This is a genomic window from Brucella sp. NBRC 113783, assembly GCF_040372265.1.
In the GTDB taxonomy this organism is placed as follows: Bacteria; Pseudomonadota; Alphaproteobacteria; order Rhizobiales; family Rhizobiaceae; genus Brucella; species Brucella teleogrylli.
In genome coordinates this window covers 1-57,671 of sequence record NZ_BAABRX010000006.1, presented here as the reverse complement: position 1 = coordinate 57,671, position 57,671 = coordinate 1, and the positions used below count along the sequence as shown (strand labels likewise).

Below are 57,671 nucleotides of genomic sequence, written 5' to 3'. Positions count from 1 at the left end.
AATTAACGCGTCAAGTCACCGACAAGACCGGACCGGGCCACTTGAGGCTCTTCGCTTTCTCTTGGAAGCATTTATTGTTTTGAAAATAAGACGTTAGCTTTCAGCTTCCGTTCGCAGCAATTTTACCCGGCTCCCAAGATTGTCCCGGTGACAATTGTCCACAGGCACCGGCGAACTCGAAAGTGAGAGCGAATTCTGGCTTCTCCGCAGGAAACGTTTAAGCGGCGCTGTTTCCCGTGATGGCATTCACCGCAGTTTTGACCTTGCTCAGATGCGCTTCCATGGCAGCGCGGGCGTCGGCTTCCGAACCGGCTGCGATGGCGTCGACGATCCGGCGGTGTTCGATATTGGAGGCTTCGCGGCGACCTGCCATGAGATTGATGAGCTCGGATTGCTGGATGAGCGCATTGCGCGCATCGGCGACGATCTTGGCGAAAAGCGTATTGCCGGAGGCAACGGCTATGGCGCTGTGAAACTCGGAATCGAGCAGCTCCCACTTATGTGGATCGGTCTGCCGGTCCAGCCTGTCGCAAAGACCCAGCAGATGGGCGAGCTGCTCTTCGCTACGACGAAGAGCAGCCCAGCCTGCCGCCGGAATTTCGATAAACGGGCGCGCTTCAATCAGGTCGCGCGCGGAATAGCCATCATAGCTCAGTTCCGCTGCGGGCGTTGCGTTCAATACATAGGTGCCGCTGCCAGTGCGGGTTTGTGTGAGGCCGAGCGTTTGCAGCGAGCGGAGAGCCTCGCGCACGATGGGACGGCTGACACCGAACCGGTCCGCCAGTCGCGCTTCCGAGGGGAGGCGCGTGCCGACCTGAAGGCGACCGGATATGATCGCCGACCGTATGTCGTCGAACACGACTTCGGCGGCGTTCTTCCGGTTGACCGGATGTGTTTCCGATAGCCAGTCGGCCAATTCGCTCATGCCCCAGCCTCCATTCATTGTCATGCAACTGTCAAGTCGCTGTCAGTTGCATGGCAATTCACCTGCTAGGCAATTTGCGAGGCATTTTCAATCCCGACGGGCGAAACGCGCGGCTGCGAGCGATGCGGCAAAGGCGATGGCCAGCATGGCGAAGGTGAATTCTGTCACCGCGCTCCAGCCACCGGCGATCCAGAAGATACCGCCTGCGGAACCTGCAATGCTGGAGCCGAGATAATAGGCCAAGAGGTAAAGCGATGATGCGTGACCCTTGGTATGAAGCGCCAGCCTTCCGACCAGAGCGCTGGCGACCGAGTGGCTGACGAAGAAGCCGACGGTCAGGAACACGATGCCGGTGATGATGGCAGGCAAAGGTGCAAACAGGGTCAGCAACACGCCAGTCGCTTCAAGACCGAGGCCGATGGGGAGAACGATGAAGTGCCCAAGCCTGTCGCCCATGCGACCCGCGATCCAGGATGCGGCAATGCCGAAAAGATAGACCGAGAAAATGGCGCCGAGTGCCGTCTGGCTCAGACTGTAAGGTGCGGCGACTAGACGGAAACCGATATAGTTATAGATCGTCACGAATGATCCCATGACGAGGAAGCCGATGGCGAACAGCAGCGGCAGGGCCGGATTGCGAATATGGCCAACCCAGGCGCTAAGGTGAAACCGCGCATTCAGTCCCGGACGCGGGGTGAAATTCTGCGAAGCGGGCAGAAGCATCAGAAAGCCGATGGCTGCGGTAAGGCCGAGCAGCCCCATGCCCGCAAGGCCAACGCGCCAGGAGAAGAATTCAGCCAGCGTTCCCGTGATGACACGGCCCGCCATGCCGCCAAAGGCGTTGCCGGCGATATAGAGGCCCATGGATGCACCAAGGCCGCGCGGGTCGATTTCTTCGGCAAGATAGGTCATGGCGACCGCCGGGACGCCGCCCAGCAGCAGGCCCTGCAAGGCGCGCAGTGCCAAAAGCATGTGCCAGTCCGGAACCAGTGCAGCGGCGATGGTGCAAAGCGCGGAGCCGAGCAGGGAGGCGAACATCAGCGAGCGGCGGCCAAAACGTTCGGAAACGATGGCCGCAAAGAAAATCGCAAAGGCGAGAAAACCGGTTGAAACGGAAAGCGACAGCGAGCTTGCCGCAGGCGTGATGTTGAAATCATGCGCGAAGAGCGGCATCAAAGGCTGCACGCAATAGAGAAGCGAGAAGGTTGCAAAGCCTGACAGGAAGAGCGCGACACTGGCATTGCGAAACGCGGGCGTACCCTTGACCAGATAATGCTTTTCTTCCGGTGCCGCTCCGGATGGTGTCGGCGCGGTGACCAGCTTGAGTGTGCTGTCTGCTGTTCTGACGCTATCGAGACTGCGTTCTTGGACGCGGGACATGACTTTGCCTTTTCAAAACCTCCCGAGCCTTGATCTAGTCAAAAGCGCATCATTTGTCTAATATATGGAACAGACGATTGTGATATGTTTTGGATATACCGATGGAACTGCGTCACCTCAGATATTTTCTGGCCGTCGCCGACGAGGGCAATTTTACACGGGCAGCGGCCAATCTCGGTATCGGTCAGCCGCCTTTGAGCCAGCAGATCCGCGATCTGGAAAACGAAATCGGTGTGGCGCTTTTTCACCGCGTTCCCCACGGGGCTGAGCTGACGGCGGCGGGCACGGCCTTTCTTGAGGAAGCGAAGGCTGCTGTCGCTGCCGCCGAAAAAGCCAAGCTTGCCGCGCAAAGTGCGGCGCGCGGCGAGACCGGGCGTCTGGCTTTGGGCTTCACCGCGTCGTCCGCCTTTAATCCGGTGGTCAGCGGCACGATCCGGCAGTTTCGCGCCCGCTGGCCGGAGGTGCGGCTGACGCTCACCGAGATGAATACCAGCCTCCTGATGGAAAGGCTTGTGCGCGGCGAGGTCGATGCGGCATTCATTCGGCCCGGTCTGGAAAACCCGAAGGATGTGCGGATGAAGCGCCTGGCCGATGAGCCGATGCTGATCGCCTTGCCGAGCCATCATCCGCTGGCGACCCATGAGATATTGCCGGTTTCGGCGCTGGCGAACGAAGCTTTTGTGATGTTTCCGCGCATTGTCGGCCTTAGTCTTTATGACGATGTGGTTGCGGCCTGCCGCGACGCTGGTTTTGAAATGATCGTCGCGCAGGAGGCACCGCAAATGCCATCGGTCGTCAATCTGGTGGCCGCCGATCTGGGCGTTTCCATCGTGCCGACCGCTATAGCGCAGATCAGGCTTGCGGGCGTGACCTACCGACCGATTGAAGGCGAACCACTTTCCGCGCGTCTGGCGCTCGCCTCGATGAAGAGCAATCACTCGCCATTGATCGACAATCTGATGAGCCTTTTGCCCAATCTGTGACGACCTTGGGCTATTAAGTTGACAAGAACGATCACAAATCGGTTGATCGCGCCGGATAAAGAGAAAATAAACGCCGCACTATTCAAAAACTTGCTAACAGGCGTTAGGGAGGGCGCGTGTCCAAGCCTCTTTGAACGCAGCCCCAAAAGTGTAAGCCGAGAATTTCGATGAACAGTTTGCTGAAGCGCTTTGCTGCTTATTATGAACCGCACAAGGGTTTGTTTGCGCTTGATTTCTCAAGCGCCGTTCTTGCAGGACTGCTTGAGCTGGCCTTTCCGGTTGCGGTGACGCTGTTCATCGATCGCCTGCTACCGACCAATCAGCTGGGGCTAATCGCGCTCGCCGTTGCCGGGCTGTTGCTGATCTATATTCTCAATGCCGGTTTGCAGGTCGTCGTGACCTATTGGGGTCATATGCTCGGCATCAAGATCGAAACCGAGATGCGGCGCAAGGCCTTCGATCATCTGCAAAAGCTGTCGTTTCGTTTCTTCGACAATCAGAAGACCGGGCATCTGGTTGCCAAGCTGACCAAGGATCTGGAAGAGATCGGCGAAGTGGCCCATCACGGCCCCGAAGACCTGTTCATCGCCATCATGACGCTGATCGGCGCCTTTGTTCTGATGCTCTGGATTCATGTGCCGCTGGCGCTGATTACGGCGCTGGTTGTGCCGCTAACGGCGTTTGTGAATATCCGCTATGGCAGCCGGATGACCTCGAACTGGCACGCGCTTTATGGCCGCGTTGGCGAGTTCAATGCGCGGATTGAGGAAAATGTCGGCGGCATTCGCGTCGTGCAGGCCTTCACCAATGAGGACCACGAACGTAAGCTGTTTGCCGAGAGCAACCGCAACTATCTGACGACCAAATTGCGGGCCTACAAGATCATGGCGGCCTCGATGTCGCTGTCCTATCTTTCGATGCGCTTTGTGCAGATCATCGTCATGCTCGCGGGCGCATGGTTTGTCGTGCGCGGCCAGTTGACGGAAGGCGGTTTCGTCGGCTTCCTGCTGCTCATCGGTGTGTTCTTCCGACCCATTGAAAAGATCAATTCGATCATCGAAAGCTATCCGAAGGGCATTGCCGGGTTCCAGCGCTATTCGGCTTTTCTCGATACGGAGCCGGATATTGCCGACAGGCCGGACGCCATGTCCGTGCAGCGTTTGCATGGCGACATTGAGTATAAAGACGTCAGCTTCGGTTACCGGTCGGAAAAGCCGCTGCTGGCACATCTGACCCTGTCGATCCGGGCGGGCGAAACGGTGGCCTTCGTCGGTTCATCCGGCGCAGGCAAGACGACGATCTGCTCGCTTCTGCCGCGCTTTTATGAAGTGACCGACGGCGCGATCAGCATCGATGGCACCGATATTCGCGACATGACGCTGAAATCGCTGCGGTCCAATATCGGCATTGTCAGCCAGGATGTGTTCCTGTTTGCCGGAACGATCCGCGACAATATCGCTTATGGCAGGCTGGAGGCTTCGGAGGAAGAAATCCTCGAAGCGGCGCGGCGCGCCCGTCTCGACGGCGTGATTGCCGCCTTGCCCGCCGGGCTGGACACGGTTGTGGGCGAACGCGGCGTCAAGCTTTCGGGCGGCCAGAAACAGCGTCTGGCGATTGCGCGCATCTTCCTGAAAAACCCGCCGATCCTGATCCTCGATGAAGCGACTTCGGCACTGGATACCGAAACCGAACGGGCGATCCAGCAGTCGCTTGCCGATCTTTCGGAAGGTCGCACCACGCTGGTCATCGCGCACCGGCTTGCAACCATCGTCAATGCGGATCGCATTGTCGTGGTGGAGGAAGGCCGCATCATCGAGCAGGGCGTTCATGATGAGCTGGTGACCCGCTCGGGCGGGCGCTATCAGCAGCTTCATGCGGCGCAGGTCAACTGATCATTAGGTGGCGAATTAATTCGCTGCCTGTTTAACGCAACTGCGATTTTATCAAATATCCTGTTCCAGCAGGCTCGTTTCAGCGGCATAATCGTCCATCGTATCGGCAGGGAGACCGACATGGATGTAACGATTATAACGGGCGCGTCTGACGGTATCGGCGCTGAAACCGCGCGCCAGATAGCGCAACGTGATCGCGCCGGGGCCGCCCTCGTGCTGGCGGCGCGCAATGTCGACAAGCTCGAAAAACTTGCAGCCGAATTGCGGCAGCAGGGCAGCACCGTGCTTGTGGTGCCGACCGATGTTACCGACCGCGATGCCTGCATTGCGCTGATCGAAAAGACGGCATCGGCTTTTGGCCGGATCGACACGCTGATCGTCAATGCCGGTATGTCGGCCCATGCCAATTTCGCGGAGATCAAGCCGGAAGATCTGCAATGGATGCATGATCTGATGGAGTTGAACTATTTTGGCAGCGTCTGGCCGATCCATGCGGCGCTGCCTCATCTGGCAAAGACCAGAGGGCGCATTGCGGTGGTCTCTTCCGTCGCGGGATTGATCGGTGTGCCGGGACGCTCGGCCTATAGCGGCACGAAATTCGCGCTGTCCGGCTTTTGCGAGGCGCTCCGCTCGGAACTGGAGCCGAGTGGCATTTCCGTGACGATTGTTTATCCAGGCGTTGTGAAAACCGATATTCGCAAGGTCGGCTATGGCGCCAGCGGCGAGCCGCTCGGAACTAGTGGCGTGCGCGAAGACGACATGATGTCGGTGGAAGAAGCGGTGCGTCTGATGCTGTATGGTTTGCGGAGGCGCAAACGCGAGGTGTTGATGACCCGCAAGATGCGTCTGGGGCGCTGGCTGAAGCTGATCGCGCCGCGCGTGGTGGACCGCATGGCGCTCAAAGCGCTGAAGCCCGAATTTCGGCCGAAGCCGATCAAACCCGCGCAATAAAAGCTGGCTATTCCGGTTGCGGATTGACCATTTCATCTGTCTGTACTGAATATACCGGTTTCGAATCTGGCCGGAAGGAAGCAACTTGCGATGTTTTCCTGCGGCAGCAGATGCATGCTGACAGGTGAACTATGCCAACCGACGACCGTAAGAAAAGCCGGGTTACGCTTCTTGACGTGGCGCGCCATGCGAATGTTTCGCGGGCCACGGCATCGCTTGTCATCCGCAAGAGCCCGCTTGTCGGCGCGGCAACGCGGGAGAAGGTCGAGAAGGCGCTGCAAGAACTCGGCTACGTCTATAATATGGGCGCGGCGAGCTTGCGCGCCGACCGGTCCAACACAGTCGGCGTGATCGTTCCGACACTGGGCAATCCGTTTTATGGCGAGCTTCTGGCGGGCATCGACCGCGTGGTGGGCGAGGCCGGTATGGTCGTTCTTTTGGCCAACAGTCATGAAAATTTCGCCAATCAGAACACGCTGATGCAGCGCATGCGCGAGCATGGCGTCGATGGCGTGATCGTGTCGCTGACGGCTGGAACCGAACCCGGCTTCATCGAGCAGATTGTCGATTGGGGCCTGCCAGCCGTTCAGGTGCTGCGCCACGTAACCGACCGGATTGACTATGCCGGGGTCGATTATGCAGGCGGCATGCGGCAGGCGGTCAATCACCTGTCCGGGTTGGGGCACAAGACCATCGCCTTTGCGGTGCACGGGCCGGTGCATTCCGCCTATCGCGAACGCGTCGAGGGTTTTCGCGAGGCCATGCTGGAAAAGGGGCTGGACCCGGAACTGATCGTGCATCTGCCCAGCACGATGCCGGAAATTGCCCGGGCCGCGCCGCTGCTGTTTCAGCAGGAACCGGAACCAACGGCGGCGATCTGCTTTAACGATGTGATAGCGCTCGGTCTCTCCGCCGGGCTTTATGATTGCGGGCGGAAAATCGGCGAGGATTTTTCGTTGATCGGCTTTGACGATGTCAGCAATGCCGAGGCGACACGCCCGCGCCTGAGTTCAGTCGCGACGCGTCCGGTTACGGTTGGCGAAAACGCGGCCAGAATGCTGCTTTCACGGCTTGCCGAACCGGAAAAACCGGCAGAGCGGATCGTCAGCGAGACCTATTTGCAGGTTCGCCAGTCCTGTGGACGCCCCGTGGGCTGACGGTAAATTTGATCGTCTCATCCGAATTAATGATTGACGAGACGGGTTAAACGAATTTAGATCGATCTAAATTTGGTTGGTCTGGAGGAAGACCAGTCAATTCGCCGACCGGGAGGTTCCAGCATTGTACAATTTCAATTTCGCGCCCGTGTTCGCGTCGATGGACAAGCTGCTTCTCGGCGCCTGGCAAACGATTGAGCTTTCCGTCGCCGCGATGGTGCTCGGGCTGGTCGTTTCCATTGTGTGCGCCTGGGGCAAGACATCCGGCTCGAAGCCGGTGCGCTTCGTCATCGACGCCTATATCGAGATCATTCGCAACACGCCGTTTCTGGTGCAGATTTTCTTCATCTTCTTCGGTCTGCCTTCGGCGGGCTTGCGCCTGTCGCCCAACAGTGCGGCGCTTTTGGCGCTGGTGGTGAATTTCGGCGCCTATGGCACGGAAATCATCCGCGCAGGCATCGAGTCCATCCATAAGGGGCAGGTGGAGGCGGGCACCGCGCTCGGCCTCTCGCGCCTGCAAGTCTTCCGTTACATCATCATGAAACCGGCGCTGCGTACGGTCTATCCATCGCTGACCAGCCAGTTCATCTATCTGATGCTGACGTCGAGCGTCGTGTCGGTGATTTCGGCCAATGAACTCGCCGCCGCCGGTAACGATCTCCAGTCTGCGACCTTCGCCAGCTTCGAGGTCTATATCGTCATCACGCTCATGTATCTCGTCATGTCCATCGGTTTTTCGGCGGTGTTTTCGCTGATCGAGAAACTGGCGTTCAAATATCCCCTGAGCCGATAGGAGCAAGGCCATGATCAGACCTTTCGGCTGGAACGAATTTCTCATTATCGTCTATGCGGCACAGTGGACCATCGCGCTCTCGGCCATCGCCTTTGTGGGCGGCGGCATTGGCGGCATGATCGTGGCGCTGATGCGTGTTTCGGATAATCGTGTGCTGCGCTATATCGCGCTTGGCTTCATCCGGCTGTTTCAGGGCACGCCGCTTCTGATGCAGCTTTTTCTGGTGTTCTTCGGCCTCAATATTTTCGGCCTTGGCATCAATCCATGGATTGCAGCGGCCATCGCCTTGACCCTGCATGCCAGCGCTTTCCTCGGCGAAATCTGGCGCGGTTGTATCGACGCGGTGCCGCCCGGCCAGCGGGAAGCGGCAACGGCGCTCGGCCTGCGCTACTACAACCGCATGCGCTATATCATTCTGCCGCAAGCTGCACGCATTTCGGTTGCGCCAACGGTGGGCTTCCTTGTGCAGCTGATCAAGGGCACCTCGCTTGCCGCCATTATCGGCTTTACCGAACTGACGCGTCAGGGCCAGATCATCAACAATGCAACCTTCAGCCCTTTCATGGTCTTTGGCACGGTGGCGGTTGTCTATTTCATTCTGTGCTGGCCGCTTTCGATACTAGCCCGCAACATGGAAACCAAATTTTCTCGCGCAACCGCTCGGTAATCGGGGGCTTTTGTCGAGATAAGAGCACATCCCGAAAAGTGTGAAACGGTTTTCGGATAAGATGTGCGTCAAAAAGGGATTAGAGCGCGCTCTAATCTGCCGGCGAGGAGTCCGGTCTAACAATAGGGAAGGGAAAAACATGAATATCACCAGACGTATAGCGATGACACTGATCGGCGCGGGCGCGCTTGCCACTGCCTTTGCGCCAGCCGCATTCGCGCAGACCGTCGAAGGCATCAAGTCGGCGGGCACGATCAAGATCGGCATGCTGGTCGATTTTCCGCCATTCGGCATCATGAACACCAGCAACGAGCCGGACGGCTACGATGCCGATGTGGCCAAGTTGCTCGCTGCCGAGCTGGGTGTAAAGGCGCAGATCGTGCCGGTCACCGGCCCGAACCGCATTCCATATTTGCAGAGCGGACAGGTTGACGTGCTGGTGGCTTCGCTGGGCATCACCGAAGAACGCGCCAAGAGCGTCGATTTCTCCCAGCCTTATGCCGGTATTTCCATCGGCGTTTTCGGGCCGAAGGATGCCGCAGTCGCCAAGCCGGAGGACCTGTCAGGCAAGACCATCGGCGTGGCGCGTGCCTCGACGCAGGATACCGCAGTAACCAAGGTTGCGCCGAAAGATGCCAATATCCGCCGCTTCGATGACGATGCCAGCGCCGTGCAGGCTCTCCTGTCGGGTCAGGTCGATTTGATCGGTCTTTCCAATGTCGTTGCCGCCGAAATCGAAAAGGCAGCACCGGGCCGTTACGAGCAGAAAATCCAGCTCAGCCAGCAGGTGCAGGGCATCGCGGTGCGCAAGGGTTCGACTGAAATGCTCGAATTCGTCAACAAGTTCATCGAGAAGGTGAAGGGCGACGGCGAGTTGAACAAGATCCATGAAAAATGGCTCGGTTCTCCGTTGCCGGATTTCGTTTCCAAGGCGAAGTAATTTTTGACCGGCGCCATGCCCTGCATTGGCCGGGCATGGCCGCAAACGCCGCATCAGGCGATCACGTTCAGCAAAGCGAGTTCTCGACATGACTAAGACGGCTCAGAACACGGCTCACGGGGCATCGCAGGACTCCGGTACTGCGGTGCTGATGGAAGGCGTCAACAAATGGTATGGCACCTATCACGCGCTGCGAAATATCAATCTGACTGTGGCGCGCGGCGAACGCATCGTCATTTGCGGCCCGTCCGGCTCGGGCAAGTCGACGCTGATCCGCTGCATCAACCAGCTTGAAACCATTCAGGAAGGGCGCATTGTTGTCGACGGCTTCGACCTCACGGCGGGCGGCAAGAATGTCGATATCATCCGGCAGGAAACCGGCATGGTGTTCCAGCAGTTCAATCTTTTCCCGCATATGACCGTTCTGGAAAACTGCACGCTGGCACCGATGAAGGTGCGCGGCGTCGCCAAAGCGGAAGCCGAAAAGACGGCGCGCAAGTTTCTGGAGCGCGTGCGCATTCCCGAACAGGCGGACAAATATCCTGCCCAACTTTCCGGCGGTCAGCAGCAGCGCGTGGCGATTGCACGCGCATTGTGCATGAATCCGAAGATCATGCTTTTCGATGAGCCGACTTCGGCGCTCGATCCGGAAATGGTCAAGGAAGTTCTGGACACCATGATCGATCTCGCCAGAGAGGGCATGACCATGCTCTGCGTCACCCACGAAATGGGCTTTGCGCGACAGGTTGCCGACCGGGTGATCTTCATGGATCAGGGTCAGATTCTCGAAATGGCGGAGCCGGAGGAATTCTTCGGCAATCCGAAGCATGAGCGGACAAGAGCTTTTATCGGCCAGATTTCCTGACCGCCCGAAATGATATGTTCTGACGCATGGCGCGAAAGCTATTTCCCACCTTTCGCGCTGTGTTCCCCCCAATCTGGAACTGGAGTTTGACGTGACGAACGAAATTCTGCTCGTGGAGCCGATGATGCCTGCAATCGAGGAACGCCTCGATGCGGCTTACAAGGTTCACCGGCTTTACCAGGCGGACGAAAAAGCGGCGCTCGCTGAGGCTTTGGGTTCGATCCGCGCGGTAGTGACCGGCGGTGGCTCGGGCCTGTCGAATGAATGGATCGAGCGTCTGCCGTCGCTTGGCCTGATTGCCATCAACGGTGTCGGGACGGATAAGGTCGATCTGCCCTTTGCGCGTGGCCGCAATGTGCATGTGAGCACGACCCCGGGCGTATTGACCGACGACGTTGCCGATACCGGTATTGCTCTGATGCTGGCGGTCCTGCGCCATGTAGCGCTTGGCGATAGATTTGTTCGCGAAGGCAAATGGGCTGAACGTCAGGCCTTCCCGCTGGGCACCAGCCCCAAGGGCAAGCGCATCGGCGTTCTCGGCCTTGGCCAGATCGGCAAGTCGCTGGCAAAGCGCGCCGAGGCTTTCGGCATGGAGGTGCATTACTGGAACCGCTCGCCGGTGACGGGTGCGAACTGGATTGCCCATGCATCGCCGGTGGAACTGGCTGAACACAGCGATGTTCTGGCGGTTTGCGTGGCGGCCAATGCCTCCACGGCCAATATCGTCAATAAGGATGTGCTGGCGGCGCTTGGCAACAAGGGCTACCTGATCAATGTCGCGCGCGGCACGGTCATCGATGAGGACGCGCTTCTGGCCGCACTCAAGGATGGCGTCATTGCCGGTGCCGGTCTTGATGTCTTCGTCAACGAGCCGACAATCCGCGAAGAGTTCTTCACTGCTCCCAACACCGTTTTGATGCCGCATCAGGGCAGTGCAACTGTCGAAACGCGCATCGGCATGGGTGAGCTGGTGCTTGCCAATTTGCAGGCCTATTTCGCAGGCGATGTTCCGCCCACCAAGGTAAATTGAGTTTTCCGATGATTGTCAGACAGGCTTTCTTCGAAGGCGCTATTCATGCCGGGCGCGAGGATGCGTTCAAGGCTTATGTCGCGAAAACCCTGATGCCGATGTGGCTTCAGTTTCCTGGCATCCGCGATGTGCGCGTGCTTTACGCCGTGGAACGGGACGAAGGCGCGCCATCCTACCCGATGGTGCTATGGACGGTGTATGACAGCCGGGAAGCATTGGCGGAAGCGCTTGCTTCACCCATCCGCTATGAAAGCCGGGAGGCCACCAAGGGCCTTTTGGCCATGTTCGACGGCCATATCCACCACCATGTTTTCGACCTCGCTCTGGTGGGCGAGGTGACGGGTTAAACGCACTTCGGCCAGCGCTGGATGCGCTGGCCGAGTGAGTCTCTCTTAGCTTTTTGTTATTTGTCCAAGCGGTAAAATTTGCAGTTTCGCCCCGATATTCGAGTATATGAGGATGTGATCACATAGATGTGATCACATAGACGATAGCGGGCTGGATTTGGCCATTTTCCGGCATTTGGCGGGCAGTTTCTTTACCGGAGGCGCGGCTTTGCGGCCCTGAATTCCCTCATGTTTTGCACAGCTAGGGTACAAGTTATTTGAACTGTTCTAGTCTGGTGTGTATCGAACGCTATGTTTTTCTTAATCGCGCCATGCGGTTTCATTTCAGAAAAGCATCCCTCCGTCTTACCCACCTAACTGGCAGGAAACGACAATGACTGACCTCCCCGGATATCCGAGTCGTCGCAGTTTTCTGAAAGCCTCCGCAGCAAGCGTCATGCTTTCAGGACTGGCTGTCTCAGCCCAGGCTGAACCGAAGACGCCCCCGGTTCCGCTCGAAGACCATGAACGCCAATATTTTAACGATCTCGAATGGGCATTTATCCTTGCCGCGACGGCGAGGCTGATCCCGTCGGATGGCGATGGCCCCGGTGCCCTTGAAACCCGCGTCCCTGTCTTCATCGATCTCCAGCTTGCCGGAGATTATGGCCGTGCCGATGACTGGTACATGGTTGGTCCGCACGATCCGTCGGCTGATCCGACCCGCGGCTGGCAGACCCCGCTCAACCCGGCGCAGATTTACCGTCAGGGCATCCCGGCCTTCAATGGCTGGTGCGAGCAGAAATATAGCGCCGCTTTTACCGCTTTGACCCCTGAACAGCAGGATGAAGCGCTGACCGCTCTTCAAAAGGGCGAGGTTGGTTTGCAGCCGGAACTGCGCGAGTTCTTCGCGCTGCTGCTCCAGAACACCAAGGAAGGCTATTTCGCCGACCCGATGTATGGCGGCAATCACGGCATGCAGGCCTGGACCTATATCGGCTTCCCCGGTGCGCGCGGCAGCTACAAGGAATGGGTTGAGCGCTACAATGTGGCCTACCCGCTGGGTCCGGTTTCGATCAAGGGCGAAAGGGCTTAACCATGGCACGTCAGGAAAAGAAGAAAGACGTGGTCATTGTCGGCCTCGGCTGGACCGGCTCCATTCTGGCAATGGAACTGGCGCAGGAAGGCCTTGACATCGTCGCGCTGGAACGTGGCCACGATCAGAATACCGTGCCAGATTTCAAATATCCGAACATGATCGACGAACTGAAATACGGCGTGCGTCTGAAGATGATGCAGCGCGCCAGCCAGCAGACCGTCACCGTGCGCCGCCATGCGGATGAAAACGCGCTGCCTTACCGCAGCTTCGGTTCGTTTCTGCCGGGCAACGGCGTGGGTGGTGCGGGCACGCACTGGAACGGCCTTAACTGGCGTCCGCAGGCCGAAGAACTTAGACTGCGTTCTCACGTGCGCGAGCATTGGGGCGAGCAGATCATCCCGGAAGACATGCTTCTGGGCGATTATCCTGTCACTTATGACGAGATGGAACCCTTCTTCGACCGCTTCGAGCGCGTCGCCGGTATTTCCGGCAAGGCCGGTAACATCAAGGGCAAGATCGTTGAGGGCGGCAACCCGTTTGAGGGCTGGCGTTCGAACGAATACCCAATGCCCCCGATGAAGACGACCTGGGACGGTCGCAAATTTGCCGATGCGGCAAAAGCCGCCGGTTACCACCCGTTCCCATCGCCGGGGGGCATTGCTTCGACGGCCTATGTCAATGAATATGGCATGCAGATGGGACCGTGCAATCATTGCGGTTTCTGCGAGCGCTATGGCTGCTATCAATATTCGAAGTCGTCGCCGCAAACGACGATCCTCGATGCGCTGAAGCGGATGCCAAACTTCTCCTATCGCACGGAATCGGAAGTGTTGCGCGTTGAAATGGCCCCGGATGGCAAGACCGCAACCGGCGTAACCTATTTCGACGACAAGACGCAGGAAGAAGTCTTCCAGCCTGCCGATCTCGTCATTTTGTCGTCGTTCCAGCTGAACAATGTGCATCTGGCGCTGCTGTCGGGCATCGGACAGCCTTACGATCCGGCAACGGGCGAAGGCGTGACGGGCCGTAACTACGCCTATCAGCTGACCGGCGGCGTGACGCTGTTCTTCAAGGATGAGGAATTCAATCCGTTCATCGGTACTGGCGCTAACGGCATGTGTATCGATGATTTCGGCATCAACCAGATCGATTTCGGTCGTGAGGGCTTCATCGGCGGTGCCTATTGGCGCACGGGCCAGACCAACGGCCAGCCGATCCGCAGCATGACGCTGCCCTCCGGCACGCCTGGCTGGGGCGCTGGCTGGAAGAAGGCGATTGCCGAATGGTATGGCCATTCGATGAACATCGGAACGCATGGTTCCGTCATGTCCTACAAGACCAACCATCTCGATCTTGACCCGACCTACAAGGACCCGCACGGTCGTCCGCTGATGCGCATGACCTTCAACTGGAATCCGAATGATATCCGGATGACCCAGTTCATGAAGACCAAGGCGGAAGCGCTGGCCAAGACCATGAATCCGGACCTGATACAGTCCTCCTTCAAGAAGGAAGGTGCGCAGTTCGATGTTCGTCCCTATCAGACGACGCATACGACCGGTGGGCACATCATGTCGGAAAATGCACGTGAGGGCGTCGTCAATCGCTTCTCGCAGGCATGGGACAAGCACAATGTGTTCATGCTTGGCGCGGGTAACTTCGTGCAGAACACCCAGTACAACCCGACCGGCTTGCTCGGCGGCCTTGCTTACTGGACCGCACATGCGATCCGCACGCAGTATCTTTCCAATCCGCGTCCGCTGGTTTGAGGAGAACGGTGATGAAAACTTTTCTTCGCATAATCGGTGTTCTCGTCGTTCTCGGCATCGTCGCGCTCCTGGCATTCCTGTTCGTTCCCGTGCAGCTTACCAAGCCGACGAAGGAACTGGCCGCTGACTGGAAACCGGCCAAGGGTCAGGGCGAATATGTCATGTATGCGTCCGACTGCATGGCCTGCCATACGGCCGATGGCGGCAAGCCGTTTGCCGGTGGTCGCGCCATTGCAAGCCCGATGGGCACTATCTGGACAACCAATATTACGCCGGACAAGGAAAGCGGTATCGGAAACTGGACGCTCGATCAGTTCCGCGCCGCGCTCTATGACGGTATTCGTGCCGATGGCGCGCATCTTTACCCGGCCATGCCTTACGAAAACTATCGCAAGCTGACCGAAGAAGATGTTCGTGCGCTCTACGATTACTTCATGCACGATGTGCAGCCGGTGAAGAACGACGTCCAGCAGACCGAACTGGGCTTCCCGTTCAATATGCGCTTCGGCATCCGCGCCTGGAACTGGCTCGCGCTGACGCACAAGGCTGGCTTCACGCCCGCAGGCAAGAACGAGGTGCAGGAGCGCGGCCAGTATCTGGTCGAAGGTTCGGCGCATTGTGCGGCCTGCCACAGCCCACGCAACAGCTTCATGGCGCAGGATGGTGTCAGTGCGGGCGACAAGAATTTCCTGTCGGGCGGTGTCATCGACGGTTGGAACGCGCCTGCGCTGCGCGGCCCGCAATCGGCTCCACAGAAATGGTCGGTCGAGGAAATGGCCACCTATCTCGCAACGGGTCGCAATTCCTATTCGACCGCAAACGGCGAAATGGGTCTGGTGGTCGAGCATTCACTCCAGCACCTGACGGATGCCGACAATCTCGCGATTGCTGCTTTCCTCAAGGGTGTCGATGGGGCGACTGTCGAGGTTCCGCAGAGCTTCGCGGCCAAGGTTTCCACGGCGCTTCCGGCAGCACCTGCCGATGCCGCTGGCGAAGCAACCGCGAAGATGCTGACGGAAGCCTCTCCGGACATGCCGGTGGGTGCGCGTCTTTATCTCGACAATTGCGCTGCCTGCCACTTCGTGACCGGCAAGGGTGCGCCGGGAATTTTCCCGGAACTGGCTGACAATGATCTGGTGACAGGTTCGGAAGTGAAGCCGCTGATCTCGGTCATCCTGCACGGTGCCGAAGTGCCTTCGACGGCAAAGCGTCCGATGCGTCTTGTGATGCAGGGCTATGCCGATCGCCTGACGGATCAGGAAGTGGCGGACCTCGCCTCCTTCGTTCGCTCCGCATGGGGCAACAAGGCGGGCGCGGTTTCGGCTGGTGATGTGGCTGCGGTTCGCAAGAGCGAAGCAGCAGCGCACTGATCTGTCGCAGAATTTGCAGAAGAATAGGCGGCGGCGCGAAAGCTCCGCCGCCCTATTTCTTTCGGGCTGGCTTTGCGCTGTTGAGCGTGATGGCGGCGCGAACGAGCGCGGTGAGCGCATCGGCGTCGATTTCTTCGCCTTCACGAATATCGATGGCCCGGCGCACATTGCCCTCGAGACTGGAATTGAACAGACCGCTTGGATCGTCCAGCGATGCACCTTTGGCGAAAGTCAGTTTGACGACCTGCTTATAAGTCTCGCCCGTGCAGATAATGCCATCGCGCTCCCATACGGGTACGCCGCGCCATTTCCATGTTTCAATGATTGCCGGATCGGCTTTGGTGATGATGGCGCGAACTTTGGCCAGCGTTTCGCCTCTCCAGTCGGCAAGCTCCGCGACGCGCTTATCGATCAGGCGCGAAGCGGAGATGTTTTCATCAGCTGTCGGCGTTTTGTTCATTTTCGGTCCTCCTCCATTCCACCCGCGAGGATGTTAGAACACGGGAAGCCGAAAAATGAAACGGCTTTGCATTAGGCGCCCCTTATGCTTCAGCGCCAGAATTTCTTGGCGTCGAGAACATTGTCGAGCGCCGTCTGCGCCTTTTCGATCAGCTGTTTTTTATCGGCATGGAAGATCAGCTTCTGAGCCTCCGGCGTTTCTTCAATGCCATATTGTTTCAGCACATCGTGGCCGATGGCCAGATCGTTGAGCGCACCCAGCCGGTCTTGCAGCGCTTCCATTGCCTTGTTGAAATTCTTGTACCGGCGCAGCCCCCGCTTGTCGGCAAAGAGTGGTGCGAAGAATTCTGCCGCATAACGCAATTTCTTCGCGTCTTTTCGAGCCTCATGCCGGTGTTCATCGTCGATTTCAGCAAGGTCGCGACCGTGCTTCTTGAGCTTCTTGCGCATCCGGTCGAGCGCTTTTGCGGCAAAATCTTCGACGGGCTTTCCACCGTCGGGATGTTTGGCATAGTCACCGCAGAGCAACCATTCGTTGAAGTCGAGCATCAGCGCTCGGCTGCGATCCGACGCAAGTGCTTCGACGATTTTGGCATAGCTGCCCTTGCGGGCGGTCTCCAGTTTTTCCCACAGTTCTCCATCGGCGGCCTTCAGCAGAAGCACATCCAGATTGCGGGCATCGCCGAGTGTGTTGGCCAGCCAGCGGAATTCGTCCGAAAATCGCTTTGCATTTTCATCCAGCAGGGGTTTGAAAAGTGACAGCGCCGAGCGCAGCCGCCGGATGGCAACGCGCGCCTGATGCAGGCTGCCCGCATGTCCCTTTTGCAGCAGCAAGGTCTCGTTCAGGCGAAACTGCCGAAAGCAGGAAAGCGCAATCATGCGGAAACCTTCATCCGCAGTCAGGCGCGGCTCCAGACCGATTGCTTCGGCCTTGGCGGCATTGCGCATGGCCGACAATAAACGGTAGCCGCGTTCCGATTTGGATTGAACGCCAATCTTCACCGGAACGATTGCGTTGACCTTGCGGGCGAGGGCGAAAAGCTGGCGTGGATCGCCGCCTTTCAATTCCAGTTCGATCTCGTGAAAGGGCGCCTGCCTGTCACCCGCCATGACGATTCCGGCATCGGCAGCCACTTCGATCCTGGAGGTGCCTTCAGTCAGGTTCCAGATGCGGCGGTTGGTGACAACTTCAAACTGCACGACAAGATCGCGTTCGATCGGGCCGAAGCGGTTGAGAAGTGGGCTGTTATAGTCGAACACGGGCGTGTTTGTTCGCGCCGGGGTTTCCCATTCGGAACGGGCGAAAAGCGAGGCGTTGGAGCCGGTCGCCTTTACGGTCTGGATGGTTTTCTCGCCGGAGCGGCGGATGCGCAAGGTGAAACCATTATCGAAAAGCCGGCGATCGCCAGTGTCGAAATAAACCGAGTGCAATTCCCGCGTGGCGGCAGGCTGCCCCAAAAAGCTGGAGAGAGCGATCTTTTCGAGATCGGCAGGGGAAATTTCGAGCTTCAGTTCGATTTCGGTCAATGGCGAACTCCTTATAGCCAGCCCCGACGACGCCTGTTCCGACTAACTAATAGAAACTTCTGTCAGTCTCATGACGAAGATTATGCCAGATTCACTTGAACCTCGCCTATGATGTTCTGTGTATTGGCTCTATCAGCTGTTTTCAGGAACCCGCGTGGCGGAATCTCTTAAGATCAGTTCAACCGGCCAGAGTTCGTGGATATCGGTCGCGGCGCGACCGTCGAGAATGTCCATCAGAAGGTCGGCGCAGCGTTTGCCCGCCGCCCGCATGGATGAGCGCGTGGCCGCCAGCGACGGCACCATATTTTCGGCACTGAGGAAGGAGATGACATCGTCATGGGCGATGACTGAGATATCCTTGCCGATGGTCAGCCCGAACGAGCGCGCCGCGCGATAGATGCCAAGCGCCGTCATCATCGATCCGGCAACAAAGGCGGTCGGGCGCGGGTTGCGCTCCAAGAGCTTGAGTGCAAGGCGATAGCCGATTTCGTCGGTAAAATCGCCATGCTCCACCAGATCGGGATCGAAGGGAACGCCTCTGCTTTCCAGCGCCTTGCGATAGCCTTCGTCGCGGTGGAGCGAAAATGTGAAGCCATAGCGCCCGTTGATCATCGCGACACGGCGATGCCCAAGATCCAGCAGATGCGCCGTCGAGCGACAGACCGCGCCTTCATTGTCGATATCCAGCCAGGCATGCGGAATGTCGGTTTCCGAACGTCCATGCACCAGAAACGGCATGCCGAGTTCATGCAGCAGCCGAATCCGCTCATCATTCGGCTTCGGTGAGGTCACGATGATTGCATCGACCCGGCGACTTGTCGCGAGGCGGCGGCAAATCTGAACTTCATCATCCGTACCATTGTGGGAAATTGGGCTGACGAGAATATCCACCTCATCCTGACTGAGCCGCTCGGCCATGCCGCGCATGAATTCTGCAAAATGAAATTCGCTGTTGCGCCCCATCACGACGCCGATGGCTCCGGCACGCCCGGTTGCAAGCCTGACCGCATTTTCATTGGGGCGATAACCGAGACGAACGGCTTCATCCATCACCCGCTTGCGCGTGCTCTCGGCGACTTCAGGATAGCCGCTTAATGCACGACTGACGGTCGTGGCTGAAAGCCCCAGTTGTTTGGCAAATTCACGAAGTTTCATTTGGCATGTCGAGTTGAGAGGCGGGCAAGGCGGCGGGATTATAGCCGCTTCCTTGCGATTAACAATCGGCGTGCCCGTCGCAGAGCGACGTGGCTGATTATCATTGTGCTATAAATCCAAACCGCTTTCAAGTTCGTTTCAAAAAGAAGCATCAAACCGCGTTCGCGTCAGGCGCAAGGCCATCGTCCGACGAACGTGTCTTTCTCAAGATATTGAAAGATATAGAGATATATGAAGAGGTCCAAACCCTGTTCATTTTGCGAGAATCTGTTGCTTGACAGAAATGCGGTCCTCTGCAACTTTTTGCTATCCAAACCGTTTTCGATTTTGAACAACCGCTTACAGAATGGATGGGAGGAGGGAACAATGAAATCAATAAAGGGAATGCTCGCGGCCTGCGTGGCTTTGGGCCTTGCGACAGTCAGCGCACAGGCGGTGGAAATTTCGCTCGCTGCCAATTCGACGGGCAACAACATCAAGTTCTTGCAGGACCAGATCGTCAAATTCGAGAAGGATACCGGCAACAAGGTCAATATCGTTTCGATGCCGCCGTCATCGAGCGAGCAGTTCAGCCAGTATCGCCTGTGGCTGGCGGCAGGCAATGCAGATATCGACGTCTATCAGACCGATGTGGTCTGGGCACCGCAATTGTCCGACCAGTTTGTTGACCTCACCGAGGCAACGAAGGATGTTACTGCTGCGCATTTCCCATCGATCATTGCATCGCAGACCGTCAATGGGAAGCTGGTCGCGCTGCCGTTTTATACGGATGCGCCCGCCTTGTTCTACCGCAAGGATCTTCTCGAAAAATACGGCAAGACGGTTCCCAAAACCTGGGATGAAATGACGGCGACCGCCAAGGAAATCATGGATAAGGAGCGGGCCGACGGCAAGTCCGATCTCTGGGGGTTTGTCTTTCAGGGCAATGCCTATGAAGGGCTGACCTGCAACGCGCTTGAATGGATCAAGTCGTCGGGCGGTGGCCAGATCGTCGAGGCCGACGGCACGATTTCGATTAATAATGAGAAGGCCGCCGCAGCCATCGACCGCGCCAAGGGCTGGATCGGATCGATCTCGCCGCAAGGCGCGCTGGCCTATCAGGAAGAGGAATCGCGCGGTGTCTGGCAGACCGGCAATGCGGTCTTCATGCGCAACTGGCCCTATGCCTATGCGCTGGGCAACAGCGCCGATAGCGGCGTGAAGGGCAAGTTCGACGTTGCTCCACTGCCTGCTGGCGCCGATGGAGATGCTCCATTCTCCACACTTGGCGGCTGGAATCTTGCAGTGTCCAAATATTCGACCAAGCAGGAAGCAGCCATCGCTCTGGTGAAATATCTGGCCTCGCCGGAAGTGCAGAAGGTGCAGGCGGTCGAGATTTCGCGCCTGCCGACCATCGAAGCGCTTTACGACGACAAGGATGTCATTGCGGCGCAGCCTTTCATGGCCAATTGGAAGCCGATTTTCCAGAATGCCGTGCCGCGTCCGTCGGCTGCGACGAAGGTGAAGTATAATGAAGTGTCGTCAAAATTCTGGACGGCGGTTCACAAGACACTCTCCGGCAACGGAACGGCTGCGGAGAATCTCGAAATGCTTGAGGTCGAGCTGACCGAGCTGGAAGGTTCCGGCTGGTAAGGACCGATCAAGCCGCGTTCGGGTTGTCCTCCCAAGCCCCGCCCATCCCCTAGGTGGGCGACCCGAACGCTCATATTCCTCTGGGCAGGACCAAGAGCTGGATCATGACAGAGACTTCTTTCGATCGTGCGGAGGCCGCGCCGTCAAAGCTGCGCGTGCATTCCGATCTGCGCAGCCAGCGCATCCGGTCTGCATGGGTGTTTCTCGCCCCGACATTGTTCGTGCTGGCGCTGGTGGCCGGTTGGCCACTGCTTAGAACCATTTATTTCAGCTTCACCAATGCCTCGCTGACCAGCCTTGGCACAGCAGAGTTTGTCGGCTTCAATAATTATCTGTCCTGGGTGACGCTCAAGAGCGGCCGTACCATCTATCGTGGACTTTTGGCCGACCCGGCATGGTGGGGCGCGGTCTGGAACACGGTAAAATTCACGCTGCTTTCGGTCAGTCTGGAAACGGTGTTCGGACTGATCGTGGCGCTGGTGCTCAACGCCAATTTTCCGGGGCGCGGTCTGGTGCGCGCGGCGATCCTGATCCCGTGGGCGATCCCCACAATCGTCTCGGCCAAGATCTGGCACTGGATGCTCAACGACCAGTTCGGCATTCTCAATCACATCCTGCTCAATCTCGGGCTTATCAGCCAGAAAATCGCCTGGACCGCCAATCCGGACACAGCAATGATCGCGGTTTTGATTGTCGATGTCTGGAAAACGACGCCCTTCATGGCGCTGCTTATTCTGGCCGGTTTGCAGATGGTGCCGACGGATATTTATGAAGCGGCCAGGATCGATGGCGTGCATCCGCTGAAAGTGTTCGGGCGCGTGACGCTGCCGCTGATCCGCCCGGCGCTGATGGTGGCGATCATCTTCCGCATGCTGGATGCGCTGCGCATATTCGATCTTATCTATGTGCTGACGCCCAACAATGCGCAGACAAAAACCATGTCGGTCTTTGCGCGTGAAAATCTGTTCGATTTCGACAAGTTTGCCTATGGCGCGGCGGCATCGACAATGCTGTTCCTCATCATCGCTGCCATCACCTTGCTCTACATGTTCTTCGGGCGTGTGAACATCACCAGCAGGGGAGACTAGAAGATGCGGTGCATAAAGTTAGCTGGCTTCTATCTTCTTGTGGCGATCATTATTCTGGTTGCAGTGTTCCCGTTCTATTATGCAATTATCACCAGTGTGAAATCGGGAACGGCGCTATTTCAGGTCGATTACTGGCCGACCAATTTCTCGATTGAAAACTATACCAGCGTGCTGACGCAGGGCAGCTTTCTGCGCAGTCTCGGCAATTCGCTGCTGGTGGCAACAGTTGTGGTGGCGATCTCGCTTCTGTTGGCGATAACGGCGGCCTATGCGCTGGCGCGGGTTCGCTTCAGGGGCAGGGGGCTGCTGCTGCTCACCATTCTTTCGGTGTCGATGTTCCCCCAGATCGCCGTGCTGGCCGGTCTGTTCGAGCTGATCCGTTTCTTGGGCATTTTCAACACGCCGCTGGCGCTGATCTTCTCCTACATGATCTTCACTTTGCCTTTCACGGTGTGGGTGCTCACCACCTTCATGCGCGATCTGCCGGTGGAGATCGAGGAAGCCGCCATCGTCGACGGCGCGTCGCCTTGGGTCATCATAACGCGGGTGTTCATGCCGTTGATGTGGCCCGCCTTGGTGACGACAGGTCTGCTTGCCTTCATCTCTGCATGGAACGAGTTCCTGTTCGCGCTCACCTTCACCTCGTCCGGCGGTCAGCGCACCGTGCCAGTGGCTATCGCACTGTTGTCCGGCAGCAGCCAGTTCGAAATCCCCTGGGGCAATATCATGGCGGCTTCGGTCATCGTCACGGTTCCCCTCGTCATCCTCGTGCTCATCTTCCAGCGGCGGATTGTCTCCGGTCTGACGGCGGGTGGCGTAAAGGGCTAGGAGTATAGTCATGGCAGAACTTCAATTGCGCGATGTGCGCAAGTCTTTCGGCAACTTCGATGTCATCAAGGGCGTGGATATGGATATCCGCCCCGGTGAGTTCATGGTCTTTGTCGGTCCATCGGGTTGCGGAAAATCCACCTTGCTGCGTTTGATTGCCGGGCTGGAGGAGATCACGTCCGGCAGTCTTGCCATTGACGGAACCGTGGTCAACAGTTTCACCCCGTCGAAGCGCGGTATTGCCATGGTGTTCCAGTCCTATGCGCTTTATCCGCATATGACGGTCTATGAAAACATGGCCTTCGGCATGCAGCTTGCAGGCAAAAGCAAGGACGAATGCAAGAGCCGCATTCATAAAGCTGCGGAGATGCTGCAACTGACGCCCTATCTGGAGCGTCTGCCGCGCCAGCTTTCCGGCGGCCAGCGCCAGCGCGTGGCCATCGGCCGGGCCATCGTGCGCGATCCCAAGGTTTTCCTGTTCGACGAACCCTTGTCCAACCTCGATGCGGCGCTACGTGTGGCTACAAGGCTTGAGATCGCCAAGCTCCACCAGAGCATGGAAGACACCACCATGATCTATGTGACGCATGATCAGGTGGAGGCGATGACACTGGCCGACCGCATCTGCGTGCTGCGCGATGGACGTGTGGAGCAGGTGGGTACGCCGCTTGAGCTTTACGAAAAGCCGAACTCGCTTTTCGTCGCCGGGTTCATCGGATCGCCGAAGATGAATTTCCTGACCGGCCAACATGCCGAGCCTTTCGGTGCTCATACGGTGGGTTTGCGTTCGGAGCATCTCGCCGTTGTGTCCGAGGGCGGCCACTGGACCGGTCAGGTGATCCACACCGAAATCCTCGGTTCCGACACCTATGTCTATATCGATCTTGGCCTGGAGGAACCGCTGGTGGTCCGTGAAAGCGGTGTCGCGGTGCGCAAATCCGGCGAGACGCTCTCGGTTTCCCCCGCAGGAGACAATATTCATCGCTTCGATGAAAAGGGCCGCGCCGTTTGACGCCGACCTCCCAAGCTCAATGAGATGAAACAACCGGGCCGTGATGCCCGCAGCAAGGAGAATATCCGTGCCTATTCGCACAATCGTCTGGGGTGAAAACATTCACGAGCAGATCAACGAAACGGTGCGTTCGGTCTATCCGAACGGCATGCACAACACGATTGCCGATGCGTTGAATACCGACAGCGCCATTCAAGCGACGACCGCCACCTTGCAGGAGCCGGATCATGGCTTGCCGGAAGCGCGTCTGGTCGAGACCGATGTACTGGTCTGGTGGGGGCACAAGGATCACGGTGCCGTCAGCGATGAGGTGGTGGAGCGCGTGGCCAGGCGCGTCTTCGAAGGTATGGGGCTGATCGTGCTCCATTCCGGCCATTTCTCCAAAATCTTCAAGCGGGTCATGGGCACGCCCTGCGCGCTGAAATGGCGTGAGGCGGGCGAGCGCGAGCGCGTCTGGGTTGTCAATCGCGGCCATCCAATCGCGCAGGGACTGGATGAGAATTTCGTGCTCGAGAACGAAGAAATGTATGGCGAACAGTTCTCCGTGCCGGAGCCGCTGGAAACGGTGTTCATTTCGTGGTTCGCGGGCGGCGAAGTGTTTCGCTCCGGCATGACATGGCGGCGCGGCGCGGGCAATGTGTTCTATTTCCGCCCCGGACATGAAACCTACCCGACCTATCACGATGCCAATGTGCAAACCGTTCTGCGCAATTCGGTCAAATGGGCGTACAATCCGCAACCGGCATGGACGGGCATCCACGCCGCGCCGAATGTTCCGGTCGAAAAAGCGCTGGAGCCGATTGTCGAGCGTGGACCCAAGCTGCACAAGGCCGGTGAAGCCGGCTATCGCTGAGGTGCAAGATGCGTCTTCTTATTCTGGGTACTGGCGGCATGGCGAAAAACCATGCCGAAGCCTTCGGGGCGATCCATGGCGTAGAGGTTGTCGCGGCCTGTGATGTGTCGGCGGAGCGCGTCGATGCGTTTTCGGAAAACCACGACATTCACAACCGCTTCACGCGGCTTGAGGATGCGCTGGAATGGGGCCGTTTTGATGCAATCGCCAATGTGACGCCCGACGCCATTCATCACCCGACCACGCTGGCGCTGGTCGGCGCGGGCAAGCACGTCTTTTGCGAAAAGCCGCTGGCGGAAAGCTATGAAAAGGCCGCCGAAATGGCCGATGCCGCCGAGCAGGCCAATGTCGTCAATATGGTCAATCTGACCTATCGCAATGTTGCGCCCTTGCAGAAGGCGCGCGAAATGGTGCTGGCCGGAGAAATCGGACAGGTGCGCCACTTCGAGGCGTCCTATCTGCAAAGCTGGCTGGTGTCGAAGACGTGGGGCGACTGGAAGACCGAGAGCAAATGGCTCTGGCGGCTTTCCACGCGCCATGGGTCGAATGGTGTTCTGGGCGATGTCGGCATTCATATCCTCGACTTCGCATCCTATGCCATCGGCAGCGATGTGCAGCGGGCGTCCGCTCGGCTCAAAACTTTCGACAAGGCGGAAAACGACCATATTGGCGAATATGTGCTGGATGCCAATGACAGCTTCGTCATGATGGCGGAATATGCCAATGGTGCGCTGGGTGTCATTCATGCCAGCCGCTGGGCGACCGGCCATCTGAACGAGCTGCGCTTGCGCATCCATGGCGACAAGGGCGCGCTGGAAGTGCTCCATACACCCACCGGATCAAGCCTGCGCGGTTCTATCGGCGAGGATATCGAAACGCCGGTCTGGCGGGATATCGATGCCGGTATCGTTGAGACGAACTATCAGCGCTTTGCCCGTGCCGTGGCTGACGGTGTCGGGCTGGAGCCGAGTTTCCGCCATGCCGCCAACCTGCAACGCGTGCTCGATCATGCCATGGTCGTGGACAAGCCCTTGCCGGAAGTGGTCGAAAACTGACCATCGTAACGCCGGTCTGTCGCAAACAGGCCGGCGTTTTGCGCCTGGCAATCTCTCTACCGCAGAGTGCGGGATATTTCCGCCTGTGCCGCTTTCAGCGCGGGAAGGTAACGTGTGATGACGTCGGCCATCGGTTCATCGGTCAAAGCCAGGCCGACATTCAGCGCCGCAACCACCTTGCCATGAAAATTGGTCAGCGGCACCGCCATGGAGCGCAGGCCGATTTCCACTTCCTGATCAATGCCTGCATAGCCCTGCTCGCGGACGCGGGCCAGTTCTTCCATGATGCGTGCCAGATCGGTTTCCGTCCGGGGTGTGCGGGCGATGCGCTGGCTCGCATTCAGCGTTTCAAGCGCCTCTTCATGAGGCAAGGCCGCCAGCAGCACCCGCCCCATCGAGGTGCAATAGGCTGGCAATCGCGATCCCGGCATCAGCATCACCGACATGACGCGCTGCTGCGCCGCACGGGCGACATAAACGATTTCCGTCTCATCAAGAATGGAAACGGACGTGCTTTGGCGGATTTCGTCCGACAGGCGGTCGAGAAATGGCTGCACGATACGCGGAAGCGGCATCGAGGCGAGGCATCCTGTGCCAAGCCGCAGGATGCGCGGTGTCACCGTAAAATATTTGCCGTCATAGGCACAATAACCAAGCTCGGCCAATGTCAGCAGGCAGCGCCGCGTTGTGGCGCGATCATAACCGGAAATCTCCGCTGCATCGGAAATGCTGAGCCTCGGATGATCGAAGGTGAAAGCCTCGATAACCTTCAGGCCTTTGGCCAGCCCGCCCATCATGTCGCGATCCTTGATCTGCACGCAGGCAATCTCCGTATTTGTGCGATTATCGAACAAAGTAAGCATAACGCACAAACCTATTGTGGTCGAGGGGGCATCGTTTTATTCAATCTCGAGCGCATTTTTGAAAGACGGTTCCCCAATTTTCGGCATGCGTACTGCCCGGCCCGAGTTTGGCGCTGCGGTCGTCTGAGGAGAAAAATATGGACAAGACAATAGGAAGCCTTGCGGAAGCGGTTGCTGGGATCGGCGATGGCGCGACCGTGATGATCGGCGGGTTTGGTGGATCGGGCGCGCCGATTGAACTCATTCACGCGCTCATCGACAAGGGGCCGAAGAACCTGACGGTCATCAACAACAATGCTGGTAACGGTCGCATCGGCATTGCCGCCATGATCGACGCGGGACTGGTCAGGAAGATGATCTGTTCGTTTCCGCGTTCGTCCGATCCGCGCGCCTTCACGGACAAATATCTGGCTGGTGAAATCGAGCTTGAGCTGGTTCCGCAGGGAACGCTCGCCGAACGCATCCGCGCTGGTGGCGCTGGCATCCCGGCCTTCTATACGCCAACTGCCTATGGCACTGAGCTTGCCGAGGGCAAGGTGATCGCTGAATTCGATGGCCGCTCTTATGTGCAGGAACGCTGGCTGAAGGCCGATTTCGCGCTGATCAAGGCGCACGTGGCTGATATTCACGGCAATCTCAATTACCGCATGGCGGCGCGCAACTTCAATCCGCTGATGTGCATGGCTGCCGGCAAGACCATCGTGCAGGCGTCGCAGATCGTGCCGCTCGGCGGCATCGAGCCGGAGAACATCATCACGCCGGGCATCTTCGTCGACAGCATTGTCGAGGTTACAAACCCGCAGCAGGAAGAAGAACTCATTCGGGCAGGAGTGGCCTACGTATGACCGTCGATACTCGTGAGGACATCAAGCTTTCCAACGCCCAGATCGCCTGGCGCGCGGCGCAAGATATTGCCGATGGCGCTTATGTGAATCTTGGGATTGGTTTTCCTGAAATGGTTGCCCGCTATCAGCCGGAAGGCCGCGAGGCGATCTTCCACACCGAAAACGGCATTCTCGATTTCGGCGAAGCGCCGCCGGAAGGCGAGGAAGACTGGGATCTCATCAACGCAGGCAAAAAGGCGGTTACGCTGAAGCCAGGTGCTGCCTTCTTCCACCATGCCGACAGCTTTGCCATGGTGCGCGGCGGCCATCTCGATGTGGCGATCCTCGGCGCCTATCAGGTTGCGCAAAACGGCGATCTCGCGAATTGGCGCGTCGGCGCCAAGGGTGTGCCTGCCGTCGGCGGCGCGATGGACCTCGTCCATGGTGCCAAGCAGGTGGTGGTCATCACCGAGCACGTCACCAAAAAGGGCGAGCCGAAGCTGGTGGAAAAATGCGCTTTTCCGCTGACGGGCGTCGGCTGCATCACGCGCATCTACACCAGCCATGCGGTGATTGACGTTGATAAGGGCCGTTTTGTGCTGCGCGAAAAGCTTGCCGCGATGACACTGGAAGAGCTACAGGCTATGACCGGCGCTAAGCTGCATATCGATGGCCCTGTCGCCGATCTCGTTGTTCCAGAATTGTGAGGCCTGTCATGACCGAAGCCTATATTTGCGATTATATCCGTACTCCCATTGGTCGTTATGGCGGCGCGCTTTCTGCAGTCCGTGCCGACGATCTCGGTGCCGTTCCGTTGAAAGCACTCATGGCGCGCAACACGTCGGTCGATTGGGAAGCCGTCGATGATGTCATCTTCGGTTCGGCCAATCAGGCAGGCGAAGACAACCGCAATGTCGCGCGTATGTCGCTGCTGCTGGCCGGTTTGCCGGTTGGCGTTTCTGGCACCACGATCAACCGTCTGTGCGGTTCGGGCATGGATGCGGTCGTCGCCGCTGCCCGCGCGATCAAGGCAGGCGAAGCGGAACTGATGATTGCCGGTGGCGTGGAAAGCATGAGCCGCGCGCCTTTCGTCATGCCAAAGGCTGATAGCGCCTTTTCGCGCAAGGCGGAAATCTTCGATACCACCATCGGCTGGCGCTTCGTCAATCCGTTGATGAAGAAGCAATATGGCGTCGATTCCATGCCGGAAACCGGCGAGAACGTTGCCGAAGACTATAAGGTCTCGCGCGCCGATCAGGATGCTTTCGCCGTTCGCAGCCAGAACAAGGCCGCTGAGGCGCAGGCCAATGGCCGTCTGGCCAAGGAAATCGTGGCGGTCACCATTCCGCAGCGCAAGGGTGATCCTGTCGTCGTGGACAAGGACGAGCATCCGCGTGCCACCAGCATCGAAGCGCTGGCCAAGCTGCCGACGCCTTTCCGCGAAGGCGGCACGGTCACGGCGGGCAATGCGTCGGGCGTCAATGATGGTGCGGCCGCATTGATCGTTGCTTCCGAAGCGGCGGTAAAGAAATATGGCCTCACGCCTATCGCCCGCGTTGTGGGTGGCGCGACGGCTGGTGTGCCGCCGCGTGTGATGGGCATCGGCCCGGCTCCGGCAACCAGGAAGCTCAGCGCCCGTATCGGCATTGCGCCCGATGCTTTCGACGTGATCGAGCTGAACGAGGCGTTCGCTTCGCAGGGCCTCGCCGTGCTGCGCGAACTGGGCATTGCCGACGACGACAGCCGCGTCAATCCGAATGGCGGCGCGATTGCGCTTGGTCACCCGCTCGGCATGTCGGGTGCGCGCATTGCGGGCACCGCGGCGCTGGAACTGTCGCTGAACGGCGGCAAATATGCGCTGGCTACCATGTGCATCGGCGTCGGTCAGGGCATTGCCATCGCGCTCGAACGCGTTTGATCGAACTTCTTCATCTCCAGCGAAGTTGTGAAGCAGCTTTGCTGGAGATGTGCGGGAATGATGGCGGAAGGAAATGGGGGTCGAACCCACCAGAGACCGTCTATCAGCCCCTCCCGGATTTGAAGTCCGGACATGCCACCGGGCATGCATCCCTTCCAGATATTGAATTCGTCCCATACTTTCGCACGGGCTAACTGTAGTAACGGGTTATCACCGCGTCAATCTGCGCCGCAGCGTTGGGTGCTATTTGTGCTAGTGCCTTCGCGATAGATAGCAGCATGGAATATTCAGAAGATGGAATGGATTCCTGTATTCTTGATAGCGTTCAAGGTTCTCGTGTTGGGCGTGGCTATGTTCTTCGCCATCAAGTTTCACTACGACGAAGATAAAAAGAAGAAGAATAGCGAGAAACGCGGGACGTAACGCCCACTTCAGCTGGGCCTGCCCGGTTTACCTCAATCACTGAATGATGCACGTCCCCGGCCAATCGCGGCACGAGCGATTGGCGCAACCGGTGAGGGCTGCCGCCACGATCAGTATGCAAATAGCTGTCGCCAGTGTCTTCATGTTTCGTCACTCATGATCGCTAGGGGGGATTGTTGCCAAACCTCATTGCCAGACTTCGCTGACACTGGGCGTAACGCTACACCAAGCAAGCGTTCCCACCAAGTCTTGATGGCATCCGCGCAGCATGGAATTGTCTGGCTTAAGGGTCCCGCGCGTTACTCACTCAATCATTCGAACGGTCGGGATAAGGTTCTTTGGGAACCTGGATATGCGGGTTGCCCGGCGCATTTTATTGTTCATGAGTGGGCTTTTCCTGATGGTCACTGGGTTCAACAGGAGATGGATCGATAGCTTCTTTCTCTCGTACCAGATCCGGGTCGGACCACGGATTTCGCTTTTGTGCCATTTTCTTCCCTCCTGGGTCATTGGTCTTGCCGGTTGACGTCGACTTCTTGTTGTCGGGACAGATATCTGGCGCTTGCAATGCCCGCTGCCAGATCAGCGATATATGTCTGATTACGCAATCCGCTCTGGTAGAGACTGATGATACTGGATGCCAGGTCCGAAGCTGAATAGGCGTTGCCGCCTGCCTCGAGCTTCTCGCTGGCTTCGGTAAAACATCTGCGCATCAAATCGACTTCTCCCGGCGCGTATATACGGCTCGCTTCATTGAAGAGCGGCATAGAACCCTCCTTTCAGCCACCAATCAAAAGCCTGCAAGATGCAGTAAAACGGCCATTGAATGCACCAGAGCAAAAATGGTTCCGTTAAAAATGCCCTGTCTTGCGTGGGCAAGACAGGGCGGGCGCCAACTTCCCGAGCTTGGTCTGAGCGGCAATTGACACCAACGACACCGAACTTCGGACGCACGCGAAAGTTCCCCGCCTTTTGGTCCCAGCTATTCGTCGGCCCGGATTTGGGCGTGCGAAATCAGCCCGAAGATGAATGTGCCCCCGACGATGTTACCAAAAAGCGTGGGCAGACCGAATTTGAAGATGCTGTCGAAAGCGGAAACTTCGCCGATGAACAGCAAGAAGAGCACTTCAATCGACCCGACCACGATATGGGTGAGATCACCGATTGCAATGAGATAGGTGATCAGGAAAATAAGAAAAATATGGCCTTGCTTGGTGCTGTGCAGCATCCAGACCAAAGTCGCAATCAGCCATCCAGACATGATGCCTTTGCTGAATAGCTCATTACTTGTGTTCTCCATAAGATGCTTGCCCATATCTGTAAATGTGCGCGTAACCTCAACGGAGAAGATGGGCATCAAGACTATGACGAGGGCGGCAATCGCTCCTCCGATCAGATTGCCCAAAAGAACGATGCTCCACAGCCTTATCATCTTGAAAAAGTGAGACGCAGTCGGCTCTGTCATAAAAGGCAGAACCGGGGTGATCGTGTTTTCGGTGAACAATTGCTGGTTGGCGATGATCACAATTATAAAGCCAACGGTATAGCCGGCTGAACTGAGCAGAAAGAACAGGTTCCCGTCGGGAAGGTAGGCCTCCAGAATGCCTCGGGCGATCATCGAGGTACTCATCGAAATACCACCGGCGATTGCCGACCAGAACAGCGCCATCGCCTCTCTGTTCATTTCCTTTTCGCCTTCGCGGCGAATGAGTTCATGAATAGCAGCGGCTTTGGAGGGAAGACTTTCCTTCAGGACCTCCGCTGATTGGCCGTCTTCTTTCGGTTCAGGCATGAAGGCGTCTCCTCGTTGCGCCCTGTTGTTGCGTCGTTTTGGAACGCATCAGTGGGTAAAAATTAACTAGGGCGCGGATTTTCTGCGTCCAGAGCGCTCAGCCCTCCCGAAATACGACAGATGCCGTATAGCGCCCGGGCAAAATCTACCGTTTCCTGATGGGGGATTGTGTAACAACGCCTGCATGATCTCATCAAATTTCGGCGTCCATACTGGCGAGACCAGTAGAGGAGGAATGATGAAGACCATAGCCGTGTTAGCGATTGGGGCATTCATGGTGTCGGGAACAGCATTTGCGTCAGCGCCCGCTGTGTCGACCACCAAGCAGACTATCAAGCAAGATCAGACATCCGGTCCGGTGGTGGCAGGTGGCCCAGGCAAATTGGGTCGCGTTTCCACATCGACCGGTGGCAAGCGCTTTATCTTTTAAGGCGGATGGTTTGCCCCGTTCAGGCGGGGCATTCATCCGTGAGTCGGGTCTCAGCGAAATCGCCGAACAAGTCCAGCTTGCGACGGTTTAGCCGCCGCAAATCTCCGCGCCGGATTGTGACGCTGTTGCGATCAAAGAACTCAAGGATCTGGATCGCCACCTTGCGGCCACTGTCCACACGATCGCGAAAACGCGCGGCGATAAACCAGCCGCTGTCGAATTCTTCATCCATCACCGAGAGTATGCCGATCATCTCGGCAATCGTATCACGCTTGAAAAAATGATCGTGCGCCACTTCATGCACACGACCCATCCGACCGCCAAGCTTGAGAATGCGGCGGATGTCTTCCTCCTTTTCGCCCACCAAACCGGCAATGTCGCGCACGCGCGGCGGGCGAAAGCGCGCTTCGCCGCCAAGCATCGGCGCGATCCGCTCCCACAGTACCGCGTCGGCGTCACTCATCGTCACCTCATGCTCGCTGAGCCGAAGCCAAGCGCCGTCGAGCTTCACCAGTTGCAAATCCGTCAACGCGGCTATCGCAGCCCGGAAGGCGCTTGCAGGCAGGCGCGGTTTTAAAAGCAGACGCAGTCTTTCCACGCCCATGCCGATCAGGTCCGGGTTCTCGTCATGGAAAATGCCGAGCCGCTCAAGAATGGCATTCCGCAATGCATCCCAGCGCTCCGGCAACAGCAGCAACCGCGCCTGTCCTTGCGGCAGAACCGTCGCATCGAGCGCTTGCGCCAGATATTGCGGTCCATGGCTCAAAGCACGGTCGCGCAGAAAAGCGGTTGCATCCAGATAAAACGGATCGACGGACAGCAGCGCCCGGGCCGCTTGTACTGGGTCATCAATGGCATGGGCGTCGAGTTGCGCCATGCGTTCAGGGCTACGGCGCTTGCGCTGCGGCGGGCGCAGATCAAGAAAGCGACCACCGCCGATTGTCCGCTGCGCGGAGACATCGCGAACGACAAAACGATCACCCGATGCGGCTGCAATCGGGCGATCCAGCACCAGTTGCACACGTCCATGCGCGCCCGGCGCGAGCGCCTCGTCCTGCAAAAGCACGATGCGCGCACCCACTTCCGCCGACGCATGGTGCAGCCGTACTGGAAACCACTGGTCTATCGGCTTGCGTTCCGATGGCAGGATTGAAAGCGAGGCGTCGATACGATCTGTCGGCAGGTGCAAGTCGGGCGACAACACCATGTCGCCACGACTGACAGCGTCCTTGGAGATGCCCTCGCCTGCCAGATTGAGCGCGCAACGGTCGCCCGCCTGTGCAGTTTCGCGTGGCCGGTTTTGCGCATGGATTGTGCGCACGCGCACCGGTTTTCGCGAAGGGCTGATAGTCAGTTGATCGCCGATCCTGGCCGTGCCGGAAAGGACGGTGCCTGTCACGACAGTCCCCGCGCCCTGGATGGTGAAGGACCGATCCACAGCAAGGCGAAAGCGTCCATCGGCAGGGCGATGCGGAAAGCTTCGCGCCTCGGTTTCGAGCGTCGCTTTAAGCTGGTCCAGTCCTTCGCCAGTCACCGTGGACACCGGCAATATGACAGCATCGGCAAGCGGTGTTGCGGCCAGAATGTTGCGGATGTCGGCTTCCAGCTCACTCACGCGCGCGGCTTTGACAAGATCGCACTTGGTGATCACAACGATGCCGCGTTTGATCCCAAGCAGATTGACGATGGCCAGATGTTCGCGTGTTTGCGGCATGATGCCGTCATCGGCCGCCACCACCAGCAGAACGAAGTCGATGCTGGCCGCGCCCGCCAGCATGGTATGCACGAATTTTTCATGCCCCGGCACATCGACGAAACCGAGGATTTCCTGTTCGTCGCCTGTCAGGGGCAGATAGGCAAAGCCAAGATCGATGGAAATGCCGCGTGCCTTTTCTTCCTTGAGCCGGTCAGTGTCGATTTGCGTGAGCGCACGGACGAGGGACGTCTTGCCGTGGTCGATATGTCCAGCCGTGCCGATAATCATGGGCGGCGGCCTCCGGCAGCGCGCGTTTCGGCTGTTCTGCGCTCATCGTCATCCAGCTGTTCGCGAGCCGCTTGCAGAAAGGGCTCGGCAAGGGCGCTGCCTTGGGAACGAGCGCGTAACAGGTGTTCATAAGCCGACAAAGCATTTCGCTCCACACCCATGCCGAGATGAAGCGCGGCACCCAGCATGGCTTCGCCATCGGCATCGCCAGCGTCCGCCGCCTTGCGCCACCAGAACACGGCTTGCGCTGGATCGCGCGGCACACCGAGTGCGTTATGATAGATCATACCAAGCCGCGTCATGGCGGCGGCAACACCGCTTTCGGCGGCTTTCAGCGCCCATTCGCGTGCTTCCACCGGGTCGGCGACAATGGCGTCGCCTTCCAGCAGCATCCAGCTCAGCATGTCCTGCGCTTGCGCGTCGCCCTGTTCGGCAGCCAGCCGATAGAGTCTTGCCGCTTCGGGATAGTTGGGGTCGATGTCCTCGCCCTTGAACAGAAGCGAGGCGAGATTGCGCTGGCCGGAGGCGTCACCCGCCTTTGCAGACAAGGCCAGCCATTGATGCGCGAGATCGATATTTCTTTCGACCCCCATGCCGCCCGCAAAACAGGCACCGATATTGTTCTGGGCGCGGGCATTGCCCTTGCGCGCCAGCGGTTCCCATATCGACAGGGCGGTGGCGTAGTCCCCTGATTTCGCCGCGACAAGCGCCTGTTCCAGCGACTGCGCGTCACTGTCTGGCTTTGGCTTGCGGGAGAAAAGATCAGCGAGCCGCATAGGAAGCCAGGTTCCTGACGAAGCGGGTCTCATCATCAAGGCAGCGCAGATCGAGAATGAAAACGCCTTTTTCGATGCGCCCGATCACCGGCAGCGGCAATTGTCGGAGCGCGGTGGCCAAAGAGGTGAGCGCGGAGCCACTGCCGTTTTTCGGGGCGATGGACAATCCGGCGCTTGGGACGGTTGATAATGGCAGAGCGCCGGAGCCGATCTGGCTGGCGCAATTCGTCACTGTCACATCAAAAGCTGAACCGAGCACCTTTTGCAGTTCCGGCTGCAATCGGGTCGCTTGAATGGCAATGTCGCTTTTCGACCGCGCCAGATAGCGCAGCGTCGGCAGCTTTTCGGCCAGACGTTCGGGATTGCGATAGAGCTTCAGCGTTGCTTCCAGCGCGGCGAGCCTGATCTTGTCCACGCGAAGGGCGCGCTTCATCGGGTTTTTGTTGATGCGGGCGATCAGATCGCGCCGGCCGACGATGAACCCGGCCTGCGGTCCGCCGAGCAGCTTGTCGCCGGAGAAGGTAATGATATCGGCCCCTTCGGCCACCGCTTCGCGCACGGTCGGCTCATGCGCCAGACCGAAAACCGTCAGATCGGCGAGTGTGCCGGACCCAAGGTCGTTGACCAGCGGCACACCGCGCGCCTTGGCGATTGCGGCAAGCTCCGCCGCCGTTACTTCCCGCGTAAAGCCTTCAATGCGGTAATTGGAGGTGTGGACCTTCAAGATCAGCCCCGTATCCGGCCCAATGCCGCCTTCATAATCACGAGGATGGGTGCGGTTGGTGGTGCCAATCTCAACCAGTCTGGTGCCTGCGCGGGTCATGATATCCGGCATGCGGAACGCGCCGCCGATTTCGATCAGTTCGCCGCGTGAAACGACAGACTCCTTGCCCGCCGCAAGGCTGTTTAGCACGATCAGCACGGCGGCGGCATTGTTGTTGACGATGGTCGCATCTTCCGCGCCGGTTAGTTCGCAGACCAAAGCGCGCAAATGGTCGTCGCGTTCGCCGCGTGCACCGGTGGAAAGATCAAACTCCAGCGAAACGGCTTCGCGCATGGCTGCCGTCGCAGCCTCGACGGCCGCTTCGGCCAATATGGCGCGTCCGAGATTGGTATGCAGAACCGTTCCCGTCAAATTGAACAGCGGGCGCAGGCTCGATTGCTCCGAGGCTTCAAGCAAATCAATAACGCGTTGGGTAATCTCTGCGCTGTAGGACGGTGCAGCACCGGATTTCACGGCTTCGCGCACTTCGGTCAGAACAGTGCGGATGGCTTCGGTCAGCGCCGGGCGACCAAAGCGTTCGAGCCCGGGACCAAGTTCCGGCATTTGCAGGAGTGCATCGACGGAGGGCAACTGCCGCAGGTGAGACCGGGTCTGATCCATCGTGCCTCACAATCCTGCAAGCAAGGCCGCAAAACCGCCGCGTCGATAGGGCGTTTCGCGCATCAGCATATCAAGGCCGAGGCTTGCCACATCGTCGGTCATCGGGTCTGCATCGGTGGATTGCTGCTGGTAGATGATCTTGGTCCAGCTTTGGCATTCGTCGCAGGTTTCCGCCTTGATGACGCCGCCGCCGTCTTCAACTTCCTTATAGCCGACGCCCTTGGTGGAGCCGCAGCAGACGCACTTGATGCGGACATAGTGCCAGAGCGTGTTGCAAACCGAGCAGGAACAAAAGCGCGCACCATGTGCGCCTTTCCAGCCCACCACGATTGACCCGGATGGCATGCTGCCGCAAGTGGGGCAGACGCCATCGGCAACGGGCAGCACGGCTTTCGGATCAAGCGCGGATGCAAGCCGCGTGAAATGCAACTGAAGCCCTGCCCAGATATAGATATGTTCGGCAATCGCATCCGGCGGCAGCATACCGGTAAAAACCGCATCAATCATGCTGCGGCGCTCTGCCGGGCTGGCTGCGGCCACACGTGCCAAGGCATCGGCGGCATCTTGCGGTTTGACGATATGGTGCACGCGATCAAACAAGTTGTCGAAGGTTGAATTCAGGGTGCCATCCGATGCTGCCACATCGCGGTCAATGCAGGGCATTTCAGGTTTCCGGCTGGTGTCGCTTGGCGAAACCGGGCCGAGCTCTTTTTGAACCGCAGCCTGCGCACCGCTCAGATCGGCCAAAAATTCGAGATAGGGTTTGAGTGGGCTGACCGAACCCAGCAGCCGCAGGCGCGCGGCTCTTCGGGAAAACAGGTCGTCGGGATCAGGCAATCGTACAAAGGGTGGAGACGATATTTCGCCAATCGCCGTCGGGTCCGGCGCTAGATCTGTCTTACCTGCCATTCTACTCCCTCACGAACCCGCCGGGCCACGTGGACCAGTGCAACCATATTCATTCTCGGTCGATCGCCAGATTTTTCAACCCGGCGATGCGTAAAATCATGCTGCCGGTTTGCCGCTTGCCTGCTTCGCCTTGCGTTTGGCGTTCAACTCGCGCAGCCATTTGCGATGGTGCCGCCATGCCCAGCCGCCGGTCACCGTGCCGCGCGTCATGGCGCTGAACGTGCCTCTGATCCAGATTGCGGCATAGACATGCACGATCCAGACGCAGATGGCGATGACGGCGGCCATGGAGTGGATAAGCAATGCCCAGCGTTGCTGGTCGATGCTGACGATAAAGCCGAAATATTCGTTCCAGATGGCGAGGCCTGAGACGATCAGGATGATGATCAGCAATGACATTGACCAGAAAACGAGCTTCTGCCCGGCATTATATTTGCCGATTTCGGGCAGTTTCTCCTCATTGCCAGCGATCACATCATCGACCTGACCGAGCCAGCGCGTGTCCTCGCGCTTCCAGAGATTGGCGCTCCAGAAACGCACGAAAAGACCAAAGAAGCTGAAGAACAGCACGACGCCGATCCATGGATGAATCGTGCGCGTCCACTGACCGCCGCCGAAAAGACCGGACAGGAAAAACAGCCAAGGGTGGAACATGGCAAGCCCGGAAAGCGCCAGCAGCACGAGGCTGATGGCGGTGATCCAGTGATTGATGCGCGCGCCGCCGGAATAGCGATGCACGCGGACCGGCTTGCCCGGTTCTATGTCATCGCTGGCGGAAACATCGTCAAAGTCGGTCTTGCTCATGAGCTTTTTTCTCCCGTGAGCTTTTCGGCCTCTTCCTCATCATGTTCGGTCACGACATTCGGACCCTTGAAAATATAATGCAGGAAGCCGGTGGCGACGGCCAGCCCCATTACCGCCATGCCTGCATATTTGGAGACGCCTTTCCAGACTTCGACAACCGGGCTGATGCGCGGATTGTTCGGCAGGTTGGCGTAAATTTCCGGTTTGTCGGCGTGGTGCAGCACATACATGACGTGTGTGCCGCCGACTCCCGGCGGATCGTAAAGCCCGGCATTTTCAAAGCCACGGGATTTCAGATCCTTGATGCGTCTATCGGCCCATTCCTTCATTTCGTCCTTGGTTCCATAGACGATGGCCTGAGTAGGGCATGCTTTTGCACAGGCCGGGCCTTGTCCAACCGCAATGCGGTCGGAGCACAGCGTGCATTTATAGGCCTTGTGGGTCACTTCCGAGATGCGCGGGATGTTGAACGGACAGCCCTTGATGCAATAGCCGCAGCCAATGCAATTATCGTGGATGAAATCGACGATACCGTTGGAATATTGCACGATGGCGCCAGGCGCCGGACAGGCCTTGAGGCAGCCGGGGTCCTCACAATGCATGCAACCATCCTTGCGAATGAGCCATTCCAGATTGCCGGTGTCGGGATTATCCCATTCCGTATAGCGCATCAGCGTGAAGGTGTTGGGCGTCAGATCATGCGGGTTGTCATAGACCCCCACATTGATGCCCACCTCCTCATGCGTATCGTTCCATTCGGCACAGGCCGACTGGCACGCCTTGCAGCCGATGCATTTCGACACGTCGATCAGCTTGGCCACTTCTGTCTGGCGTTCAGCAGGTGGCGTCACGGATGACGCCGACCGCCGCATCAGGTCACTGTCACCGAAGCGCGGAGCTTGCGGCTGGACACTGGGATTGGGAACGGGTGGAAACATTCTTCAATCCCTTCTAAGCAACAGGCGCGCTGCTGCGCTCGATATTGACCAAAAACGCCTTGAATTCTGGCGTCTCGATGTTTGCGTCACCGACGAACGGGGTCAGTGAATTGGGGCCGAAGCCCTTGCGGGCAGCGCCCATGAAGCCCCAGTGCAGCGGAATGCCGACCACATGCACCGTCTTGCCGTCGCAGATGAGCGGCTTGATGCGTTTGGTCACCACCGCCTTGGCCTTGACCGAGCCGCGCTTAGACCAGACGCGCACCCAGTCGCCCTTGGCGATGCCCTTTTCCTTGGCCAGTTCTTCCGAAATTTCCACGAAGAATTCCGGCTGCAACACGGCATTCACATGCACATGCTTGGTCCAGTAGTGGAAGTGTTCGGTCAGGCGATAGGAGGTCGCCGCATAGGGGAACTCCTCGGATGCGGTATCGGCGAACTGCTTGAAGTCGTTGTTGAAGACGCGGGCCACCGGATTGCCCCGGACATTTGGCGCAACCACATTGGCGATCGGCGATTCAAACGGCTCGTAATGGGCCGGGAACGGACCATCCCGCATCATGCCACGGCAGAACAGGCGCGACGAGCCTTCCGCATTCATGATGAAAGGACCGACTTCTTGTGGCTTGGCGGTCGGCGCGATGTCCGGCACGTCATAGCCTGTCCATTTGGTTCCGTCCCACTCGATGAGCTTACGGCTCGGGTCCCATGCCTTGCCGTTGAGATCGGCGGAGGCACGGTTGTAGAGGATGCGCCGGTTGGCAGGCCACGCCCACGACCAGTTGAGATAGGCACCGGTCTCGTCAGGATCGTGATTGTCGCGGCGCGCCATGTTGTTGCCAGCCTCGGTGAAGCAACCCGAATAGATCCAGCAGCCCGACGCGGTGGAACCGTCATCGCGCAGCACGGCAAAACCGGGTAGCAGTTTTCCTGCCTCCAGCACCACCTTGCTCGGGTCCGTCGGGTCCATCAGCGTGGTCAGGGCGCTGCCGTTGAGCTCCTTTGCCAGTTCTTCGGCGGTCGGTTCTTCCGGGTCCTTGTACTCCCAGACCAGATTGAGAATTGGATCGGGGAGTGCGCCGCCTTCCTTGCTATAAAGCGCTTTCAGCCGCATGAAGATCTGCGCCATGATCCAGTTGTCGGTCTTCGCCTCACCGGGCGGTGTCGCCCCCGGCCAGTGCCATTGCAGCCAGCGTCCGGAATTGGTCAGCGAACCTTCGTCCTCTGCAAAGCAGGTGGATGGCAGCTGGAACACTTCCGTCTGGATTGATGCGGTATCGACGTCGTTATACTCGCCGTGATTTTCCCAGAAGCGCGATGTTTCCGTTTCAAGCGGGTCCATCGTGACGAGGAATTTCAGCTTCGATAGGGCCGCGGTCAGCTTGTTGCGGTTTGGCACAGCCATCAGCGGATTGAAGCCCTGACAGACATAACCGTTGACCTTGCCATTGTTCATCATGTCGAAGATGCGCAACACGTCATAATTCGGCACGTCCAGCTTCGGCAGCCAGTCATAGGCAAAGTCGTTTTCTGCTACAGCGGCGCTCCCCCACATGGACTTCTGGAAGCTCACGAAGAACTTCTTGTAGTTTTGCCAGTAGCTTGTCTGGTTCGGGCGCAGCGGCTTGAAGCTGCGCGTCGACATATAGGTGTCGAGGTCGATCTCCTTCTCGACCGGGATATTCATATAGCCCGGCAGAAGATTGGACATCAGGCCGATATCGGTCAGACCCTGAATATTGGAGTGACCGCGCAGCGCATTCATGCCGCCGCCCCGCACGCCGATATTGCCAAGGATCAGTTGCAGCATCGCCATGCCGCGAATGTTCTGCGCGCCCTTGGAATGTTGCGTCCAGCCCAGCGCATACATGGATGTCATAGTCTTGGTCGGCGAGGAGCATTCGCCGATCATCTCGGCCACTTTCAGGAATTTCTCCTTCGGCGTGCCGCAAATGCGCTCGACCATTTCCGGCGTGTAGATGGACACATGCTGCTTCAGCAGGTTCCACACGCAACGCGGATGCTGCAACGTATCGTCCACAACGGCATAGCCGTCATCGCCGATCACATAATCCCAACTTGAGCGATCATAGTCGCGTTTTTCCTCGTCATAGCCGCTGAAAAGTCCGTCCTTATATTCGAAGCCATCCTTGACGATGTAGCTGGCATTGGTGAAATGCTTCACATATTCCCACTGCACCTTGTCATTCTGGATGCAGTAGTTGATGACGCCGAGCAGGAAGGCGATATCCGACCCCTGACGGATCGGCGAATAATAATCCGCCACCGATGCCGTGCGCGTGAAACGCGGATCGACGACGATCAGCCGGGCGCCACGGTTGGCCTTGGCCTCCGTCACCCATTTGAAGCCGCACGGATGCGCTTCCGCCGCATTGCCGCCCATGACGACGATGAGATCAGTGTTCTTGATGTCTGTCCAGGCGTTGGTCATTGCGCCACGGCCAAATGATGGGGCGAGACTCGCCACCGTCGGGCCGTGTCAGACGCGTGCCTGATTATCGAATGCGACTATGCCTGTGCTGCGCACCACCTTGTAGGTGAGAAACGCTGTTTCGTTGGTGGTTGCGGATGCGGCGAGAAAGCCCGTCGACGTCCAGCGGTTGACGGTGACGCCCGCCTCGTTCTTCGCGATGAAATTCGCGTCACGGTCATCTTTGAGGTGGCGCGCGATCCGGTCCAGCGCGTCCTCCCATGATATCCGCTTGAATGCACTGGTGCCCGGTTCGCGCACCATCGGATATTTCAGGCGTGTCTCCGCCTTGACAAAATCCTTGAGCGCCGCGCCCTTGGGGCACAGCGTGCCGCGATTGGTCGGGTGGTCCGTATCGCCCTCGATATGGATCAGGTCGGATTTCTCGCCCTTGCGCAGATCACCCTTGGAATAAAGGATGATGCCGCAGGCTACGGAGCAGTAAGGGCAGGTATTCCGGGTTTCGGTCGTATTGGCCAGCTTGAAGGGGCGGATGGATTCGGCATAGGCGGTTTCCACCGCACCGAAGCCGAAAGAACCGAGCGCCGAAGCCGCTACCACCGCTCCCGTTCCGCCCAGAAACTGGCGGCGTGAGAGCTCCACATTCATCGTGCGATACCTCCCTGATGATTAGAACCGACGTGCAGGGGAAATTTTCCCGGTCACGTTGTCGGGCAGGCTTGACTTTCACTTTGGCAGTTCACCGCAATAAGACGAAGTTGTCAACCGAACCGAAGGGCGAAAAATATAATAACAAAGCCCATTTATATATAACATGACAGGCGTACTCAAGTATTAATACATGAATGTAATCTTCACGATGACTTTCTCTTGTTCGATGGTTGATTGACGGAGTTAAACAAACACGGCAGACTGCGCGTGTGACTTCTTCCGCTGCTCCCGAGTTTCGGGGCCTTGATCACAGATCATTCCTGGCATGCGCTGGTCTTTCGAGGTCGGGCGCAACAGCAGCGCTTTCTCCGCATATTCGTAAGAAACAGAGCTCATGGCTCCTAAAGAGGGGCCACGAAAGGGGATCGTCATGAATCGTCGGGAACTCCTCAAATCCGGCGCGGCCTGCGCCGCCCTCAGCCTTCTGCCGAGCTTCGCCACGGCCCCTGCCTTTGCCGATGACGGCACGTTTACGCCCAAGCCATCGAACTGGCGCAGTTTCGAGATCAGGACAACTGTGAGCCCGACCGCATCCAAGGATGTCATTCGGGCATGGGTGCCTTTGGCCGGTTTTCAGGCGGATGACTGGAACCGCCCGGAAGGCAATCGGTGGACGACAAATGCCAGGGTTGCGCAGATCAATCGCGATCCACGCAGCGGGGTAGGCCTCCTCTATCTCGAATGGGCGCCGGGTGAAGAAACGCCGACTGCGGAAATCATTAGTCTCATCTCGACCCGTGACCGCGCCAGCAGCCTTGAGGCATCGGCGACCGCCGTGCCGCTGACACAGGCCGAGCGCGCAAAATATCTGGCTGGAACACGGCTGGCACCAGTGGATGGCATTGTTCGGGAGACCGCAAACAAGATTGTCGGCGACGCCGCAAGTGATCAGGATAAGGCCCGCCGCATCTATGACTGGGTTGTCGCCAACACCTATCGGCGCGCGTCCACGCGCGGCTGCGGCGACGGCGATATCGTCGCCATGTTGAGGAGCGGTGATCTTGGCGGCAAATGCGCCGATCTCAACCCGCTGTTCGTGGCGCTGGTGCGCTCTGTTGGCATTCCCGCGCGTGACCTTTACGGGGTGCGGGTGGCGCCGTCCGCTTTCGGTTACAAGAGCCTTGGCGCAAAGAACGAGGTCATCACCAAGTCGCAACATTGTCGTGCTGAAATCTATCTCGATGGCGTCGGCTGGGTGGCGACCGATCCGGCCGATGTGCGAAAGGTCATGCTTGAAGAAGAGAAGGACGGTTTGACAGCGGACGATCCGCGTGTGGTTGCCGTTCGTCAAAAGCTCTTCGGCGCATGGGAAGGCAACTGGATTGCCTTCAATGATGGCAGCGATATCGATTTGCCATCTGCGCAGAGCGGGGAGCTTGGCTTCCTGATGTATCCGCAAGCCGAGGTCGCCAGCATGCGGCTCGATTGTCTCGACGCGGACGCTTTCCGTTATAGCATGACGGCGCGCGAGATCACGATCTGATACGAAATAGCATCACGGGAACCGCTTTCGGTTCAGGAGGACCTATGGATATCGCATCGCCCATCCGTCTCAGCACTCTGGCGCATGGCGGCGGCTGTGGCTGCAAGCTGGCGCCTGCCGTGTTGCAAAATCTGCTTGCTGATCAGCCCGCCATCCAACCTTTCAAGCAGCTGCTGGTCGGCACCGAGACCGGCGACGACGCAGCGGTCTGGCAGCTTGACGATGAGAACTGTGTGATCGCCACCACCGACTTCTTCATGCCGATGGTGGACGATCCGGTCGATTTCGGGCGTATTGCGGCAACCAATGCCATATCCGACGTCTACGCGATGGGCGGAACGCCCATCATGGCGCTGGCGATCCTCGGCATGCCGGTGAATCAAATGCCTGCCGAAATGATCCGCCATATTCTGAAAGGCGGTTCCAGCATCTGCGCAGAAGCCGGAATTCCGGTGGCGGGCGGCCATTCGATCGATGCGCCGGAGCCGATCTACGGGCTGGCGGTGGTTGGCACTTGCAAGCTTGCCAATCTGCGCAAGAATAGCGGCGCGAGGCCGGGCGATGCGCTCATTTTGACCAAGGGGCTCGGTGTCGGCATCTATTCCGCAGCGTTCAAGAAACAGGTTCTTGATGGTGCCGGTTACGATGAGATGATGGCCTCCGTCACTTTGTTGAACCGGGTCGGCGCGGAACTTGGCAAGGATGAAGCTGTGCACGCGGTCACCGATGTGACGGGCTTCGGCATTCTCGGTCATGCGCTTGAAATGGCGCGGGGGTCCAATGTCGGCATCACGCTTCGATACAGTGATCTTCCGTTTTTGGCTCAAGCCGCACGTCTTGCGGAACAAGGTTTCATCACCGGCGCTTCGACCCGCAACTGGGCGAGTTATGGTGATGACGTGCGACTGGCGGACGATACTCCGCTCTGGAAGCAGCAATTGTTGACCGATCCGCAAACGTCGGGCGGGCTGCTTGTTTCCTGTGCACCGGATGCGGCTGAGCGCATTCTCGCAATGATCCACTCTGCGGGTTATCCGGCGGCAACTATCATCGGCACGATTGGCGGAGCGCCAAAAGTCGTGACGGTGGTTGACTGACGCCTGATTGAATTGCCAGTAAAATTCGAGCGTTCCTTGAGCGGCGACCCAGCCTCATGCATAGTGTTCCTGTAAAAATAAGAGTCGCAACCCGCGATAGGGACAAGCATGTATTGGGCTGATGTTATCGGTATCGTAGCGGTTCTTCTTCTGGTGGCTGCTAACGGTTTCTTCGTTGCCGCTGAATTTTCATTGGTCGCGGTCCGTAAAAGCAGGGTGGCTGAACTGGTCGCGGCAAAGCGCACCAACGCTTCTGCCCTTATGCGCGCGGTTGATCATCTCGACGCCAATCTGGCGGCCACCCAGCTTGGTATCACCATTTCATCGCTCGCGCTTGGCTGGATCGGCGAACCGGCGCTTGCGCATCTCATAGAACCCGCTTTGGGCGCATTGCCAACCAACTGGGTAAGCTTCGGTTCCCATGCCATCGCGGTTGCGATTTCCTTCATCATCATTACGGCGCTGCATATCGTGCTAGGCGAACTTGCGCCCAAAAGCCTCGCCTTGCAGCGCAGCGAGGGCACGGCGCTTTTTGTCGTCCGCCCGCTCGGCGCGTTCACCTTCATCTTCTGGCCCGCCATTTCGACGCTTAACGCTCTGGGCAATCTGGTGCTGCGCCTGTGTGGCTTGCAGCCCGGCAACGGAGAGGGTTCGACTCATTCTCCCGAAGAAATCAAGCTGCTCGTTGCAGCCAGCCAGCAGGCCGGGCTGATCGAAATGACACAGCGCGAGGTGGTGGCGCGCGCGCTGACCATCGGTGATCGTCGCGTTGGCGATATCATGACGCCACGGCGCGAAATCGACTGGATCGATGCCGATGACAGTCAGGAACAAATGCTCAAGACCATCCGCGACTGTCGCCACGAACAATTGCTGATCGCCCATCAGAGCATTGATGAACCCATCGGCATGGTTCTCAAGAAAGACCTGCTGGATCAGGTACTCGACGGTCATGCGGTCGATCCACTGAAGGCGATCCGCGAACTCGTCGTGGTGCACGAAGCAACGCCGATTTTCCGCGTGCTGGAAATCTTCAAGAAAAGTCCGGTACGGCTGGTCGTGGTGGTTGACGAATATGGTATCCTCGAAGGCATTGTCACGCAGTCTGACCTGCTTGAAGTCATCGCGGGCGATATACCCGATATTGATGATGAAGAGCCGGATATCGTGACCCGCACGGACGGTTCGCTTCTGATCGACGGTTTGATGTCAGCCCATGAAGCCTTTCATCGGCTGGGCTTTACGGAAATCCCGGAAGATCGCGGCTATCACACGATTGCCGGTTTTGCGCTGTTGCAGCTGGGCGATTTGCCGTCCGTCGGCGACAGCTTCGAATATGACGACTGGCGCTTCGAAATTGTCGACATGGATGGTCGGCGCATTGATAAGATTCTGGCGCAGAAGATATAGATCAGGCCACGGTCAGCGGTGCGTAACACTTTCGCTTATGGCTGATAATAGCTTATTGCCCGCAACAAATGATCGGGCTAGCATGGTTCCCATTACAACTACGGCAGGATGAACCTGTCGAAACAAATGGGGAAATAAAATTATGAAAATGGCACGCCTTGCCTATGCCGGTGCACTTCTTGCAACTGTGGCCGGTTTTCATGCCGCGCCTGCTGCCGCGCGCGATCTGACCGTCGTCTCCTGGGGCGGCAACTATCAGGATGCGCAGCGCGAAATCTATTTCAAGCCGTTTTCGGAAAAGACCGGAAAGCCGCTGCTCGATGAATCATGGGACGGCGGTTACGGTGTCGTTCAGGCCAAGGTGAAGGCTGGCAAGCCCAATTGGGATGTGGTGCAGGTGGAAGCCGAGGAACTGGCGCTCGGCTGCGCCGATGGTCTTTATGAAAAGATCGACTGGGACAAGCTTGGCGGCAAGGACAAGTTCCTCGACAGCGCGGTCAATGATTGCGGTGTTGGCGCCATCGTCTGGTCCACGGCCATTGCCTATAATGGCGACAAGCTGAAGGACGGCCCCAAGTCCTGGGCGGATTTCTGGGATGTAAAGAAGTTCCCCGGCAAGCGCTCGTTGCGCAAGGGCGCAAAGTACACGCTGGAATTCGCTCTACTCGCCGATGGCGTCAAGAAGGATGAAGTCTATGATGTGCTGGGCACGCCAGAAGGCGTTGACCGCGCCTTCAAGAAGCTCGAAGAGCTGAAGCCGAATATCGTGTGGTGGGAAGCAGGGGCGCAGCCGCTGCAATTGCTGGCTTCCGACGAAGTTGTAATGGCTTCGGCCTATAACGGTCGCATCACCGGCATCAACCGCGCCGAAGGCAAGAATTTCAAGGTTGTATGGCCGGGCAGCATCTATGCCGTCGATAGCTGGGTCGTCCTGAAGGACGCCGAAAACAAGGACGCAGGCATGGATTTCATCGCGTTTACCAGCGAACCGGAAAATCAGGTCAAGCTGCCGAAATATGTAGCCTATGGTCTGCCGAACAAGGACGCCGCGAGCAAGGTTCCGGCGGAATTCGCAGCCGATCTGCCAACGGCGGAAGCCAATATGACGGATGCGATTCCGCTCAATGTCGATTTCTGGATCGACAATTCGGAAGAGCTGACGAAGCGCTTCAACGCCTGGCTGGCGCAGTAAACGGGTTAGCCTGAGAACACCCATCGCCATCCCGTCTGCCGAGATAACAAAGAGATAGAGCGGTTCCGTTAAAACTGGACCCGCTCCATCGGTGGACGGGATATTCCGATGCCGGCAACTGGAGTGATTCATTGACGGACTATCGAATTCGATTTGAGAATATCAGTAAATCCTACGCCGATTTCAAAGTCATAGACGGGCTCAACCTCGATATAGCACGCGGCGAGTTCGTCAGTTTGCTTGGGCCATCCGGTTCGGGCAAGACCACGCTTTTGATGATGCTCGCTGGCTTTGAAAGCCCGAGCGGCGGCAAGCTTGTCGTCGATGGCAAGTCGATCAACGATGTTCCGTCCTACAAGCGCAATATGGGCGTCGTGTTCCAGAACTATGCGCTGTTTCCCCATATGAGCGTCGGCGAGAACATCGCATTCCCATTGCAGATGCGCGGGCTTGGCAAGGCGGAGATATCCGACAAGGTCGCAAAAGTGCTGGATATGGTGCAGCTTTCAACCATGCGCGAGCGCAAGCCGTCGCAGCTTTCCGGCGGGCAGCAGCAGCGTGTGGCTTTGGCCCGTGCGCTGGTTTTCGAACCGGGCGTGGTGCTGATGGACGAGCCGCTTGGCGCGCTCGACAAGCAATTGCGCGAACAGATGCAGCTCGATATCCGCGCGCTCCACAACCGCCTCGGTTTGACCATCGTTTTCGTGACACATGACCAGAGCGAGGCGCTGACCATGTCGGACCGTATCGCCGTGTTCAACAAGGGACAGATCGAACAGATCGGCTCGCCGCGCGAAATCTACGACGAGCCGAAGACCCGTTTCGTGGCAGAATTCATTGGTGAAACCAATCTGGCCGAAGGCAAGGTGGAGCGTGTCGATGGAACGAAAACGTTGATCCGCCTCAAGAACGGCGCCGAGTTGAACGCCTCATCATCCGGCGCGCTGACGCCGGGGCAAGATGTGCTGCTTTCCATCCGCCCGGAGCGGATCGAACTGGGCGGCGAGGCCAAGGCCGACAATAATCTCAGCACACGCGTGACCGATAGTGTTTATCAGGGCGATCATCTGCGCATCCAGCTGGATGACAAGGCGCATCATTTCATTGTGCGCCTCGACCGTAAGGCGCGCGAATGGCAACCGGGCGTCGATGTGGTGGCGCATTTCAATGCAGCCGATTGCTGGACAATTGTCGCATGACGGTTCTCTCCGCCAAAAGCACACGCTCGGTTCTGCTCATCGCGCCGCTTTTGATCTTCATTGCGCTGTTTTTCCTGTGGCCGCTTGGCGTGATGATGAAACAGGCAATCTCCGACACGGCGGTGCTGCGGGTTCTCCCGCAAACGGCGGAGGCCGTCGCCGGTTGGGACGGTCAATCGGGTCCGACACCGGAGATGAAACAGGCGCTGGTTGCCGATCTCAGGGCATCCACCGATCAGCAGGCGGTCGGCGATATGGTGCGGCGCCTGAACAGCGCCCAGTCGGGCTTTCGCACATTGATGAGCAAGACGCTTACAGCCATCGAGAAAGACGATCCGGCGCTAGATCTGGAAGCAGTCGATAAACGCTGGAGCCAGCCACAATATTGGCGGGCCATTGCCAATGCGCTGTCCCCCACCACAGACCGCAATCTGCTGGCGGCGGTGGATATGGAACGCGACAGTTCAGGCGAGATTGTTTCCATGGCCGCGGGCACGTCGGCCAATCGCGCCATCATGCTGCGCACATTCTGGATCGCCGCACTGGTCACGCTGGCCTGCGCCGCCATCGGTTATCCCTATGCGGTGTTGCTGGCTTCCGCCACGGGCTGGGTGAAAAGCGCCCTTTTTGCAGCCGTGCTTCTGCCGCTCTGGACATCGCTTCTGGTGCGCACGGCAGCATGGTTCATTCTGTTGCAGGACAAGGGGTTGATCAACGACACGCTGATCTGGCTCGGTCTCACCAACGGGCCACTGCCGCTGATCTTCAACCGGATGGGCGTGATCATCGCCATGACGCATGTGCTTTTGCCGTTCATGGTTCTGCCGATCTACAGCGTGCTGGTGTCCATCCCGAACAATCTGATGCCTGCCGCCGCTTCGCTGGGTGCGCCGCCATGGCGGGCGTTCCTGCGTGTTCTGCTGCCGCTCAGCATGCGGGGCATCCTGTCCGGTATGTTGCTCGTCTTCATGAGCGCCATTGGTTATTACATCACACCGGCACTGATCGGCGGTCCGAGCGACCAGATGATCAGCTCGATCATCGCCTATTATGCCACCGGCTCGGCCAATTGGGGCATGGCTGGCGCGCTGGGTATGGTGCTGCTGGTTGTCTGCCTGCTGCTCTATGCGGTCTATGGTCGCCTGACCAACGAAAAGCGGGGGAGGGCATAACCATGGGACGCTCCGTCAAGATCGTGTTCGGCGTGGCCGCTGTCCTTTTTCTGGTCGCGCCCTTATTCGCCATCCTGCCGCTGGCCTTCACGTCGAGCGTGTTCCTCACCTATCCGGTGCCAAGCTGGTCGATGCGCTGGTTCGAGGAACTGGCAACAGCCGATGCCTGGCGACGCGCCATCGTCAACAGCCTGATCATCGGCTTTGGCACCATGACGCTGGCGACGGTTCTTGGTACTATGGCAGCCCTTGGCCTGCGCAATCGGGCGCTGTTCCTGTCCGGTCCAATCCGCACGCTGTTTCTGCTCCCGATGGTGGTGCCTGCGGTGGTGATGGGCGTCGGCATGCAATTGCTGTTCGTGCGGCTCGGCATCGCCAATTCCTATTTCGGGGTCATCGTCGCGCATACGGTGGTGTCGATCCCCTTTGTGATGGTGAGCGTCACCGGCGCACTTGCGGGCATTGACCGGCGAGTGGAGCTTGCGGCGGAAAGTCTCGGAGCATCGCCGCTGACTGTGTTTCGCCGGGTGACGTTGCCGCTCGCCATGCCGGGCGTGGTTTCGGGCGCGGTGCTGGCCTTTGCCACGTCGCTGGATGAGGTTGTGCTGACGCTGTTCGTCGCCGGTCCCAACCAGCGCACGCTGGCGCGACAGATGTTTTCCACCATCCGCGAAAACATCAGCCCGGCGATTGCCGCCGCAGCCTTCCTGTTCATCGCGGGCACGCTGATCCTCGGTCTGGCTGCCGTGCTGTTCAAACGGAAAACGCCGCGCATGGCGTGATCGGAAAACCGCATAAGCTAGCGGATAAGATTGTGGAATTGTGGAACTTTTGACGGGGTATTCGGTTTGGAACCTATGCACCTCTCCACGATCCATTCAGAGAGAATTTCGCTTGCGGCATTATCGCCGGAGCATTCCGGTTATGCGCTTTTCTTCGATATCGACGGAACTCTGCTGGATATCGCACCAACGCCGGACGGCGTCGTTGTCGATCCCGCGTTGGTGACCGCCTTGGAAAAATTGCGCGAGCGTTTGTCCGGCGCAGTGGCGCTGATGACGGGCCGTCCGCTGGATTTCGTGGCAAAGCGTTTCCCTTCCTATTCAGGCGCTATCGCGGCATTGCACGGCACCGAGTTCCGGCTGCCGTCGGGGCAGGTCGAAAAGCTGGAGCCGGGCGAAGAATTCGCGCGCGCCAAGGATTTTATTCGTGAGACGCAATCCGGTATTGCCGGGCTTCTGCTGGAAGATAAAGGCAATGCGATCGCAGTTCACTTCAGGCTTGCGCCCGAGAAGGAAGACATTGCGCGTGAATTGATCGATGCGGCGGAAAAACTGGCCGGTCCCGACTGGCGGGTTCAGGCTGGGAAATTCGTTTTCGAACTGCGTTCGCGTCATGGCGACAAGGGCGTCGCTCTGCGCCGCCTGATGCAGAGCAAGGCCTTTGCCGGGCGTCTTCCGGTCGCGTTCGGGGACGATCTGACGGATATACCGATGCTGCAAGCGGCGATGGATTTGGGCGGAATGGGCATTGCCGTGGGCGAAGCGATCAGCGACCTGTCCACGGACGCGGTTGCCTCGCCGAAAGCCTTGCGGGCTTGGGTGATCAAAATGGCGGGCACGCAATAGAGCACATCCCGAAAAGTGTGAAACGGTTTTCGGATAAGATGTGCGTAAAAACAAAAATGTTAGAGCGCCGATCTGCTTCAATCAGATCGAAACGCGCTCTAACACGATGAAAGGAGAATGGAGTGGGACGCCTTGTCGTGGTTTCCAACCGCGTTCCCCTGCCGGATAAGCAGGGAAAAGCCCCGGCAGGAGGATTGGCCGTCGCCTTGCAGGCGGCCTTGAATGTCAGAGGGGGTGTCTGGTTCGGCTGGTCCGGTGAAACACTGTCCGGCAGAGAGACACATCAACTGGAAACGAAACAGGTCGGGCCGATCAGCTATGCGCTGCTAAGCCTGCAAAAGAAAGATATCGACGAATACTACGCCGGCTTCGCTAATCGCATGCTATGGCCGCTCTGCCATTACCGGCTGGACCTCATAGACTATACCCGCAAGGATATGGCGGGCTATTTTCGGGTCAACCGGCTGTTCGCGCAGCAATTGCTGCCGCTAATCGAGCCCGACGACACAATCTGGGTGCATGATTATCACCTGATCCCGCTGGCCGAAGAATTGCGGCGCTGCGGGGTGGAAAATCGCATCGGCTTTTTCATGCATATTCCATGGCCTCCAGCCGATCTGCTTTTGACGCTTCCGGTGCATGAGGCGATCATTCGCGGTTTGACCTATTACGATCTCGTCGGTTTCCAGACGGAAAACGATGTGGAGAATTTCATCGGGGGTCTGCGGCGGGAAAAGATCGGCAAACAGATTGAACCCCGGCGGTTCGAGGCTTTCGGGCGAAGCTTCAGCGTGGACAGTTTTGGTATCGGCATCGAAACCGAAGCCTTTGCCGAGATTGCGATGAAGACGCAAAACAGCAGTTCCGTAAAGCGCATGCGCGACAGCATGAGCGGGCGCGATCTGATCATCGGCGTCGACCGGCTGGATTATTCCAAGGGGATCACCAACCGGCTTGAAGCTTTCGAGAATTTTCTGAAAATCGATCCGGTCAATCGCGGCCATGTCACCTTTTTGCAGGTGACGCCGAAGTCTCGCACCGAAGTGCCGGAATATAAGGATATGCAGCGGGAAGTGGCGGAAATGGCCGGGCGCATCAACGGGGCGAACGCCACCTTCGACTGGACGCCGATCCGCTATATCAACCGGTCTCTCAATCGCGATGTGCTGGCCGGGCTTTATCGTCTGGCGAAAGTGGGGCTGGTCACGCCGCTGCGCGATGGCATGAACCTCGTGGCAAAGGAATATGTCGCGGCGCAGGACCCGGATGATCCCGGCGTGCTTGTGCTTTCACGCTTTGCCGGTGCCGCGCAGGAACTGGATGGTGCGGTTCTGGTCAATCCCTATGATACGGAAGCCGTTGCCTATGCGATTGCGCGGGCGCTGTCCATGCCGCTGGAAGAACGGCAGGAACGCTATAACGACATGATGGATTTTCTCAAAACCCATGACGTCACACGCTGGTGCGACGATTTTCTGGCGCGGCTTGCGCCGGGAAAATAGACCAACAGCTTGCGCCGCAAGGCGCAAGCTGTTCCGAGAATTAGGCGACAGCCTTGCCGTAAGTGCGTACGACATTGCGGACGGCTTCGACCATCAGCGCATGCGGCGTGGCTTCGACCGCACCCGAGGCGACAGCCGGATAAAGCGTGCCGAGATATTGGCTGATCAGCGTTTCGGGTATCTTGCGACCTTCCAGGCGCTTCAAAAGCGAATCGACGGCGGCGGTTGCCACCGGGTGCGGCCAGTAATAGCGAATGCGGTCGCTATAGGAGAAATGGCGTTGCAGCCGCAGCTCTTCCGCGTCGCCGTGGTAATATTTTTCCCAGTTCTTCGGCTCGGCCAGAAGTAGCGCTTCCATCTTGCCGCGCAGGGTTTCTTCATACGGCAGCTTGTCGAGGAATGCCGCAATCTGGTCGAGACCATAAAGAGCCTCGCGCAGTGCAAAAGTCAGGCCGGGGCCGACTTTCAGAATAGCGAAACCGTCGTGCACGAGATCGGAAAGCGCTTCCACCGGCTGGTAATCGGTCGAATGGGCTTCGAACACGAATTGCGGCATTTCGCTCAGAACAGCGCTTAAAGCCGTCGCTTTTTCGCTGTTGTAGAAGACGACATTCTCATTGCCGAATTCGACACCCGGCTGCACCACAACGCCGATGGCGCGGGCAAAGGCGTCTTCCAGTCCGAGTGCTGCAAAAGCTTTGCGGTGAATGGCGACGGTTTCGACGGCAGCGCCCGGCTTGGTCAGCTCCAGCTCTTCGATTTCTTCCATCGCACCACCGGGAATCGGGACTTCCGTGCCGATGATATAGACCGGCAGGTCGTATCCGGCTTCGCGGGCCGCCGTTTCGGAAACCTTGGCGAGACGCGCAGCGCGCTCGGCGGTGACGGTATCAGGCAGCGCGACTGGCTCGCCAGCGCAGCCCATCGACGTATCGAGATGGATTTTGGTGAAGCCTGCGCGCACGAAGGCGTCGATCATGACATCCGACTTCGCAAGGGCTTCTTCGGCTGGCAGATGTTTCCACGGGTTGGGGCCGAGATGGTCGCCGCCCAGAATAAGCCGCTTGGTGTCGAAGCCGACGCGCGCGGCGATGTCTTCCACGAAGCGGCGGAAGTCGGCAGGCGTCATGCCCGTATAGCCGCCATCCTGATTGACCTGATTGCAGGTGGCCTCGATCAGCACGTCGGTCTCGGTCGCGATGCCTTCGAGGAGGGCTGCTTCGATCACCAGCGGATGCGCAGAACAGATCGACGTGATGCCACCGCGAACGCCGCTTGCATAACGGGCGGGAAGTGCGCTCAGAACGTTCGTGCCGCTCATGCTGGAACTCCGTTTTTCTGCAGAAAGGCAACAATTTCAGCCATGGTCGAGGTGCCTTCCATCGGTCCCTTGACGCCGACGGCGCGTGCGCCGGTGGCGTTGGCGATGACAAGAGCTTCCTTCGGGGCCATGTCGCGCAGCCAGCAGGTTACGAATGCCGCGCCAAAACTGTCGCCCGCGCCGGTTGGGTCGATTTCATCGACCTTGAAAGCAGGCGCGAAAACTTCGCCGGACTGGTCGAAATAGCTGGCGCCTTCCGCGCCGCGCTTGACCACAACGGCCTTGACACCCCGCGCCAGCAACTCTTCCACAGCTGCCTTTTCCTCGGTCGCCTTGGTGAAGAGGAAAATTTCCGGGCCGCTCGGCATGAACAGGTCGGTGTTTTCCAGAGCATGGGCCAGCGCCTGACGCATGCCCGGCAATTCCAGCATTTCCTTGCGGATATTCGGGTCGAAGGACACTGTGCCGCCCTTCGCCTTGATGCGGATTGTCGCCTCGTGGATCGCCGAGACGATGCCATCGGAGAACAGGGCCGAACCCATGATATGCAGATGATCGGCGGTCTCGATCAGCGTTTCAGCTTCTGGTGTCAGGCCAATCGCGCTGCATGCGCTGTGCTTGATGTTGAAGATGAAGTCGCGATTGCCATCAGGGCGATAGCGCACGAAGGCGCTGCCGGTAGCGGCTGTCGGATGCACGCCGATGGCCGATACATCCACGCCGTCGTTTTGCAGGCGCTCGACATTGAGCGCGCCGAAATCGTCATTGCCGACCGCGCTGACCATGCCGCAAGGCTGGCCCATCTTGGCCGCCTGATCGATGAAGATCGCGGGCGCGCCGGAGGCGAACGGGCCGATCAACGGGATGGCGGATTTGAAACCGTTGCCGGTTTCCACGGCCATGATCTCGACGACGATTTCGCCGATAGTGATGATCTTTTTCATATGCTGCACCGATTACGTCCGTACGGATTTCGAGCGCACATCGAGCCAGACCGCGACCAGAATGACCACGCCCTTGACGATGAGCTGATAGAAATAAGGCACAGACAGCATGTTCATGCCGTTATTGATAACGCCGATGATGAGCGCGCCGAGAATGGTGCCGACCATGGTGCCGACGCCGCCCGCAAGCGAGGTGCCGCCCAGCACGACCGCCGCAATGGCGTCGAGTTCGTAGCCCATGCCCGCATTAGTCTGCGCCGAGGACAGGCGCGACGAGAGCAGAATGCCGCTGATCGCAGCCATGACGCCGGAGAGCATGAAGACGATGATCTTGATGCGGTCGACGCGGATGCCCGAATAAATCGCCGCTTCCTTGTTGCCGCCCGACAGATAGATGCGGCGACCGAACACAGTCTTCGACAGCAGGATATAGTTGAAAATGAACAGGACGCCGACAATCCAAATGATGATCGGCAGGCCGAGCCAGTTTTCCGACCCGATGGCGAGCCAGGTATCGTTTTCGATGATTTCCGGCGCGCCATTGGTCGGCAGGCTGACCATGCCGCGATAGATGCCCATTGTCGCGACCGTCACGATGAAGGAGGGCAGCATCAGCTTTGCCGAAAGCACTCCGTTCAGGCCGCCCATGATGGCGCCCGCCGCAAGGGTGAAAACCACGGTTGGCACAAAGCCGAACCCCATGGAGAAGGCTTGCGCCGCCACCATTCCGGAAACGGCGATGATGGAGCCAATCGAAAGGTCGATCTCACCGAGCAGGATCACATAGGTCATGCCATAGGCGGCAACGGCAATCACCGCCACCTGCTGCATGATGTTCATGAAGTTGTTGAAAGCCAGAAAGCGCGGGTTCAACACAGCGAAGACCACGCAAAGCACGGCCAGCGAAACAATGATGCCGCCATATTGGCGAACCAGCGGGGAGGAGAAAAGCGAACGGCGGACTTCTGCGTCCACGGCTTTCTTCTGGATATTTTGGGCGTTGCTCATAGGTGCATTCCTGCTGCGTAGCTCATGACGGTTTCGGGCGTAAGGCCATCGGCATCGACAATGGCGGCGACATGCTTGTTATGCATGATGACCACCCGGTCGCTGAGGCCCAGCACTTCCGGCAGTTCGGAGGAAACCATCAGAATCGCCGCGCCATTGGCGGCAAGTTCACGGATGATGCGATAGATTTCGAATTTCGCGCCGACATCGACACCGCGTGTCGGTTCGTCGAGAATGAGGATGCGCGGCTTTGTCTGCAGCCACTTCGCCAGCACGATCTTCTGCTGGTTGCCGCCGCTGAGCGATCCGGCAACCGTGTCGATGGAAGCGGTCTTGATGGCAAGGCGCAGCACTTCCGCCTTGGCGGCGGAGCGTTCCGCGCTGGAACGCATCAGGCCGAAAGGCCCCGCCAGCTGGCCGAGCCCCACCATATTGATGTTGCGCTCGACGCTATGCGGAAGAACAAGGCCTTCTTCCTTGCGGTTCTCGGTCACGAAGGCAATGCCGTGGCGAATGGCATCGGGCGGCGAGGCAAGCGTGATGGCTTCGCCTTCGAGCCTGATTTCGCCCGTTGGCCGCAGCATCCCGAACAGCGCCTTCATTACATCCGAACGGCCAGAACCGACCAGTCCGAAAAGCCCAAGGACTTCGCCGGGCTTCACATCGATGGAGACCTCGTGGAACTTGCCCGGTACGGACAGGTTCTTTGTCGCGAGAATCGGCGGAACGGCGTCCGAAGGGCGCGGCGCTTCACGCGGCGGGTAAATGTCGTTCATCTCGCGACCGACCATGAGCGCGATCAGGCGCTCGATGCTGGTCTCGCTCTTTTCGGTGGTCGTGACATATTCGCCATCGCGAACAACCGTAATGTCGTCGGAAAGCCGCATGATTTCTTCCATGCGGTGCGAGATATAGATAACGGCAGTGCCCTTGGCCTTCAGGCGCTCGATGATTGAAAACAGGATTTCCGCCTCGCTGTCGGACAGCGATGAAGTCGGCTCGTCCAGAATGACGACATCGGCAGGCTGGCTCAAGCCCTTGGCGATTTCGACGAGCTGACGCTGGGCAATCGAAAGATCGCCGACCTTGGCGCGCGGATCGACCGGAAGTCCGAGATCGGCAACGAGTCTGGTCGCTTCCGCGTTCAGCTCGCGCTCGCGGATGAAGCCGAAGCGGCTCGGCTCGTGGTTCGCGAAAATATTCTCGGCAACGGTCAGGTTGCGGGAGAGGCTCAATTCCTGAAAGACGATGGCGATCCCGCTGGCGCGTGCATCGCGCGGGTTCTTCGGCGCATAGGCCGCGTCTTTGAGCAAAATCGTGCCCGAGGTCGGCTTGAACACGCCAGCCAGAATCTTCATCAGCGTGGATTTGCCAGCACCGTTTTCACCGAGCAGCGTATGCACGCGCCCGCGCCGCACGGTCAGGTTCATGCGCTTCAGCGCGATGACCGGGCCGAAAGACTTCGCAACATCGCGAATTTCCAGAACCGTATCCGCTGCCGTCTTCTGTTCGGATTGGGTTGCTGTCACAGGATCTGTCACTTTTGAGGCCTCCACGCTCCGTTTGCTGCAGTCTGCCACGAACCGGATATGGCCGGGTCCGCACAGCCGTGCTGTCTAAAGGGATGCGGTGGGGGGGGGGGGGGGGGGGGGGGGGGGGGGGGGGGGGGGGCCCCCCCCCCCCCCCCCCCCCCCCCCCCCGGGCCGCGGGACCCCGGCGCGGCGTGTGATGTTGCGTGTTCTATGCTCGCG

The 57,671-nt window shown here is 58.4% G+C and carries 51 protein-coding genes and 1 tRNA gene; 32 read left to right on the top strand and 20 right to left on the bottom strand.

Annotated features, from left to right (window positions below; all coding sequences use genetic code 11):
• Positions 1-217: 217 nt before the first annotated feature.
• Both ABWW11_RS18055 and ABWW11_RS18050 read right to left on the bottom strand, forming a co-directional pair.
• On the bottom strand, positions 218-925 hold the full coding sequence (locus tag ABWW11_RS18055) for a FadR/GntR family transcriptional regulator (protein WP_109366892.1): 708 nt from the start codon (positions 923-925) through the stop codon (positions 218-220).
• A gap of 87 nt (positions 926-1,012) precedes the next feature.
• The gene (locus ABWW11_RS18050; RefSeq protein WP_109366893.1) at positions 1,013-2,305 is read right to left on the bottom strand and encodes an MFS transporter; all 1,293 of its coding nucleotides are present in this window, start codon (positions 2,303-2,305) and stop codon (positions 1,013-1,015) included.
• Positions 2,306-2,406: 101 nt separating this feature from the next.
• On the opposite strand from ABWW11_RS18050, the gene ABWW11_RS18045 reads away from it, so the two are divergent.
• The 13 genes from ABWW11_RS18045 to ABWW11_RS17985 all read left to right on the top strand — a co-directional run bounded on the left by ABWW11_RS18045 (position 2,407) and on the right by ABWW11_RS17985 (position 16,147).
• The gene (locus tag ABWW11_RS18045) at positions 2,407-3,288 is read left to right on the top strand and encodes a LysR family transcriptional regulator (protein WP_109366894.1); all 882 of its coding nucleotides are present in this window, start codon (positions 2,407-2,409) and stop codon (positions 3,286-3,288) included.
• Positions 3,289-3,455: 167 nt separating this feature from the next.
• Positions 3,456-5,180, top strand: coding sequence for an ABC transporter ATP-binding protein (locus tag ABWW11_RS18040; protein ID WP_109366895.1), 1,725 nt, complete (start codon positions 3,456-3,458; stop codon positions 5,178-5,180).
• A gap of 120 nt (positions 5,181-5,300) precedes the next feature.
• Complete coding sequence (locus tag ABWW11_RS18035) at positions 5,301-6,131, top strand: SDR family oxidoreductase (RefSeq protein WP_109366896.1); 831 nt, start codon at positions 5,301-5,303, stop codon at positions 6,129-6,131.
• A gap of 131 nt (positions 6,132-6,262) precedes the next feature.
• Positions 6,263-7,288: a LacI family DNA-binding transcriptional regulator gene (locus ABWW11_RS18030; protein WP_109366897.1), complete on the top strand. Its 1,026-nt coding sequence runs from the start codon at positions 6,263-6,265 to the stop codon at positions 7,286-7,288.
• A gap of 124 nt (positions 7,289-7,412) precedes the next feature.
• Positions 7,413-8,081, top strand: coding sequence for an amino acid ABC transporter permease (locus tag ABWW11_RS18025; RefSeq protein WP_109366898.1), 669 nt, complete (start codon positions 7,413-7,415; stop codon positions 8,079-8,081).
• Between the two features lie 10 nt (positions 8,082-8,091).
• Positions 8,092-8,748, top strand: a complete 657-nt coding sequence (locus ABWW11_RS18020; RefSeq protein WP_109366899.1) for an amino acid ABC transporter permease — start codon at positions 8,092-8,094, stop codon at positions 8,746-8,748.
• A gap of 139 nt (positions 8,749-8,887) precedes the next feature.
• The gene (locus ABWW11_RS18015; protein WP_109366900.1) at positions 8,888-9,688 is read left to right on the top strand and encodes a transporter substrate-binding domain-containing protein; all 801 of its coding nucleotides are present in this window, start codon (positions 8,888-8,890) and stop codon (positions 9,686-9,688) included.
• Positions 9,689-9,776: 88 nt separating this feature from the next.
• A complete protein-coding gene (locus ABWW11_RS18010) occupies positions 9,777-10,553 on the top strand; it encodes an amino acid ABC transporter ATP-binding protein (RefSeq protein WP_109366901.1) in 777 nt (258 codons plus the stop codon).
• A gap of 79 nt (positions 10,554-10,632) precedes the next feature.
• Positions 10,633-11,583 (top strand): 2-hydroxyacid dehydrogenase, encoded by a 951-nt coding sequence (locus tag ABWW11_RS18005; protein WP_109366902.1) that lies wholly within the window; start codon positions 10,633-10,635, stop codon positions 11,581-11,583.
• An 8-nt stretch (positions 11,584-11,591) separates the two neighbouring features.
• Complete coding sequence (locus tag ABWW11_RS18000) at positions 11,592-11,930, top strand: EthD domain-containing protein (protein ID WP_109366903.1); 339 nt, start codon at positions 11,592-11,594, stop codon at positions 11,928-11,930.
• A gap of 373 nt (positions 11,931-12,303) precedes the next feature.
• The gene (locus ABWW11_RS17995) at positions 12,304-13,005 is read left to right on the top strand and encodes a gluconate 2-dehydrogenase subunit 3 family protein (RefSeq protein WP_109366904.1); all 702 of its coding nucleotides are present in this window, start codon (positions 12,304-12,306) and stop codon (positions 13,003-13,005) included.
• 2 nt (positions 13,006-13,007) lie between these two features.
• Complete coding sequence (locus tag ABWW11_RS17990) at positions 13,008-14,777, top strand: GMC family oxidoreductase (protein ID WP_109366905.1); 1,770 nt, start codon at positions 13,008-13,010, stop codon at positions 14,775-14,777.
• Positions 14,778-14,788: 11 nt separating this feature from the next.
• On the top strand, positions 14,789-16,147 hold the full coding sequence (locus tag ABWW11_RS17985; RefSeq protein WP_121538454.1) for a cytochrome c: 1,359 nt from the start codon (positions 14,789-14,791) through the stop codon (positions 16,145-16,147).
• 52 nt (positions 16,148-16,199) lie between these two features.
• On the opposite strand, the gene ABWW11_RS17980 is transcribed toward ABWW11_RS17985, so the two are convergent.
• From ABWW11_RS17980 to ABWW11_RS17970, 3 genes are all read right to left on the bottom strand, one after another.
• Positions 16,200-16,607 (bottom strand): DUF1801 domain-containing protein, encoded by a 408-nt coding sequence (locus ABWW11_RS17980; protein WP_109366907.1) that lies wholly within the window; start codon positions 16,605-16,607, stop codon positions 16,200-16,202.
• A gap of 89 nt (positions 16,608-16,696) precedes the next feature.
• Complete coding sequence (locus ABWW11_RS17975) at positions 16,697-18,133, bottom strand: CYTH and CHAD domain-containing protein (protein ID WP_235858970.1); 1,437 nt, start codon at positions 18,131-18,133, stop codon at positions 16,697-16,699.
• Between the two features lie 132 nt (positions 18,134-18,265).
• On the bottom strand, positions 18,266-19,288 hold the full coding sequence (locus ABWW11_RS17970) for a substrate-binding domain-containing protein (protein ID WP_109366909.1): 1,023 nt from the start codon (positions 19,286-19,288) through the stop codon (positions 18,266-18,268).
• A gap of 366 nt (positions 19,289-19,654) precedes the next feature.
• On the opposite strand from ABWW11_RS17970, the gene ABWW11_RS17965 reads away from it, so the two are divergent.
• From ABWW11_RS17965 to ABWW11_RS17940, 6 genes are all read left to right on the top strand, one after another.
• Positions 19,655-20,920, top strand: coding sequence for an ABC transporter substrate-binding protein (locus ABWW11_RS17965; RefSeq protein ID WP_121538456.1), 1,266 nt, complete (start codon positions 19,655-19,657; stop codon positions 20,918-20,920).
• A 104-nt stretch (positions 20,921-21,024) separates the two neighbouring features.
• Complete coding sequence (locus ABWW11_RS17960) at positions 21,025-22,008, top strand: carbohydrate ABC transporter permease (protein WP_109366910.1); 984 nt, start codon at positions 21,025-21,027, stop codon at positions 22,006-22,008.
• 3 nt (positions 22,009-22,011) lie between these two features.
• Positions 22,012-22,836 (top strand): carbohydrate ABC transporter permease, encoded by an 825-nt coding sequence (locus tag ABWW11_RS17955; RefSeq protein ID WP_124915320.1) that lies wholly within the window; start codon positions 22,012-22,014, stop codon positions 22,834-22,836.
• 10 nt (positions 22,837-22,846) lie between these two features.
• Positions 22,847-23,848 carry an ABC transporter ATP-binding protein gene (locus ABWW11_RS17950; RefSeq protein WP_109366912.1) on the top strand — a complete coding sequence of 334 codons (1,002 nt, stop codon included), beginning with the start codon at positions 22,847-22,849 and terminating at the stop codon, positions 23,846-23,848.
• A 67-nt stretch (positions 23,849-23,915) separates the two neighbouring features.
• Positions 23,916-24,701 carry a ThuA domain-containing protein gene (locus tag ABWW11_RS17945; protein ID WP_109366913.1) on the top strand — a complete coding sequence of 262 codons (786 nt, stop codon included), beginning with the start codon at positions 23,916-23,918 and terminating at the stop codon, positions 24,699-24,701.
• 8 nt (positions 24,702-24,709) lie between these two features.
• Positions 24,710-25,756, top strand: a complete 1,047-nt coding sequence (locus tag ABWW11_RS17940) for a Gfo/Idh/MocA family protein (RefSeq protein WP_109366914.1) — start codon at positions 24,710-24,712, stop codon at positions 25,754-25,756.
• 56 nt (positions 25,757-25,812) lie between these two features.
• Here ABWW11_RS17940 and ABWW11_RS17935 read toward each other — a convergent pair whose 3' ends face one another.
• Positions 25,813-26,619 carry an IclR family transcriptional regulator domain-containing protein gene (locus ABWW11_RS17935; RefSeq protein ID WP_371831098.1) on the bottom strand — a complete coding sequence of 269 codons (807 nt, stop codon included), beginning with the start codon at positions 26,617-26,619 and terminating at the stop codon, positions 25,813-25,815.
• 137 nt (positions 26,620-26,756) lie between these two features.
• Here ABWW11_RS17935 and ABWW11_RS17930 point away from each other — a divergent pair, with 137 nt between their 5' ends.
• The 3 genes from ABWW11_RS17930 to pcaF are packed head-to-tail and all read left to right on the top strand — an operon-like array spanning position 26,757 to position 29,361.
• Positions 26,757-27,464: a 3-oxoacid CoA-transferase subunit A gene (locus ABWW11_RS17930; RefSeq protein WP_109366916.1), complete on the top strand. Its 708-nt coding sequence runs from the start codon at positions 26,757-26,759 to the stop codon at positions 27,462-27,464.
• Positions 27,461-28,150: a CoA transferase subunit B gene (locus ABWW11_RS17925; protein ID WP_109366917.1), complete on the top strand. Its 690-nt coding sequence runs from the start codon at positions 27,461-27,463 to the stop codon at positions 28,148-28,150. Before ABWW11_RS17930 ends, ABWW11_RS17925 begins: the two co-directional genes overlap by 4 nt.
• Before the next feature lie 8 nt (positions 28,151-28,158).
• Positions 28,159-29,361, top strand: a complete 1,203-nt coding sequence (pcaF, locus tag ABWW11_RS17920; protein WP_109366918.1) for a 3-oxoadipyl-CoA thiolase — start codon at positions 28,159-28,161, stop codon at positions 29,359-29,361.
• Positions 29,362-29,422: 61 nt separating this feature from the next.
• Here pcaF and ABWW11_RS17915 read toward each other — a convergent pair.
• The 3 genes from ABWW11_RS17915 to ABWW11_RS17905 all read right to left on the bottom strand — a co-directional run bounded on the left by ABWW11_RS17915 (position 29,423) and on the right by ABWW11_RS17905 (position 31,576).
• Positions 29,423-29,518 (bottom strand) — tRNA-Sec (locus tag ABWW11_RS17915).
• Between the two features lie 772 nt (positions 29,519-30,290).
• A complete protein-coding gene (locus tag ABWW11_RS17910; protein WP_109366920.1) occupies positions 30,291-30,551 on the bottom strand; it encodes a hypothetical protein in 261 nt (86 codons plus the stop codon).
• 215 nt (positions 30,552-30,766) lie between these two features.
• The gene (locus ABWW11_RS17905) at positions 30,767-31,576 is read right to left on the bottom strand and encodes a formate/nitrite transporter family protein (protein ID WP_109366921.1); all 810 of its coding nucleotides are present in this window, start codon (positions 31,574-31,576) and stop codon (positions 30,767-30,769) included.
• Positions 31,577-31,811: 235 nt separating this feature from the next.
• On the opposite strand from ABWW11_RS17905, the gene ABWW11_RS17900 reads away from it, so the two are divergent.
• A complete protein-coding gene (locus ABWW11_RS17900; RefSeq protein ID WP_124915321.1) occupies positions 31,812-32,006 on the top strand; it encodes a hypothetical protein in 195 nt (64 codons plus the stop codon).
• Positions 32,007-32,025: 19 nt separating this feature from the next.
• Here ABWW11_RS17900 and selB read toward each other — a convergent pair whose 3' ends face one another.
• The 7 genes from selB to fdnG all read right to left on the bottom strand — a co-directional run bounded on the left by selB (position 32,026) and on the right by fdnG (position 41,901).
• A complete protein-coding gene (selB, locus tag ABWW11_RS17895) occupies positions 32,026-33,990 on the bottom strand; it encodes a selenocysteine-specific translation elongation factor (RefSeq protein ID WP_109366923.1) in 1,965 nt (654 codons plus the stop codon).
• Positions 33,987-34,766 carry a tetratricopeptide repeat protein gene (locus ABWW11_RS17890; protein WP_109366924.1) on the bottom strand — a complete coding sequence of 260 codons (780 nt, stop codon included), beginning with the start codon at positions 34,764-34,766 and terminating at the stop codon, positions 33,987-33,989. The genes selB and ABWW11_RS17890 overlap by 4 nt, the downstream gene beginning before the upstream one ends.
• Positions 34,753-36,150: an L-seryl-tRNA(Sec) selenium transferase gene (gene selA / locus ABWW11_RS17885; protein WP_109366925.1), complete on the bottom strand. Its 1,398-nt coding sequence runs from the start codon at positions 36,148-36,150 to the stop codon at positions 34,753-34,755. The genes ABWW11_RS17890 and selA overlap by 14 nt, the downstream gene beginning before the upstream one ends.
• A 6-nt stretch (positions 36,151-36,156) precedes the next feature.
• A complete protein-coding gene (gene fdhE / locus ABWW11_RS17880) occupies positions 36,157-37,059 on the bottom strand; it encodes a formate dehydrogenase accessory protein FdhE (protein WP_121539511.1) in 903 nt (300 codons plus the stop codon).
• A gap of 96 nt (positions 37,060-37,155) precedes the next feature.
• Entirely contained in the window at positions 37,156-37,863 is a 708-nt protein-coding gene (locus ABWW11_RS17875; RefSeq protein WP_109366927.1) for a formate dehydrogenase subunit gamma, read from the bottom strand.
• Positions 37,860-38,801, bottom strand: coding sequence for a formate dehydrogenase subunit beta (gene fdxH / locus ABWW11_RS17870; protein WP_109366928.1), 942 nt, complete (start codon positions 38,799-38,801; stop codon positions 37,860-37,862). Before fdxH ends, ABWW11_RS17875 begins: the two co-directional genes overlap by 4 nt.
• 13 nt (positions 38,802-38,814) lie before the next feature.
• Positions 38,815-41,901 carry a formate dehydrogenase-N subunit alpha gene (fdnG, locus tag ABWW11_RS17865; protein WP_109366929.1) on the bottom strand — a complete coding sequence of 1,029 codons (3,087 nt, stop codon included), beginning with the start codon at positions 41,899-41,901 and terminating at the stop codon, positions 38,815-38,817.
• Positions 41,902-42,334: 433 nt separating this feature from the next.
• Between fdnG and ABWW11_RS17860 the strand changes: the two genes are divergently transcribed.
• From ABWW11_RS17860 to otsA, 9 genes are all read left to right on the top strand, one after another.
• Positions 42,335-43,447, top strand: coding sequence for a transglutaminase-like domain-containing protein (locus ABWW11_RS17860; protein ID WP_109366931.1), 1,113 nt, complete (start codon positions 42,335-42,337; stop codon positions 43,445-43,447).
• A gap of 44 nt (positions 43,448-43,491) precedes the next feature.
• Complete coding sequence (gene selD / locus ABWW11_RS17855; protein WP_109366932.1) at positions 43,492-44,544, top strand: selenide, water dikinase SelD; 1,053 nt, start codon at positions 43,492-43,494, stop codon at positions 44,542-44,544.
• A gap of 108 nt (positions 44,545-44,652) precedes the next feature.
• Positions 44,653-45,954: a hemolysin family protein gene (locus tag ABWW11_RS17850; protein ID WP_121539508.1), complete on the top strand. Its 1,302-nt coding sequence runs from the start codon at positions 44,653-44,655 to the stop codon at positions 45,952-45,954.
• A gap of 142 nt (positions 45,955-46,096) precedes the next feature.
• Complete coding sequence (locus ABWW11_RS17845) at positions 46,097-47,146, top strand: ABC transporter substrate-binding protein (RefSeq protein WP_109366934.1); 1,050 nt, start codon at positions 46,097-46,099, stop codon at positions 47,144-47,146.
• A gap of 131 nt (positions 47,147-47,277) precedes the next feature.
• Positions 47,278-48,345, top strand: a complete 1,068-nt coding sequence (locus tag ABWW11_RS17840; protein ID WP_109366935.1) for an ABC transporter ATP-binding protein — start codon at positions 47,278-47,280, stop codon at positions 48,343-48,345.
• A complete protein-coding gene (locus ABWW11_RS17835) occupies positions 48,342-49,517 on the top strand; it encodes an ABC transporter permease (RefSeq protein WP_121539507.1) in 1,176 nt (391 codons plus the stop codon). The genes ABWW11_RS17840 and ABWW11_RS17835 overlap by 4 nt, the downstream gene beginning before the upstream one ends.
• Before the next feature lie 2 nt (positions 49,518-49,519).
• Positions 49,520-50,299 (top strand): ABC transporter permease, encoded by a 780-nt coding sequence (locus ABWW11_RS17830; RefSeq protein ID WP_121539506.1) that lies wholly within the window; start codon positions 49,520-49,522, stop codon positions 50,297-50,299.
• Positions 50,300-50,374: 75 nt separating this feature from the next.
• Positions 50,375-51,145, top strand: a complete 771-nt coding sequence (gene otsB / locus ABWW11_RS17825; RefSeq protein ID WP_109366938.1) for a trehalose-phosphatase — start codon at positions 50,375-50,377, stop codon at positions 51,143-51,145.
• Between the two features lie 122 nt (positions 51,146-51,267).
• Positions 51,268-52,647, top strand: coding sequence for an alpha,alpha-trehalose-phosphate synthase (UDP-forming) (otsA, locus tag ABWW11_RS17820; protein WP_109366939.1), 1,380 nt, complete (start codon positions 51,268-51,270; stop codon positions 52,645-52,647).
• Between the two features lie 40 nt (positions 52,648-52,687).
• Here otsA and ABWW11_RS17815 read toward each other — a convergent pair whose 3' ends face one another.
• The 4 genes from ABWW11_RS17815 to ABWW11_RS17800 are packed head-to-tail and all read right to left on the bottom strand — an operon-like array spanning position 52,688 to position 57,461.
• The gene (locus ABWW11_RS17815; RefSeq protein ID WP_109366940.1) at positions 52,688-53,968 is read right to left on the bottom strand and encodes a D-tagatose-bisphosphate aldolase, class II, non-catalytic subunit; all 1,281 of its coding nucleotides are present in this window, start codon (positions 53,966-53,968) and stop codon (positions 52,688-52,690) included.
• A complete protein-coding gene (locus ABWW11_RS17810; protein WP_109366941.1) occupies positions 53,965-54,912 on the bottom strand; it encodes a tagatose kinase in 948 nt (315 codons plus the stop codon). The genes ABWW11_RS17815 and ABWW11_RS17810 overlap by 4 nt, the downstream gene beginning before the upstream one ends.
• Before the next feature lie 12 nt (positions 54,913-54,924).
• Positions 54,925-55,920 carry an ABC transporter permease gene (locus ABWW11_RS17805; RefSeq protein WP_167836168.1) on the bottom strand — a complete coding sequence of 332 codons (996 nt, stop codon included), beginning with the start codon at positions 55,918-55,920 and terminating at the stop codon, positions 54,925-54,927.
• Positions 55,917-57,461: a sugar ABC transporter ATP-binding protein gene (locus ABWW11_RS17800; RefSeq protein WP_319080786.1), complete on the bottom strand. Its 1,545-nt coding sequence runs from the start codon at positions 57,459-57,461 to the stop codon at positions 55,917-55,919. Before ABWW11_RS17800 ends, ABWW11_RS17805 begins: the two co-directional genes overlap by 4 nt.
• Positions 57,462-57,671: the final 210 nt, after the last annotated feature.

Coding starts and splice junctions, on each gene's coding strand:
- ABWW11_RS18055 (WP_109366892.1), bottom strand. CDS start 925: ATGAGCGAATTGGCCGACTGGCTATCGGAAACACATCCGGTCAACCGG.
- ABWW11_RS18050 (WP_109366893.1), bottom strand. CDS start 2,305: ATGTCCCGCGTCCAAGAACGCAGTCTCGATAGCGTCAGAACAGCAGAC.
- ABWW11_RS18045 (WP_109366894.1), top strand. CDS start 2,407: ATGGAACTGCGTCACCTCAGATATTTTCTGGCCGTCGCCGACGAGGGC.
- ABWW11_RS18040 (WP_109366895.1), top strand. CDS start 3,456: ATGAACAGTTTGCTGAAGCGCTTTGCTGCTTATTATGAACCGCACAAG.
- ABWW11_RS18035 (WP_109366896.1), top strand. CDS start 5,301: ATGGATGTAACGATTATAACGGGCGCGTCTGACGGTATCGGCGCTGAA.
- ABWW11_RS18030 (WP_109366897.1), top strand. CDS start 6,263: ATGCCAACCGACGACCGTAAGAAAAGCCGGGTTACGCTTCTTGACGTG.
- ABWW11_RS18020 (WP_109366899.1), top strand. CDS start 8,092: ATGATCAGACCTTTCGGCTGGAACGAATTTCTCATTATCGTCTATGCG.
- ABWW11_RS18015 (WP_109366900.1), top strand. CDS start 8,888: ATGAATATCACCAGACGTATAGCGATGACACTGATCGGCGCGGGCGCG.
- ABWW11_RS18010 (WP_109366901.1), top strand. CDS start 9,777: ATGACTAAGACGGCTCAGAACACGGCTCACGGGGCATCGCAGGACTCC.
- ABWW11_RS18000 (WP_109366903.1), top strand. CDS start 11,592: ATGATTGTCAGACAGGCTTTCTTCGAAGGCGCTATTCATGCCGGGCGC.
- ABWW11_RS17995 (WP_109366904.1), top strand. CDS start 12,304: ATGACTGACCTCCCCGGATATCCGAGTCGTCGCAGTTTTCTGAAAGCC.
- ABWW11_RS17990 (WP_109366905.1), top strand. CDS start 13,008: ATGGCACGTCAGGAAAAGAAGAAAGACGTGGTCATTGTCGGCCTCGGC.
- ABWW11_RS17985 (WP_121538454.1), top strand. CDS start 14,789: ATGAAAACTTTTCTTCGCATAATCGGTGTTCTCGTCGTTCTCGGCATC.
- ABWW11_RS17980 (WP_109366907.1), bottom strand. CDS start 16,607: ATGAACAAAACGCCGACAGCTGATGAAAACATCTCCGCTTCGCGCCTG.
- ABWW11_RS17970 (WP_109366909.1), bottom strand. CDS start 19,288: ATGAAACTTCGTGAATTTGCCAAACAACTGGGGCTTTCAGCCACGACC.
- ABWW11_RS17965 (WP_121538456.1), top strand. CDS start 19,655: ATGAAATCAATAAAGGGAATGCTCGCGGCCTGCGTGGCTTTGGGCCTT.
- ABWW11_RS17960 (WP_109366910.1), top strand. CDS start 21,025: ATGACAGAGACTTCTTTCGATCGTGCGGAGGCCGCGCCGTCAAAGCTG.
- ABWW11_RS17955 (WP_124915320.1), top strand. CDS start 22,012: ATGCGGTGCATAAAGTTAGCTGGCTTCTATCTTCTTGTGGCGATCATT.
- ABWW11_RS17950 (WP_109366912.1), top strand. CDS start 22,847: ATGGCAGAACTTCAATTGCGCGATGTGCGCAAGTCTTTCGGCAACTTC.
- ABWW11_RS17940 (WP_109366914.1), top strand. CDS start 24,710: ATGCGTCTTCTTATTCTGGGTACTGGCGGCATGGCGAAAAACCATGCC.
- ABWW11_RS17935 (WP_371831098.1), bottom strand. CDS start 26,619: ATGCTTACTTTGTTCGATAATCGCACAAATACGGAGATTGCCTGCGTG.
- ABWW11_RS17930 (WP_109366916.1), top strand. CDS start 26,757: ATGGACAAGACAATAGGAAGCCTTGCGGAAGCGGTTGCTGGGATCGGC.
- ABWW11_RS17925 (WP_109366917.1), top strand. CDS start 27,461: ATGACCGTCGATACTCGTGAGGACATCAAGCTTTCCAACGCCCAGATC.
- pcaF (WP_109366918.1), top strand. CDS start 28,159: ATGACCGAAGCCTATATTTGCGATTATATCCGTACTCCCATTGGTCGT.
- ABWW11_RS17910 (WP_109366920.1), bottom strand. CDS start 30,551: ATGCCGCTCTTCAATGAAGCGAGCCGTATATACGCGCCGGGAGAAGTC.
- ABWW11_RS17905 (WP_109366921.1), bottom strand. CDS start 31,576: ATGCCTGAACCGAAAGAAGACGGCCAATCAGCGGAGGTCCTGAAGGAA.
- ABWW11_RS17900 (WP_124915321.1), top strand. CDS start 31,812: ATGATGAAGACCATAGCCGTGTTAGCGATTGGGGCATTCATGGTGTCG.
- selB (WP_109366923.1), bottom strand. CDS start 33,990: ATGATTATCGGCACGGCTGGACATATCGACCACGGCAAGACGTCCCTC.
- ABWW11_RS17890 (WP_109366924.1), bottom strand. CDS start 34,766: ATGCGGCTCGCTGATCTTTTCTCCCGCAAGCCAAAGCCAGACAGTGAC.
- selA (WP_109366925.1), bottom strand. CDS start 36,150: ATGGATCAGACCCGGTCTCACCTGCGGCAGTTGCCCTCCGTCGATGCA.
- fdhE (WP_121539511.1), bottom strand. CDS start 37,059: ATGGCAGGTAAGACAGATCTAGCGCCGGACCCGACGGCGATTGGCGAA.
- ABWW11_RS17875 (WP_109366927.1), bottom strand. CDS start 37,863: ATGAGCAAGACCGACTTTGACGATGTTTCCGCCAGCGATGACATAGAA.
- fdxH (WP_109366928.1), bottom strand. CDS start 38,801: ATGTTTCCACCCGTTCCCAATCCCAGTGTCCAGCCGCAAGCTCCGCGC.
- ABWW11_RS17860 (WP_109366931.1), top strand. CDS start 42,335: ATGAATCGTCGGGAACTCCTCAAATCCGGCGCGGCCTGCGCCGCCCTC.
- selD (WP_109366932.1), top strand. CDS start 43,492: ATGGATATCGCATCGCCCATCCGTCTCAGCACTCTGGCGCATGGCGGC.
- ABWW11_RS17850 (WP_121539508.1), top strand. CDS start 44,653: ATGTATTGGGCTGATGTTATCGGTATCGTAGCGGTTCTTCTTCTGGTG.
- ABWW11_RS17845 (WP_109366934.1), top strand. CDS start 46,097: ATGAAAATGGCACGCCTTGCCTATGCCGGTGCACTTCTTGCAACTGTG.
- ABWW11_RS17835 (WP_121539507.1), top strand. CDS start 48,342: ATGACGGTTCTCTCCGCCAAAAGCACACGCTCGGTTCTGCTCATCGCG.
- ABWW11_RS17830 (WP_121539506.1), top strand. CDS start 49,520: ATGGGACGCTCCGTCAAGATCGTGTTCGGCGTGGCCGCTGTCCTTTTT.
- otsB (WP_109366938.1), top strand. CDS start 50,375: ATGCACCTCTCCACGATCCATTCAGAGAGAATTTCGCTTGCGGCATTA.
- ABWW11_RS17815 (WP_109366940.1), bottom strand. CDS start 53,968: ATGAGCGGCACGAACGTTCTGAGCGCACTTCCCGCCCGTTATGCAAGC.
- ABWW11_RS17810 (WP_109366941.1), bottom strand. CDS start 54,912: ATGAAAAAGATCATCACTATCGGCGAAATCGTCGTCGAGATCATGGCC.
- ABWW11_RS17805 (WP_167836168.1), bottom strand. CDS start 55,920: ATGAGCAACGCCCAAAATATCCAGAAGAAAGCCGTGGACGCAGAAGTC.